48 protein-coding genes (2 of these 48 cut by a window edge) are annotated in these 56,692 nt (G+C 68.3%); 22 read left to right on the top strand and 26 right to left on the bottom strand.

The window, feature by feature from the left end; all coding sequences use genetic code 11:
- Together F0U63_RS31705 and F0U63_RS31700 are read left to right on the top strand one after the other, a co-directional pair.
- A protein-coding gene (locus tag F0U63_RS31705; RefSeq protein WP_395835613.1) for a hypothetical protein crosses the window boundary here: on the top strand, window positions 1-572 show its 3' portion. It extends 34 nt beyond the left edge of the window; the window shows 572 of its 606 coding nt (coding positions 35-606); its start codon lies beyond the left edge, outside the window; its stop codon occupies window positions 570-572.
- 118 nt (window positions 573-690) lie between these two features.
- Window positions 691-1,971: a hemolysin family protein gene (locus F0U63_RS31700; RefSeq protein WP_395848457.1), complete on the top strand. Its 1,281-nt coding sequence runs from the start codon at window positions 691-693 to the stop codon at window positions 1,969-1,971.
- 7 nt (window positions 1,972-1,978) lie between these two features.
- Here the strand turns inward: F0U63_RS31700 and F0U63_RS31695 are convergent, their stop codons facing one another.
- The 4 genes from F0U63_RS31695 to F0U63_RS31680 are packed head-to-tail and all read right to left on the bottom strand — an operon-like array spanning window position 1,979 to window position 5,202.
- Window positions 1,979-2,923: a hypothetical protein gene (locus tag F0U63_RS31695; protein WP_395835612.1), complete on the bottom strand. Its 945-nt coding sequence runs from the start codon at window positions 2,921-2,923 to the stop codon at window positions 1,979-1,981.
- 2 nt (window positions 2,924-2,925) lie between these two features.
- On the bottom strand, window positions 2,926-4,107 hold the full coding sequence (locus tag F0U63_RS31690; RefSeq protein WP_395835610.1) for an SDR family oxidoreductase: 1,182 nt from the start codon (window positions 4,105-4,107) through the stop codon (window positions 2,926-2,928).
- Window positions 4,108-4,130: 23 nt separating this feature from the next.
- A complete protein-coding gene (gene coaE, locus F0U63_RS31685) occupies window positions 4,131-4,727 on the bottom strand; it encodes a dephospho-CoA kinase (RefSeq protein ID WP_395835608.1) in 597 nt (198 codons plus the stop codon).
- A gap of 7 nt (window positions 4,728-4,734) precedes the next feature.
- A complete protein-coding gene (locus F0U63_RS31680) occupies window positions 4,735-5,202 on the bottom strand; it encodes a hypothetical protein (RefSeq protein ID WP_395835606.1) in 468 nt (155 codons plus the stop codon).
- Window positions 5,203-5,332: 130 nt separating this feature from the next.
- Between F0U63_RS31680 and F0U63_RS31675 the strand changes: the two genes are divergently transcribed.
- The 8 genes from F0U63_RS31675 to F0U63_RS31640 all read left to right on the top strand — a co-directional run bounded on the left by F0U63_RS31675 (window position 5,333) and on the right by F0U63_RS31640 (window position 13,536).
- A complete protein-coding gene (locus F0U63_RS31675; RefSeq protein ID WP_395835604.1) occupies window positions 5,333-5,836 on the top strand; it encodes a cytochrome c3 family protein in 504 nt (167 codons plus the stop codon).
- Between the two features lies 1 nt (window position 5,837).
- Entirely contained in the window at window positions 5,838-6,440 is a 603-nt protein-coding gene (gene yihA / locus F0U63_RS31670) for a ribosome biogenesis GTP-binding protein YihA/YsxC (RefSeq protein WP_002627147.1), read from the top strand.
- 41 nt (window positions 6,441-6,481) lie between these two features.
- Window positions 6,482-8,116 (top strand): DUF6178 family protein, encoded by a 1,635-nt coding sequence (locus F0U63_RS31665; RefSeq protein WP_395835602.1) that lies wholly within the window; start codon window positions 6,482-6,484, stop codon window positions 8,114-8,116.
- A gap of 167 nt (window positions 8,117-8,283) precedes the next feature.
- Window positions 8,284-9,564 (top strand): O-antigen ligase family protein, encoded by a 1,281-nt coding sequence (locus F0U63_RS31660; protein ID WP_395835600.1) that lies wholly within the window; start codon window positions 8,284-8,286, stop codon window positions 9,562-9,564.
- Window positions 9,554-10,702 (top strand): glycosyltransferase, encoded by a 1,149-nt coding sequence (locus F0U63_RS31655; RefSeq protein ID WP_395835597.1) that lies wholly within the window; start codon window positions 9,554-9,556, stop codon window positions 10,700-10,702. Before F0U63_RS31660 ends, F0U63_RS31655 begins: the two co-directional genes overlap by 11 nt.
- 64 nt (window positions 10,703-10,766) lie before the next feature.
- Window positions 10,767-11,465, top strand: a complete 699-nt coding sequence (locus F0U63_RS31650; protein WP_395835595.1) for a DUF4097 family beta strand repeat-containing protein — start codon at window positions 10,767-10,769, stop codon at window positions 11,463-11,465.
- A 194-nt stretch (window positions 11,466-11,659) separates the two neighbouring features.
- Window positions 11,660-12,400 carry an expansin EXLX1 family cellulose-binding protein gene (locus F0U63_RS31645; protein WP_395835593.1) on the top strand — a complete coding sequence of 247 codons (741 nt, stop codon included), beginning with the start codon at window positions 11,660-11,662 and terminating at the stop codon, window positions 12,398-12,400.
- A 107-nt stretch (window positions 12,401-12,507) separates the two neighbouring features.
- Entirely contained in the window at window positions 12,508-13,536 is a 1,029-nt protein-coding gene (locus F0U63_RS31640) for a histone deacetylase family protein (protein WP_395835591.1), read from the top strand.
- Window positions 13,537-13,561: 25 nt separating this feature from the next.
- Here F0U63_RS31640 and F0U63_RS31635 read toward each other — a convergent pair whose 3' ends face one another.
- Window positions 13,562-16,540 carry an ATP-binding protein gene (locus F0U63_RS31635; RefSeq protein WP_395835589.1) on the bottom strand — a complete coding sequence of 993 codons (2,979 nt, stop codon included), beginning with the start codon at window positions 16,538-16,540 and terminating at the stop codon, window positions 13,562-13,564.
- Window positions 16,541-16,860: 320 nt separating this feature from the next.
- Window positions 16,861-18,252 carry a hypothetical protein gene (locus tag F0U63_RS31630; RefSeq protein ID WP_395835587.1) on the bottom strand — a complete coding sequence of 464 codons (1,392 nt, stop codon included), beginning with the start codon at window positions 18,250-18,252 and terminating at the stop codon, window positions 16,861-16,863.
- A gap of 391 nt (window positions 18,253-18,643) precedes the next feature.
- Here F0U63_RS31630 and F0U63_RS31625 point away from each other — a divergent pair, with 391 nt between their 5' ends.
- Complete coding sequence (locus F0U63_RS31625; protein WP_395835585.1) at window positions 18,644-19,684, top strand: proline iminopeptidase-family hydrolase; 1,041 nt, start codon at window positions 18,644-18,646, stop codon at window positions 19,682-19,684.
- 3 nt (window positions 19,685-19,687) lie between these two features.
- On the opposite strand, the gene F0U63_RS31620 is transcribed toward F0U63_RS31625, so the two are convergent.
- Window positions 19,688-20,605: a LysR family transcriptional regulator gene (locus tag F0U63_RS31620; RefSeq protein ID WP_395835583.1), complete on the bottom strand. Its 918-nt coding sequence runs from the start codon at window positions 20,603-20,605 to the stop codon at window positions 19,688-19,690.
- Window positions 20,606-20,741: 136 nt separating this feature from the next.
- On the opposite strand from F0U63_RS31620, the gene F0U63_RS31615 reads away from it, so the two are divergent.
- Window positions 20,742-21,725: an alpha/beta fold hydrolase gene (locus F0U63_RS31615; RefSeq protein ID WP_395835581.1), complete on the top strand. Its 984-nt coding sequence runs from the start codon at window positions 20,742-20,744 to the stop codon at window positions 21,723-21,725.
- Between the two features lie 37 nt (window positions 21,726-21,762).
- Window positions 21,763-23,043, top strand: a complete 1,281-nt coding sequence (locus F0U63_RS31610; protein WP_395835579.1) for an epoxide hydrolase family protein — start codon at window positions 21,763-21,765, stop codon at window positions 23,041-23,043.
- A gap of 203 nt (window positions 23,044-23,246) precedes the next feature.
- Here the strand turns inward: F0U63_RS31610 and F0U63_RS31605 are convergent, their stop codons facing one another.
- From F0U63_RS31605 to F0U63_RS31580, 6 genes are all read right to left on the bottom strand, one after another.
- Window positions 23,247-25,643, bottom strand: coding sequence for an arylsulfatase (locus F0U63_RS31605; RefSeq protein WP_395835577.1), 2,397 nt, complete (start codon window positions 25,641-25,643; stop codon window positions 23,247-23,249).
- A 428-nt stretch (window positions 25,644-26,071) separates the two neighbouring features.
- The gene (locus F0U63_RS31600; RefSeq protein WP_395835575.1) at window positions 26,072-27,814 is read right to left on the bottom strand and encodes a kelch repeat-containing protein; all 1,743 of its coding nucleotides are present in this window, start codon (window positions 27,812-27,814) and stop codon (window positions 26,072-26,074) included.
- Between the two features lie 332 nt (window positions 27,815-28,146).
- On the bottom strand, window positions 28,147-29,574 hold the full coding sequence (locus F0U63_RS31595; RefSeq protein WP_395835573.1) for an Ig-like domain-containing protein: 1,428 nt from the start codon (window positions 29,572-29,574) through the stop codon (window positions 28,147-28,149).
- A gap of 161 nt (window positions 29,575-29,735) precedes the next feature.
- Window positions 29,736-30,350: a response regulator transcription factor gene (locus tag F0U63_RS31590; RefSeq protein ID WP_395835571.1), complete on the bottom strand. Its 615-nt coding sequence runs from the start codon at window positions 30,348-30,350 to the stop codon at window positions 29,736-29,738.
- Window positions 30,347-32,257, bottom strand: coding sequence for an ATP-binding protein (locus F0U63_RS31585; RefSeq protein WP_395835569.1), 1,911 nt, complete (start codon window positions 32,255-32,257; stop codon window positions 30,347-30,349). Before F0U63_RS31585 ends, F0U63_RS31590 begins: the two co-directional genes overlap by 4 nt.
- Window positions 32,258-32,336: 79 nt before the next feature.
- Window positions 32,337-35,426: a hypothetical protein gene (locus F0U63_RS31580; protein ID WP_395835568.1), complete on the bottom strand. Its 3,090-nt coding sequence runs from the start codon at window positions 35,424-35,426 to the stop codon at window positions 32,337-32,339.
- 171 nt (window positions 35,427-35,597) lie between these two features.
- On the opposite strand from F0U63_RS31580, the gene F0U63_RS31575 reads away from it, so the two are divergent.
- From F0U63_RS31575 to F0U63_RS31555, 5 genes are all read left to right on the top strand, one after another.
- Window positions 35,598-36,170 carry an RNA polymerase sigma factor gene (locus F0U63_RS31575; protein ID WP_395835566.1) on the top strand — a complete coding sequence of 191 codons (573 nt, stop codon included), beginning with the start codon at window positions 35,598-35,600 and terminating at the stop codon, window positions 36,168-36,170.
- Complete coding sequence (locus F0U63_RS31570; protein ID WP_395835564.1) at window positions 36,163-36,657, top strand: hypothetical protein; 495 nt, start codon at window positions 36,163-36,165, stop codon at window positions 36,655-36,657. Before F0U63_RS31575 ends, F0U63_RS31570 begins: the two co-directional genes overlap by 8 nt.
- 96 nt (window positions 36,658-36,753) lie before the next feature.
- Complete coding sequence (locus tag F0U63_RS31565) at window positions 36,754-37,212, top strand: hypothetical protein (RefSeq protein ID WP_395835562.1); 459 nt, start codon at window positions 36,754-36,756, stop codon at window positions 37,210-37,212.
- Between the two features lie 767 nt (window positions 37,213-37,979).
- Complete coding sequence (locus F0U63_RS31560; protein ID WP_395835560.1) at window positions 37,980-40,340, top strand: kelch repeat-containing protein; 2,361 nt, start codon at window positions 37,980-37,982, stop codon at window positions 40,338-40,340.
- Window positions 40,341-41,517: 1,177 nt separating this feature from the next.
- Window positions 41,518-41,970, top strand: a complete 453-nt coding sequence (locus F0U63_RS31555) for an RCC1 domain-containing protein (RefSeq protein ID WP_395835558.1) — start codon at window positions 41,518-41,520, stop codon at window positions 41,968-41,970.
- A 75-nt stretch (window positions 41,971-42,045) separates the two neighbouring features.
- Here the strand turns inward: F0U63_RS31555 and F0U63_RS31550 are convergent, their stop codons facing one another.
- Window positions 42,046-42,450, bottom strand: coding sequence for a hypothetical protein (locus tag F0U63_RS31550; RefSeq protein WP_395835556.1), 405 nt, complete (start codon window positions 42,448-42,450; stop codon window positions 42,046-42,048).
- A 150-nt stretch (window positions 42,451-42,600) separates the two neighbouring features.
- Between F0U63_RS31550 and F0U63_RS31545 the strand changes: the two genes are divergently transcribed.
- On the top strand, window positions 42,601-43,419 hold the full coding sequence (locus tag F0U63_RS31545) for a helix-turn-helix domain-containing protein (RefSeq protein ID WP_395835554.1): 819 nt from the start codon (window positions 42,601-42,603) through the stop codon (window positions 43,417-43,419).
- A gap of 13 nt (window positions 43,420-43,432) precedes the next feature.
- Here the strand turns inward: F0U63_RS31545 and F0U63_RS31540 are convergent, their stop codons facing one another.
- From F0U63_RS31540 to mdcA, 10 genes are read right to left on the bottom strand one after another with little or no spacing between them, the layout of a single operon-like run.
- Window positions 43,433-43,927: a PaaI family thioesterase gene (locus tag F0U63_RS31540; RefSeq protein WP_395835552.1), complete on the bottom strand. Its 495-nt coding sequence runs from the start codon at window positions 43,925-43,927 to the stop codon at window positions 43,433-43,435.
- Between the two features lie 47 nt (window positions 43,928-43,974).
- Window positions 43,975-44,736, bottom strand: coding sequence for a malonate transporter subunit MadM (madM, locus tag F0U63_RS31535; protein ID WP_395835550.1), 762 nt, complete (start codon window positions 44,734-44,736; stop codon window positions 43,975-43,977).
- Window positions 44,737-44,748: 12 nt separating this feature from the next.
- On the bottom strand, window positions 44,749-45,150 hold the full coding sequence (madL, locus tag F0U63_RS31530; RefSeq protein ID WP_395835548.1) for a malonate transporter subunit MadL: 402 nt from the start codon (window positions 45,148-45,150) through the stop codon (window positions 44,749-44,751).
- 19 nt (window positions 45,151-45,169) lie between these two features.
- Entirely contained in the window at window positions 45,170-46,099 is a 930-nt protein-coding gene (mdcH, locus tag F0U63_RS31525) for a malonate decarboxylase subunit epsilon (protein ID WP_395835546.1), read from the bottom strand.
- Entirely contained in the window at window positions 46,096-46,971 is an 876-nt protein-coding gene (mdcB, locus tag F0U63_RS31520; RefSeq protein ID WP_395835544.1) for a triphosphoribosyl-dephospho-CoA synthase MdcB, read from the bottom strand. Before mdcB ends, mdcH begins: the two co-directional genes overlap by 4 nt.
- Window positions 46,968-47,633 carry a malonate decarboxylase holo-[acyl-carrier-protein] synthase gene (mdcG, locus tag F0U63_RS31515; RefSeq protein WP_395835543.1) on the bottom strand — a complete coding sequence of 222 codons (666 nt, stop codon included), beginning with the start codon at window positions 47,631-47,633 and terminating at the stop codon, window positions 46,968-46,970. The genes mdcB and mdcG overlap by 4 nt, the downstream gene beginning before the upstream one ends.
- Window positions 47,620-48,324: a biotin-independent malonate decarboxylase subunit gamma gene (locus F0U63_RS31510; protein WP_395835541.1), complete on the bottom strand. Its 705-nt coding sequence runs from the start codon at window positions 48,322-48,324 to the stop codon at window positions 47,620-47,622. The genes mdcG and F0U63_RS31510 overlap by 14 nt, the downstream gene beginning before the upstream one ends.
- Window positions 48,325-48,326: 2 nt before the next feature.
- Window positions 48,327-49,220, bottom strand: coding sequence for a biotin-independent malonate decarboxylase subunit beta (locus tag F0U63_RS31505; RefSeq protein ID WP_395835539.1), 894 nt, complete (start codon window positions 49,218-49,220; stop codon window positions 48,327-48,329).
- Window positions 49,217-49,531, bottom strand: a complete 315-nt coding sequence (mdcC, locus tag F0U63_RS31500) for a malonate decarboxylase acyl carrier protein (protein WP_395835537.1) — start codon at window positions 49,529-49,531, stop codon at window positions 49,217-49,219. The genes F0U63_RS31505 and mdcC overlap by 4 nt, the downstream gene beginning before the upstream one ends.
- 13 nt (window positions 49,532-49,544) lie before the next feature.
- Window positions 49,545-51,182, bottom strand: a complete 1,638-nt coding sequence (gene mdcA / locus F0U63_RS31495) for a malonate decarboxylase subunit alpha (RefSeq protein ID WP_395835535.1) — start codon at window positions 51,180-51,182, stop codon at window positions 49,545-49,547.
- 211 nt (window positions 51,183-51,393) lie between these two features.
- Here mdcA and F0U63_RS31490 point away from each other — a divergent pair, with 211 nt between their 5' ends.
- The 3 genes from F0U63_RS31490 (at window position 51,394) to F0U63_RS31480 (ending at window position 55,048) form a co-directional block, all read left to right on the top strand.
- On the top strand, window positions 51,394-52,092 hold the full coding sequence (locus F0U63_RS31490) for a GntR family transcriptional regulator (RefSeq protein WP_395835533.1): 699 nt from the start codon (window positions 51,394-51,396) through the stop codon (window positions 52,090-52,092).
- 73 nt (window positions 52,093-52,165) lie between these two features.
- Window positions 52,166-52,876: an alanyl-tRNA editing protein gene (locus F0U63_RS31485; protein ID WP_395835531.1), complete on the top strand. Its 711-nt coding sequence runs from the start codon at window positions 52,166-52,168 to the stop codon at window positions 52,874-52,876.
- A 189-nt stretch (window positions 52,877-53,065) separates the two neighbouring features.
- Window positions 53,066-55,048: an ATP-binding protein gene (locus F0U63_RS31480; RefSeq protein ID WP_395835529.1), complete on the top strand. Its 1,983-nt coding sequence runs from the start codon at window positions 53,066-53,068 to the stop codon at window positions 55,046-55,048.
- Window positions 55,049-55,107: 59 nt separating this feature from the next.
- Here F0U63_RS31480 and F0U63_RS31475 read toward each other — a convergent pair whose 3' ends face one another.
- Both F0U63_RS31475 and F0U63_RS31470 read right to left on the bottom strand, forming a co-directional pair.
- Window positions 55,108-55,926 carry an intradiol ring-cleavage dioxygenase gene (locus tag F0U63_RS31475; protein WP_395835527.1) on the bottom strand — a complete coding sequence of 273 codons (819 nt, stop codon included), beginning with the start codon at window positions 55,924-55,926 and terminating at the stop codon, window positions 55,108-55,110.
- 227 nt (window positions 55,927-56,153) lie between these two features.
- Window positions 56,154-56,692 carry the 3' portion of a TetR/AcrR family transcriptional regulator gene (locus F0U63_RS31470; RefSeq protein WP_395835525.1) on the bottom strand. It continues 52 nt past the right edge of the window, so only the last 539 of its 591 coding nucleotides appear in the window; its start codon lies beyond the right edge, outside the window — the gene reads right to left on this strand; its stop codon occupies window positions 56,154-56,156.

The raw sequence follows: 56,692 nt of genomic DNA, 5'->3' as shown, positions 1-56,692 counted from the left end.
CCCCGCCCGAGGTGGTTCTGCCCGAGCTCGAGGTGAGTGTCGTGCTGCTGGAGGAGGACGAGGAGACGCCGTCCTATGGCACCGCCTCGCTGCCTTCCATCACCGCGGATGTGCTCGCCTTCCTGTCGGAGGGCGACATGGCCCAGGCGGAAGAGGCCCCGTCCGAGCCTCCGGCGCGCAAGGGCCCGGGGGTGAACACGCTGCTGGTGGGCGTGGACGAGCTGCTGTCGCTCGGGGATGTGTCCAGCGCGCTGGAGTTGGTGGGCAAGGCCGAGCAGCTCGATCCGCTGGAGCCCCGGTTGGAGGGCGCGCGCGCGCGGTGCGAGCAGGCGCAGCGCCTCGCGCTGGAGCAGCGGCTGGGGAGCGTGAAGCAGGTGCCCCGGCTGAAGCTGCGCATGGCGGAGCTGATGAAGCTCAGCCTGGATGCGCGCATGGGCTTCCTGCTGTCGCGCATCGACGGACACCTGAGCTATGAGGCGCTCTTCTCCGTATCAGGCATGTCCCGAATGGAGACGATGCGTGTGCTGGTCCAGTTGTTGGATCAGGACATCATCACCCTCGGGCCCCGCTGACGCCGTGTGGGAGGGACGTCACTTCCTCAAGTTCGTCCACACCGCGCCCTCATCTCCGGCACACTGAGGCTTCCCCCAAGGAAGGGAAGCCATCGTTACCGAATTCGCCATCATCCTGCTGCTCGTGCTCGCCAACGGCATCTTCGCGGGCGCGGAGCTCGCGCTCATCTCCATCCGCAAGACACGGCTGCAGGAACTCATCGAGCAGCGCAGCTCCGCCGCGCTCGCGGTCAAGGCGCTCCGGGACAACCCCGAGCGCTTCCTGGCCACGGTGCAGATTGGCATCACCGTCGTGGGCTCCACGGCGGCGGCCTTCGGCGGCGCGTCCATCGCCCAGCGCTTGAGTAGCCCCCTGGAAGGGCTCGGGTTGCCGGCGGCCCAGGCTCACAACGTGGCGTTCGCCCTGGTGGTGGGCCTGGTGTCCTACCTCTCCCTGGTGTTGGGCGAGCTGGTGCCCAAGTCGCTCGCCCTGCGCTACGCCGAGCGCTACGCGCTGCTCATCGGCCGGCCCCTGCGGGGGCTGTCGCGGTTGATGAAGCCCGTGGTGTGGCTGCTCACCTTCAGCTCCAACCTGGTGCTGCGCTTCTTCGGCGACAGCACCTCCTTCACGGAGTCGCGCCTGTCCCCGGATGAGCTGCAGCAGCTCGTGGAGGAGGCGGCCCGCAGCGGCAGCGTCCACCCGCGTACCGGGGAGATCGCCTCGCGGGCCTTCGATCTGGCGGGGCTCACCGTGACGGACGTCATGGTGCCGCGCACGAAGGTGGTGGCGCTGCGGCGGCATGCCACGCCCGAGGAGGTCCGGCAGGTGCTGCTGGAGCAGGGCCACAGCCGGATGCCGGTATACGAGGGGGATCTGGATCACATCTCCGGGTACGTGGTGGCCAAGGATCTGCTGTCGTTCGCGCTCGAGCAGCAGCTCATCCTCCTGGAGGACGTGCTGCGTCCGGCCTACTTCATTCCGGAATCGATGCGCGCCCTGGACGCGCTCCAGCAGATGCAGGCGCGCAGGCTCCAGCTCGCCCTCGTGGTGGATGAGCAGGGCGGGCTGCTCGGGCTCGTCACCATGAAGGATCTGGTGGAGGAGCTGGTGGGCAACATCTCCAACGAGAGCGAGGCCCCGCCCGAGCACATCCGGTACGACACGGACGGGACGGTGCTCGTGGAGGCCACCCTGCCCATCCGGGAGGTGAACCGGGCGGTGGAGCGGCTGGAGCTGCCCGAGGATGGCAACTGGAGCACCCTGGGCGGACTGTGTCTGTCCCTGGCGGGCGCCATTCCTCCGGTGGGGGCGCGCTTCACCCTGGGCGATGGCACGGTGCTCGAGGTGGCGGAGGCCTCGGCGCGCCGGGTGAAGCAGGTGCGCATCCACCCCCCGCCCCCCCGGAGCGAGGCCACCTGAGCCGCGCTCAGCGGTACTCGAACACCCGGAAGGAGTAGGTGCCCGCGGCCTCGTTGGCCGAGTAGAGATCGATGAACACCGTGGTGCTCGAGGCCGCCTGGAACTCCACGAAGGACTTCTGTTGGGTGAGGAAGGGGCTCTTCACGTTCTCTCGGATGAAGGCGGCCAGGGCGGGCACGGTGCGGGTGGTGTCGAACTCGATGCGGTAGGTGGCGTCGCGCACGACGGGGAAGGAGAACCAGTCCTCGTCCTGTCCGTACTCGAAGCGGCCGGAGATGAGGGGGGCGGAGGTGCCGGCCGGGGCGGGCACGAGCGCCGCGGCCTCCTCCGGGATGTCGCCGAAGTCATCCTGCACGGGGGTGGCGAGCTGGAGGGTGTAGGTGCCGATGGCGGGCGAGGGATCTCTCGGCGAGTGGCTCACGCGCACGGTGTAGGGCGCGCTGACGCGGGCCTTGAAGCCCACCTGCACGCCGGGGCTCCCATCCTGCGCGCGGATCCACTTGCCCTCGGGATCGAACACGTCCACGCGGGGCAGGAGCGCGCCCGGTCCCGGCGTCACGGTGAGCACGTAGGCGTTGCGCGCGGTGGCGTTGATGCGGAAGAAGTCATAGTCGCCCACCGGCTCGATGCCCTGCGTGCGCGGCTGCGTGGCCTCGAGCGGCGCGGCCCGGGCGATACAGTCATCCGGCTCGGCGCTGTCGCCGGGGTGCTCGGGGCAGTTGGCGCTGGTGACGACCTCGCAGCTCCCATTGGGCCTGGGCAGCGTGCCCTCGCGGCAGAGGCAGATGGCCCGGCCGTTGTCGTTGGCGCAGGTGGTCTTGTCCGCCTGGGTGCAGGGGTTGGGATCGCAGGGATTCTTGCCGGGGGGCGTCGGCTGCGACGTGTCCGTCAGACAGGCCGGGGCGAAGAGCAGGGTGGAGAGGAGGGCGAGGCGGGGCGTGAGGGGGTGCATGGTCAGCGGCTCCCGGAGCGATCGGCGTCCGGCGCGTCGCGCGAGCCGGGGGGCCGGTGGTCGAGGGGATCCTCCACCTCGGAGGACGCCTCGCGGCGTTGGCGGTACTGCTCGCGCACGTAGGCGACGAGCTGGTCGAGATAGGTGGAGAGGGGAGGGCAGCGGATGCCGGTGCCGTCCAGCAGCTCCAGGGTGTTGTGGGAGTTGTAGATGGCCAGGTGGTTGACGTAGCCGAGCGCGGTGCGCTGGGGGCGGGCGAGCTTCTCCAGCACGGGCAGGCGCATCACCACGTCCGCGGCCCGGGCCGAGAGGTTGAAGCGCGGCAGCTTCTTGTTGGACTGCTCGGCGATGCGCTCGTAGACGCGGCGGGCGCTCATGGGGTTGGGGTCCACGAGGTGGAAGGTGCGGCCCACGGCGCGTGCGTCATGCGCCAGCGCCCACACGGCCCTCACCACGTAGTCCACCGGCACCACGTTGAGCGGGGCCACGCCGTTGCCCGGCAGGGGCATGGGGGCCACCAGCGGGCTCGTCACCAGGAGGATGCCCAGGTAGTAGGGGCCCTCGAAGCGATCGATCTCCCCGGTGCGCGAGTCGCCCACCACGGTGCTCGGGCGGAAGATGGTGATGGGCAGGCTCGAGGCGGCGCGCTGCAGGCGCTGCTCGGCGTGGAACTTGGTCTCCTCGTAGACGTTGCGGAAGGTCTGCCCGCAGTCCAGCTCGTCCTCGGCGATGACGCCCACCCGGTCCCCGGAGACATGGCAGGTGGAGAAGTGGTTGAAGCGCTCGAGGTGTTCGCAGTCGCGCGCCAGCTCCAGCATGTTGCGCGTGCCATCCACGTTGACGCGCCAGGCGGTCTCCTTGGGCACGCCCATGTAGAAGACGGCGGCCAGGTGGAAGATGTGCGTCACCCGCGAGCACAGCCGCTGGTACTCCTGGCCGGACAGGCCCAGGTGCATGTCCACGATGTCGCCGGTGAGCAGCTCCAGCGTGGCGCCCTTGCCGCGCAGGCCGGCGGCGAGCTGCTGGGCTTCCTTGAAGTGCTTGGGCTGCACCAGGGCGTAGACGTGGGCCTGGGGCGCCTCGCGGACGATGTGCTCGACCAGCCGTTTGCCGATGAAGCCAGGGTAGCCGGTGACGAAGTACGTCGGGGCCTTGCCGCTGGCTTCCTTGCGCGTGTCGCTCATGGGCGGCGGAGCATACTCGGCCCTCAGCCGCGCGCGAGTACGGCGCGCCAGACCTCCTCGACCTGGGCCCGGGTGGCTTCCAGGGTGCCCGAATTATCCACCACCCACGTGGCGTGCTCCCGCTTGCCGTCCAAGGGGAGCTGGGCGGCCAGCCGGGCCTCGGCCGCGGTCTCGTCCAGGTCATCGCGCCGCATCAGCCGGGCCCGTTGCAGCTCGCGCGGCACCCACACCAGCACCACGCCCTCCATCGCCCCGTGCAGCCGGTTCTCGATGAGCAGGGGGGCGTCGTAGAGCACGCGCTCCACGCCCGCCTCGGCGAGCGCCTGGGTGCGCTCGACGAAGCGCTGGCCGATGAGCGGGTGCAGCAGGGCGTTGAGGGCGGCGCGCTCGGTGGCGTCCCCGAAGACCCGCGCGCCCAGCGCCGCCCGATCCAAGCGCCCATCGGGCCCCACCACGCCGGGGAAGCGCTCGGCCACGGCCGCCAGTCCGGGAGTGCCCGGCTCCACCACCTCCCGGGCGATGAGGTCCGCGTCGAGCACCTCCGCGCCCAGCTCGCGGAACATCCGGCTCACCGTGCTCTTGCCCGAGGCGATGCCGCCCGTCAGTCCGTAGAGCTTCACCGGCGGCCTACTTCGCGGCCTGCGCGGAGGTGAAGGTGAGCGACTGCACCGTCTTGCCGTCCTCGTTGAGGAACACGGCCAGCCCCTGGCGGGCGTAGAAGAGGTAGGTGCGGAAGTCGTCCGTCAGCTTCTTCTGGTAGCACGGGGAGGGCTGCTTGCCGGAGGAGGGGCAGGCGGGGCCGTAGGTGCTCTCGATGGACTCCTTGTCGATCACCGGCCCCGGAAAGACCGAGATGCGCTCGACGTGCTGCGTGCCCACGTCCACGGTGAACTGCACCTGGCGCGTGCCCTTGATGGCCTTCTCGTCGAAGTAGGCGACCACTTCCTTGCCCTCGCTGGTGACCACGCGTGAGGGCTCCCCGAACTTCTGGATGATGCTGTCGCGCTTGGTCTGTCCGGGCTCGATGCCCTGCCACGGTTTGGCCACCGCGGGCGCGGCGGCGAGGAGCACGGCGACGCAGACGAGGGTCTTCATCCTCCCTGATGTAGCGGATCTCCCCTCGCCCCCTCAAGCGCTCCGGGTGTTGGCGAGCCCCCTGTCGGGACATGGTGTTTCCCACCCGCGCCTTGCCCCCCTTGGAGGCGTCTGCTAGTGACCGGACGCGATGCCTGCTCGTGGCCCCTGGCTCCTGACCCTCCTGCTCGTCCTCGTCCTCTCCGGTGCCGCCGGCGCGGCGGATTTCCTTGGCCCGGAGAGCTGCAAGGGCTGCCATCCGGCCGCCTACGAAGCCTGGATGCAGTCCAAGCATGCGCGCGCCGGGGACTCGCTCGCGCCCACCCAGCAGAAGGACGTGCGTTGCCTGTCCTGCCATGCGCCGGACCAGGCCAGCCAGAGCGTGTCCCACGTCACGTGCGAGACGTGTCATGGCGCCGGCCAGCACTACTCGCCCTCCTATGTCATGAAGGACGCGGAGCTGGCCCGGCTGGTGGGCCTGGTGGACCCCTCGGAGAAGGCGTGCCGCAGCTGCCACGACGCCTCGTCCCCCTCGCTCAAGCCCTTCAACTTCGTCGAGTCGCTCAAGGCGATCGACCACTGGTCCGCCGAACGGGCCGGCAACAAGACGGCCCAGGCCGAGCCTTCCCAGGCCGAGCCCGCCAAGAAGAAATAGCGTGATCAAAATCCTCGACGCCCGCTTCATCACCACGGCGGTGGAGCCCAAGGGCTACCCCACGAGTCTCGCCCCCGAGGTGGCCTTCGTGGGCCGCTCCAACGTGGGCAAGTCGTCCATGATCAACGCGCTCACGGGCCGCAAGAAGCTCGTGCGCGTGTCCAACACCCCCGGCCGCACCCGCACGCTCAACTTCTTCGACGTGGACGTGGAGCGCGACGGCAAGCCGCACCTGGTGCGCTTCGCGGACCTGCCCGGCTACGGCTTCGCCAAGGTGAGCAAGACCGAGCGCGCCGAGTGGCAGACGATGATCACCACCTACCTGGAGAAGCGCCGGGACCTGAAGGTGGTGGTGAGCATCATCGACGCCGAGGTGGGCCCCACCCCGGACGACTTCCAGACGCTCGACTACCTGCAGAACTACCGGCGCATCCTCGTGGTGGCCACGAAGATGGACCGCCTGCCCAAGGCGCGCCGCAAGCCGCGCCTCACCGCGCTCGCCGAGCAGCTCAGCCTGCCGCGCGAGGCGGTGCTGCCCTTCTCGGCCACGGACAAGCTGGGCCTGGACGAGGTGTGGGGCGCCCTGCTGGACAGTGTGAAGTGAAGGGCTGAAGGGCCGGGGGGAACCGTGGTAGGCACGGCGCCATGTCGAATGGCAATAGCGGAAGCAAGGCGCTGAACACCGTGCGCCGGCAGCTCGCGGCCCTCTCCGGCCGCAAGCGGCTGGAGGCCCTCGTCGAATCGGAGCATGCCCGCGCCCTGGTGCGCTCGCTGCCCGCGGAGGACCTGTACTTCACCATCATGGAGGTGGGCCTGCCCGACGCGGTGGACCTCGTCCAGCTCACCTCGCCCGAGCAGTTCCGCACTTTCGTGGACCTGGGCTCGTGGAAGCGCGACACGCTCGATCCACTCGGCACCCTCAACTGGCTGCGCGCCGCGCGCGGGGACTCCGCCGAGGACTTCCTCAAGAAGGTGCGCTCCCTGGACGCCGAGGTCCTGGAGATGCTCGTGCGCGAGTTCACCGTCATCCACGATCTGGAGGAGGACCCGGACGTGAACCCGGCGGGCGTGACGATGGAGACGCCCGAGGGGCGCTATCTCATCGAGTTCAAGGGCGTGGAGGGCGCGGAGCTGGCGGCGCTGCGCGTGCTGCTCAACGATCTCATCGCGGACAACCCCTTCGAGGCGGTGCGCTTCCTGGAGGCCACGCGCTGGGAGGTGCCCGGGGAGCTGGAGGAGGTGGCCTACCGCTTCCGCTCGGCGCGGTTGCAGGACCTGGGCTTCCCACCGCTGGACGAGGCCGTGCAGCTCTTCAGCCGCGTGGACACCGGGCCCGCGCCCACTCCGGCCGCGAGCGCCGCGCTCGCCAGCACGCGCGAGCAGCCCGACTACCTGGAGGCCGCCTTCCGCGAGCTGGACGAGCGCGAGCGCGAGAACCTGGAGGCGGAGCTGCGCTACCTCGCCAACGCCACGCTCGTGGCCGAGGTGGAGGAGCCGGGGGACCTGGACGCCATCCGGCGCGTGGGCGAGATGGCCCGGGACTACCTGCTGCTCGCCCTGGAGCACCTCACCGGGGGAGATCCCGCGCGCGCCGCGCAGGTGGTGCGCGACACGGAAATCAAACGCATCTTCCAGGTGGGCTTCTCCCTGACGCTCGCGCTCAAGTTCCGCGCGGACCGGTTGATGAAGGAGCCCTTCACGAAGGTGGAGGGCGTGCCGCTGCTCTTCGCCGAGGAGGCCGCCGCCGTGGAGGCGCTGCGCCGCAAGCGTCCACGGCGCACCCTGAAGGTGCCCGGGGCCGAGCCGGTGCCCTTCCGCTCGCGGCGCGAGCTGGCCGCCAGCGAGGAGGTGCTCGCCCGGGCCGAGGCGCAGGTGCCGCTGCTGGGCGCGCTGCTCGGGGGCTCGGCCCAGACCGCCCGGGAGCGGCTGTCCCGCTTCGCCGACGCGCCCCAGGAGTTGGGGATGGAGCGCTTGCTCGCGGCCGCCGTGGCCATCGCCCTCCTGGAGGGCCGGGTGGATCCCCGCCCCCTGCCGCGCGAGGGCCGGCAGACGCTCGGCGCGCTGCTCTTCGAGGGCACGCCGGACGCGCCCCGGCTCAAGCCGGGCGTGGCGGAGCGGGCCCTGGCGGTGCTGGAGCCCGCGGTGCCCGAGGCCTCCCGGCCCGAGCTTCGTCGTCAGGTGAACGCCGTCCTCGCCCGGCTGCTGGAGGAGATGGGCGCCGTGTTTCTCCAGGAGGGAAAGCTCAGCGCCATTGCCTCCCTTCTTCTGCCCATGGAGTGAAACGCCGGTAATTCTTCCCGCTTCCCGCCCTGCGGTCTGAGGACCTCCACGGTAAATCCTTGGATCCACTGGGATTTGCCCTCCAGGGCCGTTGGCATATCGCCTGCTAACGCCCTGGGGTGGCCCGGTCCGCGCATGCGGCGACGGGACGTGGGAGGAGGGTCCGGATGGAGCTGGGCGATAAAGCGGAACGCCGGGACGTGGTGGCGTTCTACGCACTGACCACCTTCGCGGCGCTGATGTACATGCTGCCGCAGGTGTGGTTTCCCGTGCTGGCCCCCTTGCGGCTGGCGCTGTTGGCGTCGGGGTTGGCCGCGGGGCTGATGGCCTTGCGGAGACTGGGGCGAGCCGAGCCCCTGTATTTCGATGGAATCCGAGGCGGGGCGCTGCTGGCGTTCTCGGTGTTGGCGCTGGCCTCGATGTCGTGGTCGGTGAACCCGGAGGTGTCGCGCGCCACCGCCATCGAGCTGCTCAAGCTCACGGCGATCTACCTGACGCTGGTGAACGTCATCACGACGCCCCGGCGGCTGGCGGCCGTGTGTGGCGCCATGGTGCTGGGTTCGATCGTGACGAGCTATGGCGTCATCGACTCGCACTTCACCGGCACGCCGGAGACGCTGGTGGAGGGCTACCGGGCGCACTGGGCCGAGGTGTACGCGGACCCCAACCGCTCGGCCATGAACATCGGCATCATCGTGCCGCTGGCGGTGGCCTTCCTGGCGCGCAAGGAGAGCGGCTGGGTGATGCGCTCGCTGTCGCTGCTGGCCATCATCCTGGCGGCGGTGGCCATCGTGTTCACCTACTCGCGCGGTGGCTTCATCGGCCTGACGGTGGCCATGGCGGTGTGGGCGCTGCGCGAGAAGAAGAAGATGCGCTCGGTGATGCTCGGCATCGCGCTGGCCATTGGTCTGGCGGTGTTCGCGCCCAAGAGCTTCTGGGAGCGCAACGAGACGGTGGCGGAGCTGCACCAGGACGCCTCGGCGATGGGCCGTGTGTACGCCTGGCAGGTGACGTCGCGCATGAGCCTGGACAAGCCGTTGCTCGGAGTGGGCGCGGGCGCCTTCCGCCACGCCTGGTTCGACTACGCGCCGCCCCAGGCCACGCGGGCCTACGTGGCGCACAACATCTTCCTGGACGTCATCGGTGAGCTGGGCTGGGTGGGCCTGTTCTTCTTCCTGGTGTTCGCCGGGAGCTCCACGGGCGGCGCCTTCGAGGCCTCGAGGGATCCCCGCATGGGATGGATGGCGCGAGGACTGGCGGCGGCGATGACGGGCTACCTCATCTGCGACATGTTCTCCGGCTACATCCTCTCGGCGCACCTGTATGTGCTCTTCGGGCTGGCGGCGAGCGCGCATCGCATCGCCCAGGCGTACGCGGTGAAGGAGACGGAGCGCGACGTGAAGCAGACGGTGGTACCGGGATGGGAGGGCTCGAACCATGCGGCGTGAGGAGACGCGGATGGCGCAAGCGCCTCTGCGCCTGGTGCAGTTCACCAAGTCCTTCTACTTCGGTGGCACCGAGGTGCAGGTGGTGGAGCTGTTGCGCGGCCTGCCCGCCAGCTACCGCGTGCAGGTGTCCGTGCTGGATGCCGTGGGGCCGCTGATGGAGCCCATCCGCAAGATGGGCATCACCCCGGAGGAGTTCTCCCTGCGCGGCTCGCTCGCCCGGCCCAACACGCTCGCCCAGGTGCTGCGCATGGCGCGCTGGCTCAAGCAGGAGCGGGTGGAGCTCGTCCACGTGCACGACTTCTACGCGACGGTGCTGGCGGTGCCGGCGGCGAAGCTCGCGGGGACGAAGGTGATCGTCGGCCGGTTGGACCTGGCGCACTGGCACGGCAAGGTGAGGCGGGCTCTGTTGCGAAGACTCACCCACATGGCGGACCACGTGGTGGGCAACGCGGAGGCCATCCGCGAGATGCTCGTGAAGCAGGAGGGCCTCTCGCCAGAGAAGATCACGGTCATCCCCAATGGCCTGGACATCGTGCGCTTCGACCAGCGCCGGCGCGCGGGACTCCAGGCGCCGCTGCCGGACACGCACGGGGCGCCCGTGGTGGTGCACGTGGCGAACATGAACCACCCGGTGAAGCGGCAGGAGGATCTCCTGCGGGCCCTGGCGGAGGTGCGGCGCGCGGGGCGCACGCTGCATGCCTTCCTCGTGGGGGACGGGCCGCGGCGGCCGGAGATGGAGAAGCTCGCGGGGACGCTGGGCCTCTCGGACACCGTGCACTTCCTGAAGCACCGCGGGGACGTGCCCGCCATCTACGAGCGCGCGGACTTCGGCGTGCTGTGCTCCAGCGCCGAGGGCATGTCCAACGCGGTGATGGAGGGCATGGCCGCGGGGCTGCCCATGGTGGTGACGAACGTGGGCGGCAACCCGGAGCTGGTGGCGGATGGCGAGCGGGGTCTGGTGGTGCCGCCCCTGCGGCCAGAGGCGCTGGGCAAGGCGTTCCTCCAGTTGCTCGTGGACCGGGAGAGGGGCCGGCGCATGGGGGCCCAGGCGCGCGCCTTCGTGGAGCGGGAGCTGTCGCTGACGCGGATGGTGCGCCGGCATGACGCGCTGTACCGGCGCGTGGCGCGAGGCGAATGAAATCACCGGAGCACCGGAGCGTAGGGGGAGGGGAACCCGCTGTTGCCCTCCGAGGAACGCTCCCATGCTCTCCACCGCCCTGATCGTCGTCCTGGCCTCCGCTCCCGCTCCCGCGTCCTGGCGGTTCGACGCGGGGGCCACTCCCGAGGTGAGCCTCAGCGCCATCAACGGCTCCATCCAGGTGGAGGCCGTGGAGGGCCAGACGGTCTCGGTGGAGGCTCGGGGGGAGGATGGGGTGGACGTGAAGCCCTTCCTCGACGTGGAGCATGACGGGGACGAGGTGAGCGTGTCGGTATGCTGTGGCCCCTGCGAGGAGCGGCGTGCGTCCCGCTGCGACAATCCGGCCCCCGTGCACCTCGTGGTGAAGCTCCCGCGGGGCTCCGAGCTGGAGGTGAGCACGGTGGGCGCTCCGGTGAAGGTGACGGGGGTGGCGGGCTCACAGGAAGTGACCACGGTCAACGGTGACGTGTCCCTGCTCGGCTCGCGTGGACATCTGGAGGTGACCACGGTGGGCGGAGGCGTGGACCTGCGGCCCGACGACCTCGAGGACACCGAGGTGAGCACCGTGTCCGGTAACGTGAAGCTGAAGCTGCCGCGCGACGCGGGCGCTCAGGTGGAGTTCTCCTCGGTGGGAGGCCGCTTCAACGGCTCCGGGGTGTCCCTGGGCTCCATCGAGCGGCGCTATGGCAACGGCGGGAGCGCGGTGGAAGTCAACACCGTGAGCGGCTCGTTCGACCTCCAGTCCGACGCGGCCACGAACTGATGACAACGGGGGCGGGGTGCTCGCCGGATGAACTCCAAGGCGCCGGCGAGCGCCTTCTTTTCCTGGCGTCACCAGGGCGACACGGCGTCCCGAGCGGCTGTCCGGTTGAGAGCGTGCGTGTCCTGGGGGTGGAAGTTTCGTGAGTGGCAGGGGTGTTCCAGCGGCGCCACCCCTTCACTCCCGGAGCACAACGCATGCACAGAACCACCTTGCCCCTTGCTCGCTTGTCCGTCGTCGCCCTGATGCTGTCGCTCGCCGCCTGCGGGCCCGAGTCGAATGTCGAACCGAGCACGGAAGACGTGTCCTCGAGCACCGTGGACGCCCTGGCCTCGACTCCGATCGGCAACTTCAAGGATGGCATCATCACCTACTACGACGCGACCGGCGCGGGCGCTTGCAGCTTCGACGCGAGCCCGCAGGACCTGGACGTGGCCGCCATCGCCCAGGGCGAGTACCAGAACAGCGGGGCGTGTGGCTCGTGCGCCGAGGTGCAGGGGCCGCTTGGCACGGTGCGGGTGCGCATCGTGGATGTCTGCCCCGGGTGCACCACCGCGGGCCATCTGGATCTCAGCCGCGAGGCCTTCGCGAAGATCGCCAAGCCCATCGATGGCCGCGTGGCCGTGAAATGGCGCTTCGTCTCGTGCCCCGTGACGGGCCCCATCCAGTACCGCTTCAAGACGGGCAGCAGCCAGTATTGGACGGCCATCCAGGTGCGCAACCACGCCCTGCCCGTCAAGAAGCTGGAGTACATGAGCAACGGCAAGTGGGTGGAGGTCCCGCGCCTGAGCTACAACTACTTCGTGCAGGCCTCGGGGATGGGCACGGGCACCCTCCGTGTCCGGGTGACGGCCTCGAACGGGCAGGTGCTCGAGGACTCCCTGCCGAGCATCCAGGCCGACAAGACGTTCCCCGGCAAGGCCCAGTTCACGCCGTAGCCCGCGCGTGAGCCGGGTGAGGGGAGGGAGCGGGCGGAGGAGCCGGGACACGTGGGCTTGCCAGGGACGGGGCAAACCCGTCAGCCTTCGGCCCTGGAGGTCCTCCGATGAAAGTCGCTCATTCCCCCCTGCATGCCCGCCACGATGGGGGCAAGGAACTGCATCGCGGCGAGCTGGTGCCGTGCTTCGAGATGCCAGTGCGCGCCGACTACATCCTGGCGGCGGTGCGACGCGCCGGCTTCGAGGTGCTCGAGCCGCGCCCGTTCCCGCAGGAGTCGCTGCTGCGCGTCCACGACGCCGGCTTCGTCGAGTTCCTGCGCACCGCCCACGCCGAGTGGCGGGCCGCCGGCAAGGAGGGCTTCATGTTGCCGAGCGGCTTTCCCGCCCGCGCCCTGCGACGGGATCACATCCCCTCCGGCATCAACGGCAGGATGGGCTACTACGCCTTCGATGCCAGCACGCCCATCGTCGAGGGCACCTGGGACGCCGCGCTCGCCGCCGCGCGGTGCGCCCTGACGGCCGCCGCGTGGGTCGCAGAGGGCGACAAGAGCGCCTATGCCCTGTGCCGTCCTCCTGGACACCATGCCGCCCGCTCCGTCTATGGCGGCTACTGCTTCCTCAACAACGCGGCCCTGGCGGCGCAGCACCTGAGGGATCAGGGCTTCGGCCGGGTGGCGGTGTTGGACGTGGACTATCACCACGGCAATGGCACCCAGGACATCTTCTGGGAGCGCTCCGACGTGCTGTTCGTGTCCATCCACGCCACCCCGGAGACCGAGTACCCCTACTTCCTCGGCTACGCCGACGAGCGGGGCGAGGGCGCCGGTGAGGGGTACACCCGCAACTTCCCCCTGCCGCGCGGCTCCACCTGGACGGAGTACGGCACCGCCCTGGGCGCGGCGCTGGATGTCATGGGTGGGTTCGCGCCGGATGCGCTCGTGGTGTCGCTCGGCGTGGATACCTACGAGGGTGATCCGATCAGCGCCTTCAAGCTCGCCACGGAGCACTTCCCGCTGATGGGGAGGCGCCTGGCCGGGCTGAAGGTGCCCACCGTCTTCGTGCAGGAAGGCGGCTACGCGGTGGAGGAGATCGGCACCAATGTCGCCGGAGTCCTGGAGGGGTTCCTGGGCGGGTAGGGCACGCCCCCGCGGCCCGAGGCCCTCACGGCGACTCGTACCCGGCGCCCGTTTCCAGCACCGCGGTGGCCTCGAGCGGCAGCTCCAGGGTGAAGGTGGAGCCGCCGCCGGGCGTCGAGGTGACCGTGATGTCACCGCGGTGGGCCTCCACCACCTGCCGGGCGATCCACAGCCCCAGTCCGAAGCCACCGTAATGGCGTGAGGAGACCGCGCGCTCGAAGCGCTCGAAGATGCGGGAGCGGTCCCGTGGATCGATGCCGATGCCGTGGTCGATCACGCTCACCCGGGCGATGCCCCCCTCCGCCTCGAGGTGCACCTCCACCGGCTTGCCCCTTCCGAACTTCACGGCGTTGGACAGCAGGTTGTCGATGACCTGGCGGATGCGCGTGCGATCACACCTCGCCACGAGGGAGGCATTCCCCCGCGAGTCGAGGGTGCAGCCCGCGCGCTCGGCCTCGTCCCTCGCGTCCTCGACGGCCTCGGCCACGAGCACCCCCAGGTCCACGTCGTGGAAGCGCAGGTGGAGCTGGCCGGTGTTGATCCTCGACACATCCAGGAGCGTTTCGACCAGCGCGGCCAGGTTGCCCACGGCCTGGCTGGCCGTGTCGAGCCGCGCCCCGATGCGCTCCCGGCTCTCCTCGCTCAGGCTTCGCGCCACGAGCTCCAATTGAAGGCGGAAGCGGGTCAGGGGCGTCTTCAGCTCGTGGCTGGCCACGGAGAGGAACTCGTCCCGGGCGTGCACGGCTTCCCGGAGACCGGCCTCGAGCGCCTCGTGGCGGAAGAGCTCCCGGCGCATCCTCGCGAGCTCGAGGTTGGAGCGCACCCGGGCGAGCAGCTCCCGGGCGCAGAACGGCTTCACCAGGTAGTCATCCGCCCCCGCGTCGAGTCCGCTCACGGCGGCTTCGGGACCGGCCTGGGCGGACAGCAGGAGGACGGGGATGGCGCGCAGGTCCGGATCCTCGCGGAGCCGTCGGAGCAACCCCAGCCCATCCAGGCCGGGCATCATCACGTCGCTGACGATGAGGTCCGGGTGCTGCTCGCGCGCGGCCTCGAGCGCGGTGAGCCCGTCCACCGCCTGCTGGACCTCGAAGTGGGGAGCGAGGATGCGGCGCAGGTAGTCGCGCATGTCCGCGTTGTCGTCGACGACGAGCACCCGGCCGGAAGGAGGTTCCCGCGGGGACGGGGAGAGGGGCGGGGCCTGGGGGAGGGGAAGCGTCGCCTCCTCCTCCATGACCTCGGGCAACCACCGGAGCGCCTCCTGGGCGTAGAGCCTGGCCTCCGTCGCGGTGGATGTCCGCGGCGGCTCCTCCTGGAGCCGCTCCTTCGGGAGATGCGCCGAGCCCCGGGGGAGGCACACCGTGAACCGGGTGCCCCGGCCCACCTGACTGTCCACCGAGATCGTCCCCGCGTGGAGCTTCACCAGCTCCCGCACGAGCGCCAGCCCGATACCACTCCCCTCGATGGAGCGGGCCCGGGCGTCTCGCACGCGGTGGAACCGCTCGAAGACGTGGGGCAGCTCGTGCGCTGGAATGCCCGTCCCCGTGTCCTCCACCTCGAGCAGGACGTGCCGCTCCTCTTCGCGCAGCCGCACGGTGATGCCGCCCTCGAAGGTGAACTTGAAGGCATTCGACACCAGGTTGAGGACGATCATCTCCCACTGGCCCCGGTCGACATAGACGGGCTCGGACAGGGGAGGGCAATCCACGACGAGCCTCAGCCCGGCGCGCTCCGTGGCGGACCGGAAGCCGCTGACCAGCTCCGCCGTGAGGGCATCGAGCGCGGTGGGCTGGTAGTGCGCGTCGGCGCGTCCCGCCTCGATGCGCGAGAAGTCGAGCAGGTTGTTGACCAACCGCAGCAGGCGCTCGCTGTTGCGAATGACGACGTTGAGGGACTCGCCTCGAAGCGCCTGCTCCTCGGAGGAGCGCGCGTCCTCGAGCGGCCCGAGCATCAGCGTCAGGGGCGTGCGGAACTCATGGGACACATTGCTGAAGAAGACCGTCTTGGCCCGATCCAGCTCCAGCAGGGCCTCGGCGCGCTGGCGCTCCTCCTCGTAGGCGCGGGCACTCGCCACCGCGACGGCGATCTGCCCCGCGGCGAGCTCGAGGAAGGACCGGTAGTGCTCGTCGAGCGCGCAGAGCGGATTCAGGCCGGCGACCAGGAAGCCACAGGGGCGCGCCTGTCCCGCGCGAAGGAGGGGCAACACGAGCGCGGACCGCGCGGGCCCCGGCGACAGCTCGACGAGTTCCGTGGTGCCCGTCCGTGCGACCTTGGCCAGGGGCCAGGGCGCGTTCTCGTCACCCAAGGAGATCCGGGCGGGGCCCTGGGGTTGTCCCACCAGGAGGCCCGAGGTGCCCACGAGCCGGGCCTGCGTCTGATCCTCTGTCGTCAGGTAGAGCGCCGAGAACGGCACGTCCGCGGTGTTGCGGCTGAGCGAGCGAGCGATCGCGGCGCACGCCTCCTCCACCGTCTTCGCGCCCAGCGCGGCCTCTCCCAGCTCCCGCGAGGTTCGCAGCCGGCGCTCGGCGAGCACATACTGGGTGGTCTCGGTCCCCGAGCAGAAGATGCCACTGATCCGCCCCTCCTCATCGAGCAGGGGCGCGAACGAGAAGGTGAAATAGGTCTCTTCCAGGAACCCCTTGCGGTGGAGCTGGAGCGGAAGCTCTTCCGACCAGGAGGCGACTTTCGTGGAGACCACTTCCCGGAGCTGCGCGCCCAGGACATCCCAGACCTCTGGCCAGACGTCGCGAAAGGATTTGCCGATCGCCCAGGGGTGCTTCATCTGGAGGATGGGGATGTAGCCCTGGTTGTAGAGCAGGACGCACTCTGGCCCCCACAAGACGAGGGTGGGAAGGCGCTGACTGAGACAGATGCTCACGGAGGTGCGCAGCAGCTGCGGCCATTGACCCACCGGACCGAGCGGCGTTCGCGCCCAGTCCACGTTCCGGAGGAACGCGCTCATCTCGCCACTCGAAGCGAAGAGATCGCCGGAAGGCTCGTGGCTCATTCCGGGCTTGCTCCCTCGGACCGGTGCGTCGCGCGGCTGGCGCCACGACGGGCGGCCGACCGCTCCGGCATTTCACTCCCTCGAGCCATGTATCAGCGATAAGACTCCGAGGCCGTCCCGAGCAAGACGAAATGCCTCGGAAGAGTTGAATCCGTGATCCTCCCCGCCTGGCCGCCGTCAGAGGGCCTGCGACTTCACGCTGACGCCTCCTCCCCTGCCTGACACTTCTCGCTTCGCGCCTCATGCCGAGGGGAGGGGTTTTGTCATCGGGCGCACGAGCCGGCCCTCGTGAACTCACGAGGGCCGTCCCATGCCCGGGCCTACGGGTAATCCGCGAGGACGATCGAGAAGGGATGGCGATCCGCGGTCCGCAGATCAGGGTCGTAATCGCCCGTGGGCACGACGGTCACGATGAGGGTGCGCTTCTGATCCGCCGCGAACTTCAGCTCCTTGGGGCCCGTGGAGAGATCCAACACCTCGCCATCGGAGCCCGGCGTCAGTCCGGGCACGGCCTGGACGATGAAGCGGCGCGACGCATCGCTGGGGGCCTCGAGCGACACATAGAGCGTGCCCGGGGTGCCCGCGCCGGCCGACAGCTCGAGGTAGCTCGTGCCGAGCATCATCGGCGCGTTCTCGCCGATGTCGATCTTCCCCGGTTTGGCCTCCTGCTGGGCCGCCAGTGTGAGCCTGGCCGCCTTGAGGTTCTCCAGTCCGTCCTTGAAGTGACGGAAGTGGTTGTCGTCCACGTGGTCGCCCGTATACCAGCGCCAGCGCGAGAACTCGGGGACGCTCTGCACGTAGCTCGAGCCGTGGCTGGCCAGCAGCTCGTCGAGCGCATCGGCGAAGTCTGGATCGTTGAGCGTCTGATCCTCTCCCGCGCCCGGCGGGTTGCGCGACTTCAGCCACATGCTCGAGAGGAAGCGCGCGTCTCCCCCGAAGAAACGATCCTTCAGGTAGAGCAGGTACATGGATGAGCCATACATGTACCAGGTCTCGTACTCGTCGTAGTAGTCGAGCGCCCAGTCGGGGTGGGCCTGGAAGTCATCGAAATAGGTCTTGATGTAGCGGTTGGCGTACACCTGATCCGTGAAGACCGCGGACATCTCGAAGGTGATGGGGGACTCGTACCAGTCGTCCGCGGCCTGCGAGGCATGCGCCATCTCATGGACGACGGTCTCCTCGAGCTCGACCCCGCCATAGGGGCCCCACGGGTCGACGATCATGTAGCCGCGCCGGTCATCCCACGCCGTGGTGGGCTCGCCGGAGAGGACGTTGACGAGGCAGCTGCGGTGCCCCTTCCACACGAACACGTCGAAGGCCTCATCGGGCCCGCACTCTCCGGCATCGGTGATGGCCGGGCGCATGCCGAGCTGGTTGACGTGGTAGTCCCAGCCCTTCTCGACGAATCCGAGCACCTGCTGGGCCGTCTCCCGCTCGCTCTCCTTGTAGTAGTGCACGAGCACCGGAAGGGTCGTGGAGCGGATGGAGTAGGGGAACATCTCGTTGAAGTCGGACCGCCCGCAGATGGGGGTGTTCTCGGCCAGCGGGTGCGTGTAGTCGGGGTCGGGGGGGGTGGGTTTGTCGTCCTCGGTGGGACCGCAGCTGGCGGCGGCGAGCCCCAGTCCGAGCGAGGCCAACCAGGACAAGCGCTTGAGCGCACCAGGACGCTGGGACGAGCGCTTCGGAGCGGGGGCGGGGAACGACGAAGGCATGGATTGGATTCCTTGGAACACGGTGTGGAGACGCCCCTCGCAATGTACGTGCCTGGAGCGGGCTGCTCCCATTCTCTCGAAGTCGAGGCCTCGTGGAGAGCGCGTTCCACCGGGTCTGACGCACGGGTGACGAATCCACGGAGACGGTTGATGGGCGGAGGATGGGTCCCGGCGTCTGCCGGACTATGTCGACGAGACCTTCGCGGCGCTTCCCGAGGTCTTGGCCGCGTCACCGGGCCCGAGCGCTCCCGCCGCGAAGCGTGCCCGGCGATAGCGGCGGCCCGGGGCCGGCCGGGGGCCGTGCTGGGTCCACTCCCCCCACCGCCGGGTGTACGCTGCCCCGCGCGGCGGGCCCGACGTCCGCCGCCCTCTCCCCCGGGATCCTCCTGACATGAAGATGAATGCTTCTGGGCTGCTCGCGGTCGGTGCGCTCCTCCTGCTCCAGGCGTGCGCGGCGCAAGCTCCCGCCAGCTCCCGCTACTTCGACTCGAGCGGGCGCCCGGATGTGCTGAGCGGCGGCGCGCGGCGCATCGAGATCTCCACCTCGCAGGGCAAATTCCACGTCTGGACGAAGCGCGTGGGGAACAACCCCACCATCAAGCTGCTGCTGCTGCACGGCGGCCCTGGCAACACGAGCGAGTACTTCGAGGCCGCGGACAGCTACTTCCCGGGCGCGAGCATCGAGTACTACTACTACGACCAGCTCGGCTCGTTCCGCAGCGACCAGCCCGACGACGCGAAGCTGGCGGCGCTGCTCGGCACGGAGCACTTCGTCGAGGAAGTCGAGCAGGTGCGCCAGGCGCTCGGCCTCGGCCGCGACAACTTCTACCTGCTGGGCCATTCGTGGGGAGGCATCCTCGCCATCGAGTACGCGCTCAAGTACCAGCAGCACCTCAAGGGCCTCATCATCTCCAACATGATGGCGAGCATCCCCGCGTACAACGAGTACGCGAAGAACGTGCTGATGCCCCAGATGGACCCGAAGGTGCTCGCCGAGGTGCAGGCGCTCGAGGCGGCGAAGGACTACGCGAATCCGCGCTACATGGAGCTGTTGGTGCCGAACTTCTACGAGCACCACATCCTGCGCATGCCGTCGGCCCAGTGGCCCGAGCCGGCGTCGCGCGCCTTCTCGCACAGCAATCAGAAGGTCTACGTGCCCATGCAGGGCCCGAGCGAGATGGGCGCGAGCGGCATCCTCGAGAAGTGGGACCGGACGAAGGACCTGCCGGCCATCACCGTGCCCACGCTCACCATCGGGGGGCGGTACGACACCATGGATCCCAAGCACATGGAGTGGATGGCGAGCCAGGTGCGGCGGGGCCGTTACCTGGACTGCCCCCAGGGCAGCCACATGTCCATGTATGACGATCAGCGGACGTACTTCACGGGGCTCATCCGCTTCATCCAGGACGTGGACACGGGCCGCTTCTGAGTGTCAGCGCGGCCAGCGCCACGCGGGCTTCGCGAGGCGGTCGGCGAGGAACTCGACGAGCGCCTCGATCTTGGCCGGGCGCACGCGGGCCGCGGGGGTGACGAAGTAGAGGCCGCCCGCCGCCAGCGTCCAGTCCCTCAGGATGGCCTCCAGCCTTCCGTCGCGGAGGTATTCGCTCGCGATGAACTCGGGCAGCTCGGCGATGGCGAGGCCCGCGAGCACGGTGGGCACCAGGGCATCCGCGTTGGTGACACGAAGCTGCCCGCCGGGCGTGAGGGTCTCCTCGTCGCCGGCGGCGTTGGCGAGCCGCCAGACGTCGCTGCGCGCGCGATAGGCGTAACCCAGACAGTCGCGGCTGTTCAGGTCGCGAGGGTGCTCTGGCCGGCCGTGCCGCTTCAGGTAGCTCGGTGCCGCGACGATGAAGCGTGAGACCGCGCAGAGCCGTCGCGCGACCAGCGCCGGGTCCAGTTGCACCGAGATCCGGAGCGCCGCGTCGAAGCCCTGTCCCACCACGTCCACGGTCGCATCCGAGAGGTGCAGATCGACCGACACTTCCGGATAGGCACGGAAGAACTCCGGCAGGAGCGGTGCCACCCAGCGCACCCCGAAGGACATCGGCACGGCCAGACGGATGAGTCCACGCGGCCGGGCGGACAGCTCCCGCGCCGAGTCCTCCACCTGCTCGGCGTCGCGATAGATGCGGCTCGCGCTTTCCGCGATCGTCCGCCCGAACTCCGTCAGCGCCAGCTTCCGCGAGGTGCGGTTGAAGAGCCGCGCGCCGAGCCGCTCCTCCAGCCGGCTGACGCCCCGCGAGACCGTCGCGACGGACAGGCCCATGGCGCGCGCGGCCGCCGCGAACGACCGCTCCTCGGCCACCTTGGCGAACATCGCCAACCCCTCGAAATCCGGCAGTTTCGACATCGACAATCCTGCAACGATGGTTTGCGGACCTTTCTATTTCGCGGGGGTGCGCATGTCGATACCTCTTGCCCATCGCCGGCCGCGCGAGCCCCTCGCCGACTGACGCCACTGTTCACACCCGGCACGGGAACCCACCATGAAGATCCTCCTCGCACTCGCCACCCTGGCGCTCGTTTCCTCGACTTCGCTTCCCAACCCGGCCCAGGCCGCCCCGAAGCAGACCGCCGCCGTGTCCGACGCGGCGCTGGTCCGCACGCTGCCCGGCTTCACCAACGGTGAGGCGACGGTCAACGGCGTGCGGCTGCATTACGTCGTCGGAGGGAAGGGCTCGCCGGTCGTGCTGCTCCCGGGCTGGCCGCAGACCTGGTGGGCCTTCCACAAGATCATGCCCGCGCTCGCCCGCGATCATCAGGTGATCTCCGTCGACCTGCGCGGAATGGGCAGCTCCGACAAGCCGGCCGGCGGCTACGACAAGAAGACGATGGCCCGGGACATTCTCGAGCTGGTGCGCCAGCTCGGCCATGACAAGGTCGACCTCGTCGGCCACGACATTGGTGCCCAGGTCGCGTTCAGCTTCGCGGCCAACCATCCGGAGGCGACGCGCAAGCTCGTCCTGATCGACGTGCCACACCCGGATGCCCAGCTCGCCACCTGGCCCCTGCTGCCGGCCGTGGGCACCTTTGGCGACAAGATCGACGAGGCCCACCCCTTCGCCTGGTGGTTCGCCTTCCATCAGGTGAAGGGCCTGCCCGAGCAGATCCTCGAGGGCCGCCAGCACCTGGAGCAGGAATGGTTCTTCCGCTATCTGCTCAAGGACGAGAGCGCCATCGATGCGAAGGATCGCGCGGTCTACGCCGCCGCCTATGCCAGCCGCGAGGCGATCCGCGCGGGCAACGCCTGGTATCAGGCCTTTCCGCAAGACATCGTCGATGACGGGACCTACGGCAAGCTGACGATGCCGGTGCTCGGCCTGGGCGGTCCGGGCTTCGGGTGGCTGAAGGCCACGCTGTCCGGCAAGGCCACGGACCTGCGCGTGATCAAGGTCGAGGGCAGCGGACACTTCATCGCCGAGGAGAAGCCCGAGGCCACCCTCGGCTACCTCGCGGACTTCCTGAAGTAGCCACCACTGGCGTCCACCCCCAGGTACGGAGCAGATCATGAACGACATCCAGAGCCCTCCGAGCATTCCCTCCCGCCGTGATCTCCTGAGACTGATGGCGGGAGCATCTGCCCTCGCCGCCGTGGGGGGCGGGACGATCGCCCAGGCGGCGGGTGCCCCCGTGGCCCCCGCCACGCCCCAGGTGACGCCGTTTCGCGTCTCGATTCCCCAGGCGGCGCTGAATGATCTCAAGCGACGGCTGGCGGCGACGCGGTGGCCCGAGCGCGAGACGGTGAACGACTGGTCCCAAGGGGTCCCGCTCGCCAAGGCACAAGCACTGATCTCCTACTGGCGCGACCGTTATGATTGGCGGAAGTTCGAGGCGCGGCTGAATGCCTTTCCTCAATTCCGCACCGAGATCGACGGGCTCGGCATCCACTTCCTGCACGTCAAATCCCCTCATCCCAACGCGCTGCCGATCGTCCTCACCCATGGCTGGCCGGGCTCGATCGTCGAGTTCCTGAAGGTCATCGGCCCCCTGACCGAGCCCACCCGGCATGGCGGAAGGGCGGAGGATGCCTTCCACGTCGTGATCCCCTCGCTCCCGGGGTTTGGCTTCTCCGACAAGCCCGCGGAGACGGGCTGGGATATCGCGCGCATCGCCAGGGCGTGGGGGGTGCTGATGCAGCGGCTGGGTTACACGAAGTGGGTGGCCCAAGGCGGCGATTGGGGCTCCGGAGTCACCCATGCGCTCGGCCATCTCCGCCCGGACGGCCTGGTCGCGGCGCACGTCAACTGGCCGCTCGTGTTCCCGGAGAAGCTGCCGGAGCACCCGACGCCCGACGAGCAGGCCGCGATCGACGCCGCGGGGCGCTTCGCGAACGAGCAGTACGGCTACTTCAAGGAGCAGGCCACTCGCCCCCAGACGATTGGCTATGCCCTGGCGGACTCCCCGGCGGGCCAGGCGCTGTGGATCTACGAGAAGTTCCAGGCGTGGACCGACAACCGGGGCAATCCCGAGGACGCCCTGTCGATGGACGAGATGCTCGACAACATCACGCTGTACTGGCTGACCGACACGGCGGCCTCCTCGGCGCGCATCTACTGGCAGAACTCACAAGGCAAGCCCTCGGGCTTCTCGGCGGGGCGCATCGAGCTGCCCATGGCGGCGACGACCTTCCCGCGTGAGCTCTACCGCGCGCCCAGGAAGTGGGCCGAGGCGCTGTGGCCCCACCTGCTCTACTGGGGCGAGGTGGACAAGGGCGGGCATTTCGCCGCCTTCGAACAGCCGGCGGTGTTCGCGAACGAGCTGCGCGAGGCGTTCCGGACTGTCCGGTAGGCTGACGCGCGCTGAGGAACGCCCTTCGCCCCCGCCCGCACACTCCCCCTGATGGAAGTGTGCGGGTTCTTATCGTCACCGAGGCCTGGAAGCTCTGGCCCGGGAGCACATCGGAGGGCACGAACTGGGAGATGAAGGCGGCATTCCGCCTCCCATTCACGACCAGAGCTCAGGCTGCGCTCTCAGCCTGAGTCGGTGAGCGGTTACTCGATCGCCATCAGCGCGTGCAGGCGATGTTCGGGGCTCTTGATGCCAGGTGCTCCCGTTATCTTGATCTCCGCCCAGTCCACCGTGCCGGTGAAGCGGTTGTTCCCCTTGAGATCCTCGCACAAGGGGCCGCCAGTCTTGTTGCCGACCATCAGGAAGGCGTCCACGTTGAAGATGACCGGATTGGTCTTCGGGATGACGCCCTCGCCGAGTTGGACTTCGCTCGCCCCTTCTTTTCCGTCTTTTCGGAAGAGTTTCACCGTGCCGCCCTGGCCCGTCTCCTCGCCGCCCTCGTACGTGAACTCCATGCGGACCTGGTACGTGCCCGACGGCAGCAAAGGCGCGTTCTCATCCTGACGGACGTAGAAGATCTCGAGCCCCAGGTAGTTGTAGACGTAAGTGAGAACTCCATTCTTGGCATAGAGGCCAAAGCCGCCAAAATCGTTGCCACGGGCGAGGATCACGCCTTGCACTGGCCCAGCTGGCTCGGCTGGCACCGTGAGCTGTGCGGTGATATCGAAAGAGCGGTTGAAGTTGTCGATCACGACCGGGTCGGCAACGAAACTACCGTCGACGTACCTTTGGCTGAGGGCGCCCTTCGCGGGGGGCAGGCGCTCTAGCTTTCGGTCGTCGAGGGGGAAGACGTTGTAACGGGCCGCCTCGATCTGAAAGAGGTTCTTCAGCTCCGCTAGCTTGTCGGGGTAGACCGCGGCGAGGTCTTTTGCCTGGGTCCAGTCCTGCTTGGAATTGTCCTCCAGCTTCTCGGCATACGTGAAGTAGAGTTCCCACTTGTCGTCTGCGTAGTCCGGTAGGTTGTAGAAGTCCCAGGGCTTCGAGTGGAGGGTGACGGCAGTCCAGCCTTCATGGTAGATGCCACGATTGCCAAACATCTCGAAGTACTGGGTCCTGTGGCGCTCAACCGCGTGGATGTCATTGAACGTGTAGAAGAAGCTCACACCCTCGATGGGTTTCTGCAGCACTCCGTCGACGCTCAACGGCTCCGGCAGCCCGATCGCTTCGAGGACCGTCGGAAGCACATCGGTCACGTAGGTGAACTGTTGTCGCAAGCCGCGCCCCGTAATGACCTTTGGCCAATGGACGACCATGCCGTTGCGCGTGCCTCCGAAGTGGCTGGCGACTTGCTTGGTCCACTGATACGGCGTGCACATGGCCTGGGCCCAGCCGACGGCATAGTGATTATACGCTTTCTTGGTGCCGAAATCTTCTATGTGATTGTTGATGATATCTATCTGTTCCTGCTCCGTCATCTCGATGCCGTTGAAGCCGATCATCTCGTTGAAAGTGCCGAGGAACGTGCCTTCGGCGGACGCTCCGTTGTCGCCGAGGATGTAGATGATGAGCGTGTTCTCGAAGATCTCGAGGGTCTTGAGCGTCTCGATCACCCTGCCGATCTGGTGGTCGGTATGTTCGAGGAAGCCGGCGTAGATTTCCATCTCGCGCTTCAGGGAATCTTGGACCTCGGGCGGCATTGTGTCCCAGGCTGGAACACCTTCGTTGGGAGGTGTCAGTTCCGCGCGCGGCGGGATGACGTGCAGGTTTATTTGGCGCTCGAACGTGGCCTCGCGCAGTTTGTCCCAGCCTTCGTCGAACTTCCCCCTGTACTTGTTACTCCACTCTTCTGGGACCTGGTGGGGGGCGTGGGTCGCGCCTGGAGCGAAATACATGAAGAAGGGCTTGTCCGGCGCAAGGGACTTCTGGGTCTCAATCCACTTGATGGCCTGATTGGCGAGATCCGTGGTCAGGTGGTAGTCCCCACGTTCTGGCATTTCGATGTAGGTCGTTCCATCGTAGAGCGTAGGGTAGTACTGGTTGGTTTCGCCGCCCACGAAGCCATAGAACTTCTCGAACCCCATGTAGGTGGGCCAATGGTCGAAGGGCCCCGTGGTGCCAGTTTCCCGGGTGGGCACCTCGTGGCACTTACCGAACTGAGCCGTCGAGTAGCCGTTGTACTTGAGTATCTTGGCGATCGAGGCGGCGCTGTTGGGGATCATCGAGGTGGCGCCGGGCGCCGAGGTCGCCATCTCGGTGATGCAACCCATGCCGACGGAGTGGGGGTTGCGGCCAGTCAGCAAGGCGGCGCGCGTCGGACTGCACAGGGCTGACGTATGGAAACGGTTGAACTTGATGCCCCCCTTGGCGAGTGCCGTGGCTGTCGGAGTCGCGATGGGCCCCCCGAAGGTTTCAGAGGCGCCGAATCCCACATCGTCGATCAGGATGACGATGACGTTGGGGGCGCCCTCGGGCGGGCGGATCGGCAAGAGGGGAGGGAATTCAGGCTGCGGGTCCGCGGCATTGTACTTCGTCGGGCCGACATAGGGACGGTCGGGGATCGGCAGGATTTCGCGTTTGGGAAGGTCTCGATCCAACGGCATTGATGACTCCTGATTGTGGGGCACCCGTGGGGCACCCAAGTGAGCTGAATTCCTGTGCGAACGTCAAGAGTATATTTGGGCTCTGTGCTTGGTTCGTAGCGTTTCAGTAAAGACTGATATTCACGTGCCGGAGTGAGCCTTTTCCTGTTTTGTGGCTCTCCCGGGGGTTGTATGGTTTGTGTAATCGACGCGCTCACGCGATTTGTTATATCAAGCCCTGGTCTCGAGCAGAGGGCGGAGCGCTCATCACCGACTGAAACCGAGCGGCGGCTCTACCGAGAGAGCGCCAGGCCCGGTGAAGGTGTCCGGTGAAGGGGTCAAAGGACTTGTTCCTTCGACCCTACCCATTTTTTCGATACGGCCACTGAAGTGCAGGCGAGGAATCACTCGCCTGCGGGTTCGATGCGACCTTCAGAGAGGCGTTGCGCTCAGGGCAAGTACGCCTCCGCCGTGGCAAGTGGGCGGGTGCCATCCTCGCCACCCACGACGAGCACCCTGCCCGAGGGAAGCAGCGTCGCGGTGTGAGTTCCGCGGGCCGCGGCCATGGAGGCGGTCGCGGACCAGGAAGAGGTGGCTGGGTTGTACAACTCCGCGGTGTTGTAATGGCTGCTGCCGTCGCCCCCCACGACGAGCACCTGGCCCGAAGCGAGCAGTGTGGCGGTGTGGCGGGAGCGGCCTGCGACCATGGCGCCAGCCGCGGACCATTTGTTGGTGCCTGGATCATACAGCTCGGAGGAAGAGGGCCCGGTGAGCGATTGCCCCCCTGCGATGAGCACCTTGCCAGAGGGGAGCAGCGTGGCCGTGTGAAGGCCATGGCTCGTCACCATGGTGGCGGCTGGAGCCCACGAATTGGTTTCCGGGTCGTACAACTCGGCGCTGCTCAAGCTCCCGGTGCCATTGGACCCCCCTGAGACGAGGACCTTGCCAGAGGGGAGCAAGGTGGCGGTGTGGTGGAAGCGGGCGGTGCCCATGGGGCTGGCCCGATCCCAGCGGTTGACGAGCGGATCGTACACCTCCGCGGTGGCCAGGGCGTTGGTGCCATCGGTGCCGCCGGTGACGAGCACCTTGCCCGAGGCGAGCAACGTCATGGTGTGATGGTAGCGGCCCACGTAGAAGTAGCCGGCGTTGAACCAGGAGTCGGTCGCTTCATCGTACACCTCCGCGGCGCGCAGGGGGGTCGTCCCATCGGTCCCCCCGGTGACGAGCACGTAACCAAAGGGGAGCAAGAGGGAGGCGTGAGCGAAGCGGCCATTGGCCATGGCACGGACTGAAGACCAGGAGTTGGTCGCTGGATCGTACGACTCCACACTGCTCAGGGTGGTCGTCCCATTGCGCCCTCCCGTGATGAGTACCCGGCCCGAGTCGGTCAGCGCGGCGGCGTGGTTGGAGCGGCTCGTGGAGAGGGACCCCGCGGACGTCCACCCGGTGACGCTGAGTTGAGCCGTGCCGCTCACGTCTCCCAGGGTGGCGGTGAGGGTGACGGGCCCTCCCCCGGCCACGCCGGTGCCCAGGCCCGTGCTGCTCACGGTGGCGATGGCGGAGTTGCTCGTCGTCCACGTCGCGCGGTTCGTCACGTCGGCCGTGGTGCCGTCGCTGTAGCTGCCCTGGGCGGTGAACTGCTGTGTCGAGCCCGCGACCACCGAAGCCGTCGCGGGGGTGAGCTTGATGGAGGTGAGCACGGGCGGCGGAGGGGTGATGGTGAACTGAGCCGTGCCGCTCACGCCCCCCAGGGTGGCGGTGAGGGTGACGGGCCCCCCCGCGGCCACGCCGGTACCCAGGCCCGTGCTGCTCACGGTGGCGATGGCGGAGTTGCTCGTCGTCCACGTCGCGCGGTTCGTCACGTCGGCCGTGGTGCCATCGCTGTAGCTGCCCTGGGCGGTGAACTGCTGCGTGAGGCCCACGGGCACGGAGGCAGGGGTGGGTGACACCCGCAGCGAGAGGAGGCGAGCGTCGGTGACCTCGAGGGTGGCCTCGCCCGAGGCGTCGTCCGCGTTGACGGTGATGATGGCGCTACCGGGCTGGAGCGCCGTCACCTCGACAGTGCCGTCCGGTTGCGGTTCGACGGAGGCCACTTGAGGAGCGGATGATGTCCATTGCCGTGAAGTGGAGGCGTCGAGGTCGACGACGCGGCCATCGTCATAGACGCGCTGGGCCTTCGCGGTGGTCTTCATCCCCGCGGGGAGGCTGGTCTCCGCGAGGACGACACGGAGCGAGAAATCGTCTGATGGAGATGGAGCGCAGCGGCAGCCATTGACTGCCAGCGCCAAGCAGAAAGCGAGAAGGGAGATAGGTAGGTTTTTCATGCGAAGTGGCTCTGGGTTCATGGTGAGGAAAGGCCCAGATGGCCAGCAGTCAGTCTACCCATACTCGGAATGTCAGGTCATGGATATTGGACCTAGTGCTTACACCGCGCGGGCTCGGCCCAGGCCCAGCCGGTCCACCAGCCGCCCCAGCCCAGTCCGCCACCTCTCAACGGGCCTTCAAACCTTCCGATGCTTCCTGGCTACGGCGCGGGCATCCATGCCAGACCCAGGTTCCTGCCGCTGCCCGAGCTCACGTCCTGGATATCGCCGCCGTCGGCCAGCTTGGCGCTCCGGAGCACTTCACCCAGCCAATCCGCCCAATACAGCCGCCCGGCCGTGACATCGATGGCAATCCCGTGCACTGTGGTCTGGTTGGTCACCAGGGGGGTGGCGTTGGAGCCGTCCAGGTTGGCGACATAGATACTGTTGCCGCGGGTCGAGTAGTACACCTTCCCGCCGCTCGAGTCGACCGCCAGGCCCACGCCCTGGCCGCCCAGGCCCGAGCCGATGGTCTCCAGGCTGGTCCCATCGAGATTGAATCGTACGAGCCTGGTGTTGTTGTAGGTAATGACATACACCTTGCCGCTCGGGACATCGAACGCGATGGCGGACGGGCTATCGATGCCGCCGACGACCTGCGTTGGATTGCCGCCGTCCAGCTCGGCGCGCATGACCCGTTTCCCGTTGAAGTCGGACCAGTACAGCTTGCGGTTCGTCGAATCGACTGCCAGCCCGGAGGGATAGCCTCCGTTCGCCACGATATCGACCGGGTTCGCCCCATCACTGTCCGCTCGAACGATTGCGCTGTCGCGGGAGTAGAAGATGGTACGGGTGACCGGGTCGGTGGCGACGGACGCTGCCCCGCTGATGCCGGTCCGGAGCTCAATGGCATTCGTGCCGTTCACGTCAACCCTCCACAGCGACTTGGCGGCAGTCACCCAGTAGAGGCTCGCGAGACGGGTGACGTCGACCGCGAAGGTGGTGGAGGTGGTGGCGGAGCCGTCACTCACCGAGAGGGTGATGGTGGTGGAGCCGCTGGCGCCGGCGGCGGAGACGACGTTGAGGGTGCGGCTGGATCCGGAGCCGCCGAGGACGAGATGGCCGGGGTCGTTGGGCACCAGGTCGGTATTGGAGGAAGTGGCGGTGACCGTGAGGCTGTCGGCGGCGGTCTCCACGTCGCCCACGGTGAAGGCCAGGTCGCCGGTCGAGCTGCCAGCGGTGATGCCCTGGTTGGCCACCGAGGAGAGGGTGGGCGTGTCGTTCACGGGCGTGATGGTGAGGGTCACCGTGGCCTGGGCGCTTTGGCCCTCGCGGTTGGTGGCGCGGAAGGTGAAGGCATCTTCGCCGTTGTAGTCGGCGCCGGGGGTGTAGGTGACGAGGCCATTGGCGCTGATCTCACTCAGCGTGCCGTGGTCCGGCGCGTCGACGATGCTGAAAGTGAGTGCTCCGTTGCCGCTGGCCGGCAGGTGCACCTCGAGGGATGTGTCTTCCGCCGTCTCGAGGGTGCCGTCTTGGGCCACCGGCGGTGGGTTACAAGCGGCGAGGATGCTGGCAGTCAGTCCAAGCACCAGTCCGGCGCGCAATGCGGTGGCTGGCGCCGCGAGCCACCTCGAAAGCAAATAGGACATGAACTCTCCTCCCCAAAGATGGCGGCGCCGCCCGGGTTCGAGCAGTCGCCGGCACCCCGTGACGCACACCAGGCTCCGCTGGAGACGGCCAGCGTGCGCTTCGCTCTCTACTTTGAATGTCGGGAAGTGGATATTGGACCTAGTACTTACACCGCGCGGGCTCAGCCCAGGCCCAGCCGGTCCACCAACCGCACCAGCTCCGCCACCGAGTCCACGTCTAGCTTCTGGATGACGCGGGCGCGGTGCACCTTGATGGTCTTCTCGGTGGTGCCCAGTCGCTGGGCGACCTCCTTGTTGGTCAGCCCCTGGGCCACCAGCGCGCAGACCTCGCGCTCGCGGGGAGTGAGGACGGCATGACGGGCCTGCAGCGCGGCGGTCTCGGCGCGGTCCGCGCGGACCGCCGCGTCCTTGCGCAAGGCCTCGGAGATGGCTCCCAGCAGTTGTTGCTCATCAAAGGGCTTCAGGAGGAAGTCCACGGCGCCGGCCTTCATGGCCCTGACGCTGGCCGGCACATCCCCGTGGCCGGAGATGAAGATGACAGGCAGGTGGCAGTTCCTGGACTCCATGGCCTGCTGCAGCTCCAGCCCGTTCAGCCCCGGCATCCGCAGGTCCAGCACGGCGCAGCCCGGCGTGTCCCCGGACAGCTGCGCGAGGAACTCGGAGGGCGAGGCGAAGGGCTTCGTGGCATGGCCGGCGGCTCGCAGCAGCCGCCCCAGCCCCCGCAGCACGGACTCATCGTCGTCCACGAGGAAGATGGTGGCGGGGGCTTGTGTCATGGCGAGGACTCCGTGTGCGCCGCGGGAAGCACGAACCGTAGCAGAGCCCCCTGCCCTGGATGGCTCTCGGCTTGCAACTGGCCGCCGTGCGCCTCGACGATGGAGCGGCTGATGGACAGCCCCATCCCCAGCCCGTTCTCCTTGGTGGAGTAGAAGGGCTCGAAGACGAGGGCCAGCCGCGATGGCTCGATCCCCCCTCCCGAGTCCTGCACGCTCAGCTCCACCCGCCCCGGGCCTGGCGAGGCGGTGCGGACCTGGAGCTGGCGCTGGCCCGCGGGGACATCGGCCATGGCATCCAGGGCGTTGATGAGCAGGTTGAGCACCACCTGTTGGAGCTGGATTCCGTCCCCCTGGACGGCGGGCAGCGACGGGGCCAGCGCCAGTTGCAGGGTCACGCCGCGCAGGTGCATCTCGTTGGTCAGCAGGCGCGCCACCTCGCGCACCAGGTCATTGAGCGAGTGGAGCTCCTGCCGGGGCTCTCCTCGCTTGAGCAGCGCGCGCATGCGGTGAATGACTTCGCCCGCGCGCTTGTCGTCGGAGATGATGTCCCCGAGGGCCTCGCGCACCTCGTCCAGCTGGGCGGGGGTGGCGTTCAGCAGGCGGCGTGCGGCCTGGGCGTTGCTGAGGATGGCGGCCAGGGGCTGGTTGAGCTCATGAGCCAGTGAGGCGGCCAGCTCGCCCAGGGCGGCCACCCGGCTCACGTGGGCGAGCTGATCCAGGGTTCGACGCGCCTCCATCTCCGCGAGCTTCTCCAGGCGTTGGCGCTCGAGGAGCTCGGCCTGGGCACGGATGCGGCGGCGGCGCTCCACCACGAGCCCCCCGGCCACCAGCGCCTGCAGGCCGCTGAGCGTCAGGGCCCCCAGGACCCACCAGCGGTAGCGCTCCCAGAGCGTGGGCTCGTCGAAGGCGAGCCGCACCCCGGGAGGCACCCGATCGCGGGGGATGCCCCAGCGCCGCAGCGCGCGGGTATCGACCGTCCGCGTGTCCACGGGGGCCCGCTTCAGGGGTGCGAGGAATTCCTCCTGCTCCCCGCGCAATACGCGGGAGGTGAGCAGGCCCAGCTGTTGGCCCACGGCCTCGTAGCTGACGAGTGCTCCGCCGACGAACCCCAGACCCAGGACGGTGTCGTGGAGGGCGAAGCAGGGCCGGTTGCTGGCGGAGAGCAACAGGCGTGCGACCTCGCGCCCCACGAAGGGTCTCCCGCTGGGATCGGTGATGAAGGTGAAGGTGAGGACCGTGGTGTCGGCCGGCAGGGTCCTCGCGCGCTCGAGCAGCTCGGCCAGCGGCAGGCCGGTCAGGTCGATGAACTCCAGCCCCCGCTGCGCCATCAGGGGCCGCAGGTCTCGCAGCATCCGCTCCTGCTCAGCGCGCTCCCAGGGGCTGGCACCGTTGATGAGCGCCAGCCTCCGCGTGTCGGGCAGCAGCTGCAAGGCCAGCTCCGCGGTGGCCCTCATGTCGTAATGCAGCAAGAGGCCCGCCACCCGCTCCGGGCGAGGGTGCTTTTCCCAGAGCCGCTCGTCCTCGGAGAGGACGATGACCGGGATGTCCGGCCACAGCTCCTGGCGCAGCTCCAGGGTCAGCTGGATGGCGTCGGTGCGGAAGGTGATGAGTGCATCCGGCCGACGCTCCCGGTACTTGGTCAGATACCAGGTCCGCAGGGCCCGTGTGTGTTCAGGCCGGCTCGCCCAGCCGAGATCCAGGCTCTCGACATCCAAGGTGATCGGGCCGTCCCCGGTTTCCCACAAGGAAGAGCGGAGGCTGGCGACGAGCATCGCCATGGCGGGCAGCGCCGTGTCCTCGGGGAGGAGCAGGAGCACGGACTTTCCAGCCGGACGAGCCTCCTGGGCCACTGCCTGGGGGGTCAGCGGCAAGAGGAGGGCGATGAAGAAGACCGTGCGCCAGGACATGGTGGGGCTCTCCGAGTCCCACGAAGGTTATCAGGAGGTCGACTCGGCCGAAGTCCCCGGAGGCCGCGCCGGGCCTCCGCTACAGCCAGCGCTTCTGCAATTGCGCGAGGCTCAGCTCCAGCCCCCTCCAGTGCCACAGCTGGACGTAGGACCACTGGTATTCTCCCTCGGGCGGGAGGCCCTGCTCGACGGCGGCGGAGTACCACGTCGCGGCATCCTCATAGCGCCGCTCGGCCTGGGCCTTGAGGGCGAGGAAGTAGGGCAGCTCTTGTTGCTCGTCCGGCCGTTTCGCCAGGGCCAGCACCTCCTCCTCGGAGGTGAGCCCCAGCAGATAGCGGCCCACCTGCTGGTAGAAGCCCGGGCGCTCGGCTCGGAAGTACTCCTCCAGGGCCCGGCGGTGTTCCGGGTTGTCATCATGAGTGCGGAGGCTGGAGGCCGCCTTCAACAGCCAGACATAGGCGGCATGGTCAGCTCCTTCCGGGGGGCTCTGGACGTACTCCCAGAGGAGGGCGTCCTCGTGGAGCTCAAAGGCAATCGTCGCCAGATAGATGCCTCGCAGGGAGGGGTCCACGCGGGGGCGTAGCCACTCCAGTGCCTCGGCCTTGGACTTCTGTCTCGCCAGGATTTGATAGGTTTGTAGCTGTCTGAACAGGCCGATCCGATCGTTGGGGTATGGAATCCTCGCGAAGATCTCGATCGACAGCCGCCCCTCCTCCCGTTTCCTGAGGGGAGACGCCATGTAATGAAGTGCCGAGACCGAGATGTCCGCCTCCCGCAGCTCGTCGAAGGCGCGCAGCCCCTCCTTCACGGGCCTGCCACCGAAGACCTCGGCGAACCGCTCGCCCACGCGCCTCCAGTCCGTCACGAGCAGACGGCGCACCTGAGAGTCCTTGAGGGTCGCGGCGGCCTCCGCGTGGCGTCCGCTGCGCCAGTGAAGTTCCGCGAGCAGGATCTGGCTGGAAGGGAGGGGGTAGCGGCGCGCCAGCCCTTCCGCCATGGCCAGGGCCCTCTTCTCGTCTCCCAGCGCCTGGAGCAGGCGCGCTCCCTGCTCGAGCACCTCGGACTGGTAGGTGGTCAGCACGGGGGTGAGGACCTCCCAGCCGCGCGCGGGGTGGCCTTCCAGGGCGTGCAGATGGGCCAGCTTCGCCAGGACGGCCCCGCGCGTGAGGTCGTCCAGTTGCGCGTTCCACTCCAGCCAGCGCTCGGCGAGGGCTCGCGCCCGTGGGTAGTCCCGTGCCCGCTCCAGCATCTCCACTCCCTGGAGGGTGAAGGCCCATTGGTCACCGGACGCGACGACCAGCGTCTGCAGCTCACGGGCCACCTCCTCGGCGGTCAATTGCTTCTCCTCGAGCAGATGCTCGAGCAGGACGAGCCGTTTGGTTCCCTCCAGGGCGGGGTCGTGCAGCAACTGCTTCACCTTGGCGAAGTCGCGCTCCCGCCATGCGAGCCAGCTCGCCACCCCAGGGGACTCGTCGGCCTCCAGGCTCGCGCGGTAGAGCCGCTCGGACAGGACGATGTTGGAGAGGGACTCGAGGAGTGCGCGGGCCAGGTGGCGCCGGTGGTCCGGGCGGGTGTCGAGCCGGGCCGCGAGGCGCCGGGTCATCGTCGTGAGCACGGGATCGTTACGCTCGGTCGTCTCCACCAGCTCATCGTGGAGTGTCTTGATCAAGGGCGCCCCCAGGCTCTTCAGGCCATTGAGGCTCTCGAGCAGCACATGCTCCTTCCTCGGGCCTCTCCGTGAGGCGACCAGCCGCGCGTACCACTGCTGGAACTCTCCCGAGGCCCGGGCCTGCTGGGCACCGAAGCTCTCGGCGCAGTCCCTTGTGGCCTCGGGGGTGGCGAGCCCATCCACACAGTGCAGGGCGTCGTGGAAGAGGGCCGAGTAGAACAGGCCCCGGAAGAAGGCCCGCTCCACCTCGGCGTCCAGGAAGACGGCGTCCGGGTGGCCCACCTGCTCGAGCAGCTCGTCGAAGAGGGGAAGCAGGCCGCGCTCCTTCACGGGAAGAAGCTCACGGCCGTGCCGCATCCATTGCTCGAGCGCCTCGTCCGAGTCCTCGGCAGGGGGCCACTCCCGTGGCAGCTCCGCGTACGGACTGGCCACGCCCGGGTTCTCACGGGCGCCCACCCGGGCCACCTCGGCCAGGAGGAAGGGGGCGGCCACCCTCGCGATGAAGTGCTCTTCCGGGTGGGGGCCCTTCATCAGCAGCCTCGGCACCACCACGTGGAGCCCCATCCCGAGCCGCTGCGCGGACAGCCGGCTGGAGCGCTCCACGCGCGTCACCCGATCCATCCGTGCCAGCCGGCGCACCCAGAGGTGACTGGCCAGTCCCGCTCCCGCGTCGCGCTCCGCCAGTGCCTCGAGGACATCATCCTCCTGGAGCAGGAAGGCACGGGCCGCGCTTGCCGCGGGCAGCGCCGGGGCGAGCTGACGCGCCGTGCGCTCGTAGCCCAGGGCATACGCGAGCAGCGCGCGCTCCTCGGAGAGGGCCGCCGGGGCCGTCACGCGGCCCAGTGCCAGCAGTGCCAGGGCCCGTGCTGGGACGGCATCGGCGGTTTCGGTCAGGTCCGTGAGCTGCAGCGCCAGGGCCACCGAGGCCCGCGCGGCGCCCACGAGCGTGGCGGGCTCCCGCTCTCCCTGGGACCAGACCGTGTCGAGCTCGTGCAGGGCCTCCAGGGTCGCACGGCCCATGGGCAGGGGCGAGGCGCTGGAGGGCAGGGGACGTGTCTTCAGCTTCAGCCGTTGGGTGCCCAGTTGGTGGACGCGTGACTCCAGGAGCGACAAGGCCTCGGCGAAGTCGGGGAACTCCGGCAGCCCTCCCACCTGCTGCCCCTCCACCTCGAGCACCCATGCGCCTTCGTGGAAGCGGGACGTCACGGACGCCGACGTGCTGCCTCCCAGCAGGCGCTCGAGTTCGGAGAGGGCGCGCAGGAAGCGCGCGTCCGGCTTGCCGCGGAAGGACGCCTCGTACGCGGCCCGGAAGGACTGAAGGCCCTGGAGCGGGAGATGCGGGTCCCGTGGGAGATCCCTGGGCCAGCCGGGCTCGAGTTCGGGGGGGGTGGTGGGAGGCTCGGGCTCGAGGGCTTGCTGAAAATAGACCAGGCCACAGGCCAGCAGGATGACCAGCGGCAACAGCAGCAGCATCAGCCGCCGCGGAGACAGGGCGCGCACCGGTTCCTCCTCTCAGAAGCCAGGGCACGAGCGCAACCCCCACCGCGGCCGCGCTTTTTTTCCACGTCGCGGCGATATGTCCGCCGCCCCCGAGGATTCCTCCCTGCGTTGCCCTGGAGGTCGCCGTCCGTGCAGAATGCCCTGACACCCAGATTGTTCCGATCGCTCCCCATGCAGGCGAAGAAGATGGACCGCGGCGACGCGGACGTGGTGGAGCGGGCCCTGGCGGGAGAGCGCGAGGCCTGGGGCGAGCTCATCCAGCGCCACAGCCGCGAGGTGCTCGTCTTCCTGCTGGCGCGGGGCGTCCGGTTGGACCGGGCCCAGGAGCTGGTGCAGGAGACGTGGGCCACGCTGCTCGCCCAGCAGGCGCGTGGCGGCCTGCGGCAGTTGCGGCTGCCGGGCCTGGCCCTCACCCAGGCCCACTACCTGCTGCTGCACGAGGTTCGCCGCCGGCCCGAGCGCTTCGCGAGCCTGGAGGATCTGGAGGCCGAGGTGCCGGAGGAGGCCGTTCCTTCCCCCGAGGCCCGGCTGCTGTCCAGGCAGGAGCTGGAGCGGGCCCGGGCCCTGCTCGAGCAGTGCTCGCCCTCCGGCCAGCGTGTCTTCCAGCTCGTCTTCGGCCGCCCGGAATTGAGCCATGCGGAAGTCGCCGAACATGTGGGACTCTCCGTACAGCGCGTGCGGCAGATCCTCTGGGAAATCCGTGGACGCTTGCGCCAGTTGCTGCGGGAGGACCGCCATGAGTGAGCAGCCCCACATCACGGCCGAGCTGGCCGCGCGGTACCTGCATGGCCTGCTCGAACCGGAGCCGCGGTCCTTGTTCGAGGAGCACGCCTCCCAGTGTGACGCGTGCGCGCGGGTGCTCCAGCAGGAGGCGCTCGCGGAGTTGAAGCTGCGCGAGCTGGCGCGAAGCGGGCCTCGTGCTCGCAAGGGGCTGCTGGCGCGCCCCAGGCTGCTGCTGGGCGTGGCGGGGCTGACGGCGGCCGCCCTGTCGTTGTTGTTGCTGCTGCTGCGCTCGCAGGTGTTCTCCCCCGCGCCCACGGGGGCGGGCACGGAGGTGGCGGACCAGGTCATCGAGTGTCTGTCCGGGGACAACCGGTCCGCCTGTCCTCCCGCCGACGAGCGCCCGGGCGCGGGCAAGCGGAACGCGATGCCCTCGCGTGACAAGGCGGCGGCGCAGCTGCGAGAGGCGCCCTCGGACGAGCCGCGGGCCCCCGCGCACGGATACGACTGACGCGATGATGAAGTTTGAAGCCGTTCGCTGGGTCTTCCTGTCCGAGGTGTGGAAGGTCGTCCGTGATTCGCGGGCAGGATAGGAGGGGAGACGTCCTTGTCACGGTTCATCACCCATATTGTCGGACTCAATCTGCTATTCACCCTCGTGATGGTGCTCCTGTTCTTGCCCCTGGAGTGGCTGTCCCTTCCCGCGCGGCGGAAACTGGCGCACGATGTCGGCTCGACCCGGAAGCGGTGGTTCGTGGCCATGTTCCGGGCGACGTGCACGGTGGCTTTCATCCTGTTCGTGGCTCGAGGAGTCACCGTCGCGGCGGCTGTCCGTTCGTCCTCGAGTGCACGCCCTGACGACTGGTGGCCAAGCTGGTATCTGCTCGGTGTCGTGGGGGCCATTCCAACCTTCTTCTTCTTCGATCACCTCATCGACGAACACCATGCGCGGGTGGCCAGATGGCCCTGTTGTGTTGGAGCCATTGGAGGCTACGGCCTCGCCTGTCTCTGCCCTGAAGTCGTGCCCGCGCTCCTTCTCCGCTTGTCTGAAATCCTGGCGGTGTGAGCACGTCATTGACGCTCTTGTCGAATACGGAGGTGAGGCCAGATGCGAGAGCCGGATGAGCCGTTTCCAGGTGGGGAGAGATGGAGGCGTACGGCGTTGCTCCTCGTGGGGACGCTCGTGGGAATCAGCATGGGCGTCGCGGGGGATCTCCTGGCGGGAGATTACCCTGTTTCATTCAAAGATGTTGCCGCTGCGTTGGTGCTGTCTCCATTAATGGTGACGTGCGGAGGGGTCCATGTGGCTGGGGGGAGCCTATCGACCCTCTTCATGGTGGGTGGATTCTTGTTCTGGCCTGTCTATGCGCTCCTCGCACGAAGCTGGCTGAAGAGTGGGAAGCACTGGGTGTGGATGGTGACAGTGCTCTGGTGTGCTCAAGGCTTCTTCAAAGTGGTTCTTCGAACGCTCGTGATGTCGTCCGTGTGAGAATGAAGGCCATGGGGCAGCCCCGGGAGCGCTCATGCGGAGCTTCGATTGTTGAAGAAGTCCAAATAACTCACACGGCCAGCCGACTGCCCGATTCTACTCCTGTCTTATAAGGTATCTTATGTCGAGTCGGAGTGCTCCACAGGTGTCTCCTTGAATCCTCTCTCTCCCTGAACTCCGAAGGGCTGGAAGAGGCCGGGTCACGCGTCCTCCCAGGCCGGACGAGCTGGAGTTCTCGGCCCTTCTGCCGGTCGCCCCGCTGGGTGGCTTGTGTTCACGCTTGGTGTTAGGGTTCATGGCCGCCTGGAGGATAATTCCTCCTTTCTCAGGAGTCATCCGCTCACATGAAGCAGCTACGCCTCTTCTCTCTCCTCCCACTGTTGATCCTGGTGGCCAGTTGCTCCTCCTCACAACCCCCAGCGCCCTCCACTGGCTCGCTGCAGTTCGCCGTCTCCACGCGTCAGGCGCTCGCCTCGGCGGACATCTCTCGTGTCATCGTCAGCTCGGCAGACGAGCCCGCCATTACCCTCGAACTCGTGCCTTTGGATGGGGTGTGGGGCGGCGTCATCGGGGACATTCCAGTTGGGGAGCATCGTACCTTCCTGGCCGAGGCCTTCGACTCCACGGGCGCCCTGCGCCTCCAAGGCCAAGCCTCCGGCGTATCCATTTCCGCGAACCAAACCACCGCCGTTGTTCTCACTCTCAAGGATGTTGCTCCGCCTCCGCCCTACGGCGACGAGGTGCCTCGCATTGATTTTCTAGTGGTCTCGACTACCGCCGTGCAAGCGGGCGCCTCGCTCCTCCTGACCGCCAAGGTTCATGACCCCAACCCTGGGGACACCATCGCATTGGCCTGGACGGCCTCCGCCGGCGCCTTCTCCGCCCCCACTGTCACCACCACATCTTGGACGGCTCCATCCTCCGCCGGCGCACAGACGTTGACCCTCAGCGTGGCGGACTCCAAGGGCCTTACCGTCTCTGTCTCTCTCTCCGTCAATGTCGTCTCCGGCTCCACTACTGGCAACACCCCTGCCAATATCAACTTCAACCTCTGGCCCCACATATCCGCAGTGACCTCCTCTAGCGATCATGTGGACGTAGGCCAAGCCACCGTTCTATCTTCTATCGCCACGGACGCTGACGGTGACTCCCTTCTTTTCTCGTGGTCCTCGTCTTGCTTGGGCACATGGACGACTCCTTCATCCGACACAACCTCCTTCACCCCGTCCTCCCTTCCAGTCGGAACTTGCGACAACTGTCGGCTCTCCGTTACTGTCCAGGATGGTCGCGGCGGACAGACGACGGCCTCCCTATCCCTCTGTGTTGGCGCGCCCTCCACTACACCCTTGCCACCCCAGGTTGGCAACTACAGCCAATCGGCCACTACCGTTGCCTCGTGCGAGACGGTCGCGTTTGACGTCACCGCCATCGACCCTCAGTCCAGTCCTGTGAGTTTTACTTGGGCATCGACCACGGGCAACCTTTACTTTCAAGACGACAACGGCTTCACCAGCCGTATCGAATGGCTGGCTCCCTCCTGCGTCGTCTCAAGCAGCCCGGGTATCACTGCCACTGTAACCAATTCATTTGGCTTGGTGGCCACCCATGCTTTCGCGGTGGCAGGGCTGCCTTCTTGTGACAATTCTGGGTGGACTCCGACTGGTTCCATGACTCCGCGCTACGGGCATGTAGCCACATTGCTGCGCAATGGGAAGGTGCTCGTCTCGGGGGGAGGGGACTACAGCAATCGTTTGTCGGTGGAGTTGTATGACCCGGGTACGGGTTCCTGGACGACGGCTGGCTCCAATCGTGTGGAGCACAGCGATTCGGAGGTAGCTCTGCTGCCTGATGGCAAGGTGCTTACCGTAGGGGGGACTGCCCGCTACTCAAGTTACCTGGAGACTGCGGAGGTGTACGACCCGGCCACGGACATCTGGAACCCAACCGGCTCCATGAGCACCCCGCGTAGATTCCACAGGGTGACGCCGCTGCCCGGTGGCAAACTGCTCGTCTCGGGCGGATCCAGCCATGGTGTCTTCTTGGCAACAGCAGAAGTGTACGACCCGTCAACGGGCACCTGGAGTCCCACGGGTTCCATGTCAGCCCCGCGCGGTTTCCACGAGGTGACACCGCTACCCGATGGCAAGATCCTCGTCATGGGTGGACGAACCACTGGTGGCAATCCCGTGGCGACAGCCGAAGTGTACGACCCGAACAGGGGCACTTGGACCCGCACTGGCTCCATGAGTACAACAAGAGAGGATCATAGGGCGACGCTGCTACCCACTGGCAAGGTCCTCGTCGCTGGGGGGATAAGCTTGTTTTCCTCTGACGCCAGTATGACGGCGGAGTTGTACGATCCGGCCACGGGAACATGGAGTCTAACTGGCTCTCTATCCTTGTCTCGTAGGTATCATACGGCGACGCTGTTGCCCAATGGCAAGGTGCTTGTCATTGGTGGTGAAAGTTGTATCTCTGCAATGGCGGCAGAGACGTACGATCCGGCTACGGGAACATGGAGCCTGGTAGGCTCCATGTTCTCCCCGCGCTCCCATCACACGGCAACGCTCCTGCTCAACGGTAAGGTTCTTGTCACGGGCGGCTCAAATAACAACGGTAGTTTCAGTTTCTTGGCAACAGCGGAGCTTTTCGACCCGGCAACTCCCCCCCGGAATTCGCGCCCTCCCGGCGATGCGCTCAGGTAGCGAGCCCGAATGAGGTGGAGATGACTTTCGGGCGGATGACGATGGTGGGCGGAAGGCGCAGGACGTACAACCGGGGCAAACAGTAGGGGCGCAGTTTGGCTTGGCATGTTCGTCGTGACCCGAGACAGGAGGTGCCCGAAACCGGCAGAGGGCTCGACGTCCAGGACTACGCAGCGCGCAGTTCGCGCGCTGCGCTGTATCGGAAGCGCGATTTGCCGCAACGCCGCTGCGGTTCGGGTCAAGTGGCAATGCGCATGGTTCGCGGGCCCAAGGCCCCAGTGCACGAAGATATGCCATGTCGCGAATGGCGCAGCGAGTTGCTACGGTTTGACGACCCGAGATGCGTCGTCGCGCAGTTGTATGATTACTGTTGGGGCAAAGAGATCGCCAAGGTCAAGTCGCCTGAGCGGCGGGGCAGGCTTGAGGGGGCGGTAGACGAGATACGACAGTTCCTCGCACACGCATGTCGAAACACACGCAGTGACAAGCGCAGCGTAGAGAAGATTTGGAACGCTGTCCAACGTGTCTGGGGCATCGACTGGCCTGGTAGGCCGGTAAGGCCGACCACGACGCTCGTGTGAAGTCGGGATGAGGGCGCCGCTCTACGAGCGCCGCTGACCAGGGGAGCACAATCTGACTCCAAACGCTATGGAGTACGAGGGATCTCCTCTGCTCAGACGTGCCTCCATTGTAAGGCCGCTGTGTCCGTGATGACTTTCGAGCCTTGCCAAGTGCCCGGGTCGCTGCTCCAGCGAAGGAGGGGGAGGGGCATCGCCACAGGCGGCGGGAACGCACTGTATCCCGGCACTCCTGAACTGCTGAGCTGTCGACAGCGAGTCTTGCGCGCCTCCAAAGGTTCCGGCCAGGAGGACACTCGACGCAGCCTCCCACGAACCCCCAGGATTTGATTGGCTCGCGGAGCTTTGGTTATCGAAGGAGCCCGCGTAACCCTCGGCCATCCAACTGCACGATTTCTCTCCTGTCCTATCAAGGCGTCTTCTGGCAACCCGCCATTGTATCCTGTGAATTCGTAGGGCTGCTCGAGACAGGTCATGACGATGCCCTGCGTTCACTTGGGGTGTCACATGGGGTACTGTCAGGAGGACATCCCCATGACGACTCCTCGAAGGTGCATGGCATCGGATGCCCGTGTCTCCCTCTTGCCAGGAGTCGAGCAATGCAAATCAATGCGGAACGATGGTTGACCAGACTGCTGGGAGTCTGGCTCGCGGTGCTGGTGGTGGCTTGTGGTCAGTCCATTGATGCTCCAGGCGCATCGGAGCAGGGCACCCCGAGCAATCACTCGGCACCCGTGCAGATGCCGGGGCCGCGCGGAGTGGTGTTCGTCGCCGCGAATGAGACTCATTCGCTGGTGGAGCTCCCAGATGGAACCCTCTGGGCAACAGGTGCCAATGACTCGGGCCAGCTCGGGCAGGGGACTCCGGGTGACCGCCTGGTGCCAATGCAGGTGGAGGTGGGAAGTCGATTGCTCTCCTTGTCCGCGGGTCGCTCCCATTCGCTGGCGGTGCGCGCTGACGGGACCGTGTGGGCCTGGGGCCGCAACCACTACGGCCAGCTGGGGGCATGTCCTGCGGTTCTACACCGTCGGTCCCCCCGCCCACCCGTATGAGGAGCTTCTCATTGGCCACGGCGTGGACGCGGGGCATGTCATGAGTGTTCACCGCCGCCCCGCGGGTGGCGCCTCTCAGGCCGTCACCACGCGGCCGCCTCGCAGCCCCAGGTACTGCAGGCCGGCGAAGCCCGCGACGGCCACCGCCTGGAACACGGTGAACGCGTAGCCCAGCGCCGTGGGGGCCACCCAGTCCGTGGTCAGCAGCAGGAGGCTGTCCACCGCCCACAGCAGGTTGTAGCCGACGATGGTCCAGACGAGAGGACGCGAGACGCGCGGGCGCACCGCGAGGAACACCAGCAGGGCCGCGAAGGGGAGCAGGCTGAAGCCCGCGAGGCGCAGCAGGCGCTCGTGCAGGCCCAGCAGGCCGGCCAGCGGCGTGGCGGCCAGGAACATCAGGGCGCCGGTGGCTCCGCTGACGACGCCGTCCAGCAGCAGGGAACGGCCGAGCAGGGACTTCGACGAAGTGAGGGGGGTCATGGGTGGGTCCTCCAATGGGGTGGTCAGCGGCGGCGGCAACCGGTGCCGCCGTCGTGATGTGCCCAAATTGCGCGTCCCGGTGTCCTGTCTCAATTACGTGGGAGGTAATTGGAGACCCTACGCCTCACTTCTATCTTTCCGGACATGATGATGCAGAGCCGACCTGTAGGAGAGCTGCTGCGCACCTGGCGCCAGCGACGGAGTCTCAGTCAGTTGGAGCTGGCCCTGCGCGCCGAGGTGTCCGCTCGGCACGTCAGCTTCATGGAGACGGGCCGCTCCAAGCCGAGCCGGGAGATGTTGCTCCACCTGGCGGAGGAGCTCGCCATTCCCCTGCGGGAGCGCAACGCGCTGCTCGTCGCCGGAGGCTTCGCCCCCGTCTATTCGGAGGGCACCCTGGACGAGCCGGCGCTCCGGGCCGCGCGGGAGGCGGTGGACCTGGTGCTCACCGGCCACGAGCCATACCCGGCCCTGGCCGTGGACCGGCACTGGACCCTGGTGGCCTCCAACCGCGCGCTGGGTCTGCTGCTGGAGGGCGTGTCCGCGGAGCTGGTGCGGCCGCCCGTCAACGTGCTACGGCTGAGCCTGCATCCGGAGGGGCTCGCGCCGCGCATCGTCAACCGGGAGCAGTGGCGTGGCCACGTGCTCTCCCGGCTCCACCACCAGGTGGACGTCACCGCCGATGAGGCGCTCGCCGCGCTCCTCGAGGAGCTGCGCGCGCTGCCCCCACCCGGCGGAGGCTCCTGGCCGAAGGGGCCCTCCCGCGAGCCGGACATCGCGGGAGTCGTCGTCCCCCTCCGGCTCACCAGCCGCTTCGGGATGCTGTCGTTCTTCAGCACGACGACGGTGTTCGGCACGCCCGTGGACATCACCCTGGCGGAACTGGCCATCGAGTCCTTCTTCCCCGCGGATCGCGAGACGGCGGAGGTGCTGCGCCGCGTGTCCATGGACGCGAGCCCCGGGGACGCGTGAGGGGTGGGACGGCTCAGGCTCCCCGGCCGTGCGCCGCCTCTTTCAGTTTCCCGGTATCCACGCGGACGAAGATCGAATCACCCTGCGCGGTCAGCGTATCGCCGGCGTGGACCTCGCAGATGACCCGGCTCTTGCGGCCGACTTCGCCTTCGACGCGCGCGCGCAGGAGCAGGGGTACTCCCATGGGCGTGGGTTTGATGAACTTGACGCCGAGGTGGCCCGTGACGCATTCGATCCGCGGCAGGCTGCCGGGGTCCCGGCCCTCGACGCGGTAGTGGTAGGCCATGGCGGTCCAGTTCGAGTGGCAGTCGACCAGCATCGCGATCAGACCGCCGTACACCAGCTCGGGCCAACCCGTGTATTTGGCCTCGGGGATGTGCCTGGCCATGACGTGGATGCCGTCCTCATGCCAGTAGCTCTTGATGTGCAGACCGTGTGGATTGTTGCTGCCACAGCCGTAGCAGATGCCTTCGGGTGCGGCGATGTCTTGCAGGGGAGCGGTGTCCATGGCGGGGTCCTCGTCGGGAAGGGGAGCTGTATCACGCCCGGTCCCGCTCAGCCCACCAGGGCGCGGACGATGAAGTAGAGGATGGAGGGGGCCACGAGGCAGCCCAGGCCCGTGTGGAAGGTGGCCGTGAGCGCTCCGTAGGGCACGAGCTTGGGATCCGTGGCGGCGAGCCCTCCGGTCACCCCGCTCACCGTGCCCATGAAGCCGCCGAAGATCATGGCGGAGCGCGGGTTGTCGAGCCCGATGGATTTCGCCGCGAACGGCGTGCCCACCATGACGAGCACGGCCTTGAACACCCCGGTGGCGATGCTCAGGGCGATGACGTCCGAGCGGGCCCCCAGCGCCGCGCCCGTCACCGGGCCCACGATGTAGGTGATGGCGCCCGCCCCGAGCGTGGTCATGCTCACCGCGTCCCGATACCCGAAGCTCCAGGCCACCACCGCGCCCACGAGGAAGGGCAGCACGGTGCCCAGGCCCAGCGCCAGGACGCCGACGAGGCCCGCCCGGCGCGCCTCCACCACGTTCACCTCGAAGGCCGTGGCCACGATGGCGAAGTCGCGCAGCATCGCGCCGCCCATCAGCCCCACGCCCGCGAAGACGGGCACGTCCGCCAGGCCCTGGTTGCCGCCCGTCAGCAGTCCGCCCACGTACGCGAGCACCAGCCCCAGGAGGATGGCGATCGCCGAGCCGTGCACCCGGCCCCGGGTGAGGTGGCGGGAGATCAGGTTGGACACCCACATGAGAGCGCCCACCAGGGCGAAGGCGGTGATCAGCCCGTGCTTGCTCAGGATGGATTGAAGCTCGTGCATGGCGATCTCCGCTCAGGAATGGGATGTCGGCGCGAGGGGCTCCTCGCTCGAGGAGGGAGGCGGGCGGCCGAGCCGGCTGAGCAGCGCCGTGCCCGCGGCGCACAGGGCCGTCGCGCCGAGGCCCGCGAGGATGACCACGGGGCCTCCCCGCACCGCCGCCACCACGTTCTGTTGCGCCGCCATCGCCACCACGATGGGGATGTACAGGTGGGCCCAGAACTCGACGCCGGACTTGAGCCCCGGGCTCAGGCCTCCCCAGCGCACCAGCCAGAGCCGCGCGAGGATGAGCAGCACCATGGCGATGCCCACTCCGCCCACGTTCGCCTTCACTCCCAGCAGCATCCCGAGCAGATCTCCCAGGAGCACTCCCACGAGCGTACACAGCGCCAGCAGCGCCACTCCATAGATGGTCATGTGGCTTCCTCCCTTGGCTTCACTCCAGTTGGCGCAGCACCCAGGAGCACACGCCCTCCAGGGTCTTGAACTCGGACACGGAGCGCACGGACAGGGAGGGCAGGGTGTCACGCACCATGCGGCTCAGGTCGGCGCCCGGGCCGAGCTCCAGCAGCACCGTGCAGCCCTCCTCGGCCAGTCCCTCCAGGCACGCGGCCCAGTCCACCGGCTCGGCCACCTGCCGCGTCAGCGTGGTGAGCGCCCGCTCGCGCGTGGACACGGGCGCGCCGTCGATGCCCGCCAGCACGGGCGTGACGGGCGCCCGGAGGCCACTGTGCGCCAGGTGCTCGCCGAAGACGTGTGCCGCGGACGCCAGCAGGGGCGTATGGGACGCCACGTGCACCGGAAGCACCGTCACCGAGCCCCCCTGGGCGGAGAGCTCCGGCTCGAGCCGCCGCAAGTCCTCTTCCCGTCCTCCGATGACGAAGCGGCCCGGGCCGTTGACGATGGCGATGTGCACCGCGTGCGCCTCGAGCAGTGGCTCCAGCCGCTTGCGGCACAGGCCCCGCACCGCCCGCATGCCGCTGTCGGCCGGACTCGCGCCATCCATCGCCCGGGCACGTGCCTGGGCGAGCGTAAACAGCTCTCCGGCGTCGAGGGCTCCCGCGCACCCGTGGGCGGCGAGCTCCCCCACGCTGTAGCCCGCGAAGACGCGCGGCGTGGGCAGCCGGGAGCGCAGGGCCGTCCACGTCGCCAGTTGCACGGCGCACAGCAGCGGCTGGGCCAGGGCGTTGACATAGAGAGCCTCGGCGGGCGCCTCGGTGGGCCCCTTCATGAGCGTCCAGGGACTGACTCCGAGCACCTCGCTCACGGCGTCGAGCACCGCGCGGGCCTCGGGGTGCGTGCGCAGGGGCTCGAGCATCGCCGGGTGCTGCGCGCCCTGGCCCGGGCAGAGGATTCCCAGGCTCATGGCCGCTCCGCCCCGCGCCGCTGGTGGTGCACGAACCAGGTGGCGGCCAGGAGATCCGCCGAGCCACCGGGTGACAGCCGCCGCGCCACGCAGGCCCGGTGCAGCGCGAGCGCCCGCTCCCGCCAGTCCGGCGCGAGGATGCCTCCCGCTTCCAGGAAGCACCGGGCGCCGTCCCGCACGAAGTCCAGTCCCGCGGCGCCTCCTCGGTGCAGCAGGTTGGTGTCCGGGAGCACCGACATCAACGTGAACAGGGCCTGCACCATCGCCCGCTCGAGGCAGCCCGTGCGCGCGAGCACGCCGTCGAGCGCGGGCAGGGCGGTGGTGAACACGAGGGGAAAGCCCTCGGAGGCTTCCTCCCGGGCGCCCCGGACGTGGTAGCGGCGGATGGCGCGCGCCCCATGGCTGTCGCCGTGACGGGCCGCGTGGCCGGCCTCGACGAGGGCCCGGCCCCAGCGCTCGCGCACGGCCTGGCCCAGGGCGGCGCCCGCCAGGGACTGGCCCTCGTGCTTGAGTGCCCCCGCGGCGGCGGCCAGCAGCCCCAGACTGAAGAGGGCGCCCCGGTGGGTGTTGATGCCTCCGGTGGCCGCCAGCATCCGCCGCTCCGCGTCGAGGCCGAGCGCTCGCAGCACCGGGAAGTCCGCGCCCCCGGCTCCCGCGGCGGCGATGTCGCGGAAGTAGCCGCGCAGCGAGAACAGGCTGCGCATGAAGGTGCCCATGTCCATGTCGTCATGGCTGCCCGAGTCGAGCGGACTGACGAGGCCGGGCTTGGGGTGCAGGGCCAGCTCGGCGTACAGCGCCCGGATCGCGTCCCGGCCAATCCCGGCCGTATCGGGCGCGAACACCACCGGCTGGCGGAGCACGGGCCGCGTCATGCCGGAGCTCCCGCGAACAGCGCCATGAGTTCCTTCCAGGCGCGCAGGCCCGCGCCCCGGGGGCCCTTCACGAGCAACCGGTGGGGCCGCGAGGCCAGCTCCCGCCAGGCGACCGCGCCGCCATCGGGCAGCAGCACCTCTCCATCCAGCCGCACCCCGCTCGGAATCCGGGACGTGGCCTCCAGCGCGGACAGGAGCCGTTCCACGTCCATCCATCGGGTGGGGGAGAACAGCAGGTCCACATCCGACTCCGGCCGGACGTACCTCACGCCGGACAGGTACTCCCAGGCCAGCGAGCCGAACACGCCCACGGGTACGCCGAGCGTCTCCCCGAGGAGGTGCAGGTGCCGCAGGACGGGCCGCCAGGACTCGGGCGCGGCGCGCCACACGTCCCGAAGGGCGAGCGGGGGCCGGGAGGAGAGGACGGCGGCGCGGCCGACGTGGAGCGCGATGCGGCGCTTGTCGGGCAGGGCGAGCCCCAGCCGCAGCTCCTCCTCCGTGTCCGCCGCGTCCGCCCGGGCCACGACGAAGGGCCGGCCGTGGGCCCACCAGGCCATGAGTTGCTCCCGGGCCTCCGGGGCGAGCGGCGAGCGCAGCTGGCGTTCCCAACCCGCGTCCAGCCGCACCCAGTGGTGCCGCGCGAGGGGCTCAGCGCACGTCATGACGGACCCTGTTGGCCACGCGGTGCGCGAGCTGGCGGCCGCCCCGGGCCTCTCCCAGGGCCGCGCGCGGATCCTCCTCGAGGGGTGCGGCGAGCGCCTCGGCCAGGTGGCGCGCCAGGTCTCCGTCCCACACGGCGGTGATGGCACCCATGCGCCGGTAGTTCTCCACGCCCGGAGCGAACACGGGCGACTGGACGCTCAGGGCCTCGAGCCGCGCCAGGGGGATCTTCGTCACGCGGGCCATGGCCGGCAGGTTCATCACCCGGATCTCCGCGTCGGGCAGGGCGTAGCAGGCGTCGGCGAGCAGGCTGCTGGCGAGGAAGCCGCCACTGACGGCCTCGGCCCAGACGAGCCCGAGGATGCGGTGGCCCCGGCGCCGCGCCACCTCCAGGCACCTGGCCAGATGGGCCATGTACCCGTTGATGCCGAGCAGCTCGTCCCGGCGGCTCAGCGCCTGCCCGGAGGTGTCGACGAGCAGCAGCAAGGGGCGGCCCGGGTGCTCGCGGACGACCCGGAGCACCTCGGTGGCCATGCGGTGCGCCAGCGCTGCGCTGATGGGCGCCTTGTCCTGGGTGCCGAGCACCGCGAGCGTGGTCTCGCCATTGCGTCCCGTGCCGGAGAAGAACGGCTCCTCGAAGAGGATGTCATGGCCCTGGGGAAACAGCCGATCGAACAACGTGCGCGCGTCCATGCTCAGGCCCTCTTGCCACGCACGGTGGCCAGGAAGGTGGGGGTGTCGAGCACTGGCAGCCGTTCGGGTTGCTCGACGCCCAGGGCCGCCCAGATGTCGAGCGCGTCGTCACACTCGCCGAAGCGCCGCAGCCGCTCGCCGAGGAACGCATGCTCCGCCTCGATGGCCTCCAGGCTCAGGTCGGGCGCGCGGCCGAGCAGCGCCAGGGCCTCGGCCCGGAACGCGCCAAGGTCGTCCTCGACGAGCGACGTGGCCTCGCCGAGCAGGTAGCGGTGCTTGCCGCCCAGGGTGCGCCACACCAGCGCCCGATCCCTCGAGTCGAACTCCTCCACGCCCTTCGTCGTCTCGATGACCTCGGGGCCGGAGAGGGCCAGCCGCCCCTCCTCGCTCATGATGACCGCGTCGCATAGCCGCGAGACGATGCCCATGCCGCCGAAGCAGCCATACTTGCCGCCATCGAGCACGAGCACCGGGATGCCCGCGCCGCGCACCCGGAGCACCGCGCGCATGACCTCGGACACGGCGATGAGGCCCGCGTTGGCCTCGTGCAGGCGCACGCCTCCGGACTCCACCAGGAGCAGCACGCCCGCGGGGCGCTCGTCGAGCGCGCGCTCGAGCAGCCCCTTGAGCTTGGCGCCGTGCACCTCGCCCACCGCGCCGCCGATGAAGCCGCCCTCCTGCGCGGCCACCAGCACCCGCTGGCCTCCCAGGAGGCCCCGGCCCACGATGATGCCGTCATCGAAGGCGGCCGGCGTGTCGAGCTCCTTCAGGTGCGGACTCATCATCCGCGCGGAAGGGGGCAACAGCTCCTGGAAGCTCCCGGCGTCGAGCAGTCCCGCCACGCGCTCGCGCGCGCTCGCCTCGTAGTAGCTCTGGCTCACGGTGCTCTGGCTCATGGCGTGCCTTTCTCGAACGCCTCGATGGCCTGGTCCAGCCGCAGGCTGACCACCGCGGGGGTGGCGCCCGCGTCGTTGATGGAGATGCGCACGTCGCCAAGTGGCCAGCGCGCGAAGAAGTCATCCATCACCGCCTGCCAGATGCGGCCGAAGCCCACGGCGGCGGTGAGGACCTCGATGTGCAGGGCGCCGCCCAGAGCCGCGGGCTCGACGAGCACCTCCAGGTTGCCCGAGCCGAGCACTCCAGAGATCTCCGGTGCCTTGCCCGTGGCGGGCCGCCCGCCTTGATAGGTGAATCGCAGGGTTTCCATGGGGCAGGGCTCCTCACCAGTTGCGGAAGCGCTTGGGGGGCGAGTAGAGGCCCCCCGAGGAGCGGACCAGATCCTTGATGGACTTCGCGGCGAGCAGCTCCCGGCTCGCCTGGCGCTTGTCGATGCCCAGGTCCTCCGGCCGCCGGATGATGCCCCGGTCGCGCAGGTTCTCCACGGCGCGCTTGTCCCGCCCGAGCCCCACCGGGGTGTAGCCCGCCACGCCCCGGATGGCCTGCTCGCGCTCCTCCGGGGTGCGGCACAACAGCAGGTTGGCGATGCCCTCCTCGGTGAGGATGTGGCTCACGTCGTCCGCGTAGATCATCACCGGAGGCAGGGCCATGCCGGCGCTCTCGGCCAGGGCCCAGGCGTCGAGCTTCTCCACGAAGGCCGGCTGCATGTGCTCGCGGAAGGTCTCCACCATCTGCACCACGAGCTTGCGGCCCCGGGGCATGGCGGAGGTGCCCGCCTCGCGTCCCGCCTTGAGCCAGGTGGGGCTCGCGTGGCGGCGGCCCCGCGCGTCCGCGCCCATGTTCGGCGCTCCGCCGAAGCCCGCGATGCGGCCCTGGGTGGCCGTGGAGCTGTTGCCCTCCAGATCGATCTGCAACGTGGAGCCGATGAACAAGTCACACGCGTAGTGGCCCGCCGCCTGGCTGTACGCGCGGTTGGAGCGCAGCGAGCCATCCGGGCCGGTGAAGAAGATGTCCGAGCGCGCGCGGATGTAGTCCTCCATGCCCAGCTCCGAGCCGAAGGCGTGCACCGACTCGACGAACCCCGCCTCGATGGCGGGGATGAGCGCCGGGTGGGGGTTGAGCGCCCAGTGCCGGCAGATCTTCCCCTTCAGGCCGAGCGACGCGGCGTAGGTGGGCAGCAGCAGCTCGATGGCGGCGGTGTCGAAGCCGATGCCGTGGTTGAGCCGGTTGACCTCGTACTCGGCGTAGATGCCCTTGATGGCCATCATGGCCATGAGCACCTGGATCTCCGAGATGAGCGCCGGATCGCGCGTGAACAGGGGTTCGATGTAGTGGGGCGAGGGGCTGCGGATGACGAAGTCCACCCAGCCGCCGGGGATGTCCACGCGGGGCACGGTGTCGACGAGCTCGTTCACCTGGGCGATGACGATGCCGCGCTTGAAGGCGGTGGCCTCGACGATGACGGGCGTGTCCTCGGTGTTGGGCCCCGTGTAGAGGTTGCCCGCGGCGTCCGCGGACTGGGCCGCCACCAGGCTCACCCGGGGCGTGAGGTCCACGAAGTAGCGGCCGAACAGCTCCAGGTACGTGTGGATGGCGCCAATGGCGATGCGCCCCGAGCCCACCAGACTCGCCAGCCGCGCGCTCTGCGGCCCCGAGAAGGAGAAGTCCAGTCGGCTCGCCACGCCCTTGTCGAAGACGTCCAGGTGCTCGGGCAGGGCGAGCACCGACTGCACCAGGTGCAGCCCGTGCACCCGCTGGGGATCCACCGAGGCGAGCTGCCGGGCGAGGAAGTCCGCCTGCTTCTGGTTGTTGCCCTCGAGGCAGACGCGGTCTCCGGGCTCGAGCACCCGCTCCAGCAGCTCGCGCGCGTCCTTGGCCTCCACGACCTTGCCTCGGGCCAGCCCCGCGGCCCGCGCCATCCGCGCGTTCCGGTTGCGAGCCTGTTGATTCCAGTCGCGCATGCCTCGTCCTCGTGCCTGGAGGGGGCGGCCCGTCGGGCTGCCCGGTCTCGGGAGCCACGGCCCCGCCATGTCTCCCGTGTTCTTCCTGCTGAGGAGAATTGTATACGCGAGCCGGTAAATTCCGGCAACTGTATGCCAGAGTCCATGATGCAGGGCGTTATGTATACGGAGTGGCCTTCCGGTACCGGGGTGGGAGACGATGGAGGAACCCATGCGCGTGAACGAGCAGACGAGGGACGAGGCGAGCGAGGACGAGGCGCTGGAGGAGCAGCGCTCGCTGTTGTCCGAGCGGATCCGCCTGGCGTTGGAGGAGGAGATCGCCACGGGGGCGCTCAAGCCGGGGGTGGCGCTGGACGAGCAGCAGCTCGCCACGCGCTTCGGGGCGTCGCGCACGCCGGTGCGCGAGGCGCTGCGGCAGTTGTCGGTGACGGGGCTGGTGGAGCTGCGCCCGCGCCGGGGCGTGGTGGTGACGCCGCTGTCGCCCGAGCGCATCATGGACATGTTCGAGATGACAGCGGAGCTCGAGGCCATGTGCGTGCGGCTGGCGACCTGGCGCATGACGCCGCTGGAGCGCAGCCAGCTGCAACAGCTGCACGAGGGCTCGGCGGAGATGGTGCGCGCGGGGAACCTGGACGCCTACGACGACTTCAACCGGCGCTTCCACGAGACCCTCTACCGGGCGACGCACAACCAGTTCATGGTGGAGCAGGCGCTCGCGCTGCGCACGCGCATGGCGGCGTTCCGGCGGACACAGTTGCGGCAGGGAGACCGGATGACGCGCTCGCGCTCCGAGCACGAGGAGCTCATGCGGGCGATCGCCCGAGGGGACGGAGAGGAGGCCGCGCGGTGCATGCGCGCGCACCTGCTCAACGCGAGCAGCGCGCTGACGCACTACATTCACTCCTTGTGAGGGGGGCTGTCAGGGAGCCGGGCAGGTCATCGTCCCACCGAGACGCCCCAACTCCCAAAGGAGAAATCCGCCCATGACCCCCAGGCTCTACCTCGAGGACTCGTACCAACGTGAGTTCAACGCCGAGGTGCTCGAGTACGAGGATGGATGGTGTGTCCTGTCACGAACGGTCTTCTACCCGGGAGGCGGTGGTCAACCCTGTGATCGTGGCCAGTTGCTCCTGGAGGGCGGCTCCGTCGAGGTCTCCGAAATCCGGGAGGATGCCGAGGGTCGGCTCTGGCACCGCATCGGGCGAGCGCTCGCGGCGGGCACGGCGGTGCGCGGAGTCATTGACTGGTCCTACAGACACGCACTGATGCGGCACCATGGCCTGATGCACGTCGTCAATACGGTGGCGCGCCAGCACTTCGGTGGTGTCATCACGGGCGTGCAACTCGGTTCCGAGGAGTCACGAATCGACTTCAAGCTGACCGGCTTCTCTCGTGAGCAGACCTCTGACCTGGAGGGCCGCGTCAACGAGGTGCTCCAGCACGGCCACTGTGTGACCTCCTCGGTCATCAGCGAGGACGAGTTCCGGGCACGGCCCGAGCTCATCCGGACCTTGAATGTCCTCCCGCCGGTCGTGGATGGGCGCGTGCGGATCGTGGAGATCGAGGGGTTCGATGCGCAGGCCTGCGGCGGAACCCATGTGCACTCGACACGTGAGATCGGCCGGGCGCGCATCAGGAAGTTCGACAACAAGGGAAAGGACAACAAGCGCTTCTACTGGACGCTCACGGAGTGAAGCGCCGGCCCGGAGCAGCCCCGGCTTCAACCCATTCAGGGCGCGACGGATCGAGCGCATGCGCATGCTCGTCGAGGCGAGCGACGGGTTCTTCGGGCTGGCCAGCGAGGGAGCGGCCGGGACTTCCAGGCGAGCTGTGCGTATTGATTGTCGAGGAGAGCGCGACAGCCCGTGGGGAAGAAGGGAGACATGGCCGACACGCAGTGGAGCGAGGCGGGGCTGGAGGCGACCGACCCGGCGAGTGTCTCGCCGGACTCTCCGCTGCTCTGGCTCGGTGGAGGCCTTCCCCCCCGCTTGCGCTGGGTGAGCCCGTCCCTCCTGCGTGCTCTCGGCCATACGCTGGAGGAGTGCAGGGCACGGGACTTCGTCCAGCGGCTGGTGCACTCGGAGGACCTCGATCGGGTGCTGGAGGCCTGGCGGAGGGTGCTTCGGACCGGTGGGTCGTGCTCGGTCGAGTTCCGAGCGGGGGCGACACGGGGACGGCTCGTCCACCTGTCCGTCGAGTTGAGCGCCGTCGAATCCTCGGCGGATGGAGGGGGAGAGCTCATCGGGACCGTCCGGGTCCTCGTTCCCGCCGCGCGGCCCGTGCTCCAGCAATCGACCACCGCCCGCGCGGTATTGGAGGGACCGTCCGAGGAGGTCGCCCAGGAACTCACCCGCTTCGATCGCGAGCACGTGGAGCTCACCGACACCGTCGATGGCATCGTCTGGTCCACCGATGCGAGCTTCCGCTTCACGTTCGTCAGCAAGCAGGCCGAACGCCTGTTGGGCTATCCCACCCACAAATGGATGCAGGAGCCTGATTTCTGGGTGAAACACCTGCACCCCGAGGATCAGGAATGGGCTCCGGCCTTCTGCATGAAGGCGGCGATGGAGTGCAGGCCGCACGAGCTCGAGTACCGGATGATCGCCGAGGATGGGCGCGTCGTGTGGCTGCGCGACATCGTCACGGTGATCGCCGAGGACGGCGCTCCCCGCGAGCTGCGTGGCATCATGGTGGACGTCACCGAGCATCGCCGGGCGCGCGAGCACCTGGAGCACATGGTCTCGTTGCTGCGCGCCACGCTCGACTCGACCACGGATGGGGTGTTCGTCGTCGACCGGCGCCGGCGGGTCACCGCCTACAACGGGAGGTTCCTGGAGCTGTGGCGGATCTCCGACGAGTTCCGCAAGGACTGGGACAGCGAGAAGATGCTCACGTACGCGCTCACCCAGGTGCGGCACCCGGAGCAGTTCCGCGAGCGGATCCTGGCGCTGTACGCGGCCTCCGAGCAGGAGAGCTTCGACATCGTCGAGATGCTCGATGGGCGCATCCTCGAGCGCTACTCTCGCCCGCAGCGGTTGGGAGACACCATCGTCGGCCGAGTCTGGAGCTACCGGGACGTGACGGCGGAGCGCCGTGCACAGGCGGAGCGCGAGCGGCTGCTGCACGAGGCCGAGGAAGCCATTCGCGTGCGCGATGACTTCCTGTCCATTGCCTCCCACGAGCTGAAGACTCCGCTCACTCCCCTCAAGCTCCATCTGCAAGTGCTGCGACAGCGGGCGGTGTCCGGGCAGCCCTTCCCGCTCCAACACGTGGAGAAGGCGCTCGCCCAGGTCGTGCGGCTCTCCGGGCTCATCAATGATCTGCTGGACACCTCGCGCATCCAGGCGGGACGGCTGGAGCTGAAGCACGAGCCCATGCCGCTCCAGCACCTCACCCGCGAGGTGTTCGCGGACTTCCGCCCGGTCAGCCCGCACCACACGCTCGAGTACGAGGAGCCGGACGAGACGCTCACCATCCAGGGGGATCGGGGACGGCTCGCCCAGGTGCTGGTGAACCTGCTGGAGAACGCCATCAAGTACAGCCCCACGGGGGGAACCATCCGCCTCACGGTGGAGCGCTACGGTGCCCAGGCCCTCGTGTCGGTAACGGACAGGGGGATCGGCATCCCGTCGGACCAGATGGCGCACCTCTTCGAGCGCTTCTTCCGGGCGCGCAACGCCCCCATCTCGGGCTTTGGAGGGCTGGGGCTGGGGCTCTACATCTGCCGTGACATCGTCGAGCGCCATGGAGGCCGCATCTGGGTGGAGAGCGAGGCGGGAGCCGGCTCGACCTTTCGTTTCACCCTTCCGGTGATGGAGGGCGCGGCCGACGCGCATGCGCCACCGGCCGCGCCCCCCGGGCCTTGAGCTCCTGAGCGATGGCCACCGCTCAGGCACGGATGCCCAGGGCCTCGTCCCGCCGCGCGCTACGCCGCGATGGCCACTGGCAGCGTGGCGATGTATCCCGCCGTGGTGCTGCCCGTGACGCTCGCCATCTGCAGGGACGTTCCGTCCCTGAACACGTTGTCCTGGGCGTAGCTCGTCCTGGAGAGATTGCTCGCGCTCGAGGTGTACCCGCTGGTGGCGTACACCGCCTTGCACACCTCCACCGGCAAGGCGAGCTGCGAGGTCTTGATCTTGTTGGAGGCGGAGGTGGCCTTCGCGAGGCTGGGATAGATCTCGAAATGGATGTGAGGCATGCGTCCGGCGTAACAGCCGGGGAAGATGGTGGTGAAGGACACCACGCCATTGGCATCCGTCGCCTGCACACCGCGCAGATAGTTCTGCGAGGGAAGGTCATACATCGAGTACTTGCCGTCACGGTCGCAATGCCAGAGGTAGATGGCATATCCGGACAGAGGGCTGCAGCTGCGCGTGCTGCTGACCAGGGTGAGCTTGAGCGTGAGCACGATGCCCGCTGCGGTGCCGGTCGCGCTGCCGAGGCTGGAGCGGATGTCACCGCGCACGATGCCCGACAGCGTGAGCGCGTTGGGCCCGTTGGAGCCATCACCCGGGTACGGCCCCTGCGTCTCCTCGGGGATCGTCGAGCAGCTCGCCAATCCGTCGGTTCCGGCGCCCTCGGCCCCGGCGCCGTCGAGGCCCAGGCCCTCGGTTCCGGCGCCGCAACCCGCGAGGAACGTGGCGCCCGCCATCCATCGCAAGATTTGTCTGCGATCCTGTTGCCGCGTCAGGATTCTCAGATCGTGCTCAAGGCCCTTGTCGTGACTGTGGTTATCGATACTCATGCCGCCTCCTTGGGGATGCGAACCAAGGTAGCGTGCCTTTCTTAAGAACCTCTTAAGCAGACAAGCAGTTTTATCCGTGATTATTGTAGATATCCGCCAGGTCTGGAGGGGTGCACTGGCGCGCCGCGCCGCCCTTCTATTGCGACGTGCTGGGCGACAGGCGTTGAGTCGCGGGGACACACTCAGGAGCGGGGAGGGGGAGCGGGGAGCCGCGATGCGGCTCGAAGTCATGACGTCCCTTTTGGAGGGGGCCTCCTCCGGAGTGACGCGATGCCATCGCGTACGCTCTGGCGCGCGGCCGTGAGCACCTCGTGCTTCGCGTTGTCCGTCGCGAGACCACGCGCGATCATCACCGCCCCGACACACTGGTTGAGCAGCGCGAAGGCGACCGATGCGTCGCCCACCTTCTCGGAGAGAACAGCCATCAACTCCGAGAGAGCGCGCTCGAACACCTGCTTCGTCCCGACCGGAGCGCGGCCAATCTCCGAGGCCAGCGTTGGCAGCACGCATCCCGCCTCCGGATGCCGCACGTGCGCGAGGCTGAGGTAGGCGTCGAGGGCGCGGAGCAGCTCTTCTTCGTTGTGCGGTTCGAGCGCGGCGAAGCGCTCGCGCGTCGTCTCGAGCTCCGTCTCGACGATGGCGGACAGCAGCTCGCCCTTGCCTTCGAAGTGCCGGTAGAACGCGCCGCTGGTGAGCCCTGCCGCGCTCGCGAGCGCATCGACGCCGCTGCCCGCGAATCCTTGCTGCTTGGAGAGAGATGCACTGG

Source organism: Cystobacter fuscus, from assembly GCF_044360685.1.
GTDB classification, from domain to species: Bacteria; Myxococcota; Myxococcia; order Myxococcales; family Myxococcaceae; genus Cystobacter; species Cystobacter fuscus_C.
Note: the sequence above shows the minus strand (reverse complement) of the source record. Positions and strands in the feature narration are given on the sequence as shown.

Coding starts and splice junctions, on each gene's coding strand:
- F0U63_RS31595 (WP_395835573.1), bottom strand. CDS start 29,574: ATGTCCTATTTGCTTTCGAGGTGGCTCGCGGCGCCAGCCACCGCATTG.
- F0U63_RS31590 (WP_395835571.1), bottom strand. CDS start 30,350: ATGACACAAGCCCCCGCCACCATCTTCCTCGTGGACGACGATGAGTCC.
- mdcB (WP_395835544.1), bottom strand. CDS start 46,971: ATGACGCGGCCCGTGCTCCGCCAGCCGGTGGTGTTCGCGCCCGATACG.
- F0U63_RS31540 (WP_395835552.1), bottom strand. CDS start 43,927: ATGGACACCGCTCCCCTGCAAGACATCGCCGCACCCGAAGGCATCTGC.
- F0U63_RS31510 (WP_395835541.1), bottom strand. CDS start 48,324: ATGGACGCGCGCACGTTGTTCGATCGGCTGTTTCCCCAGGGCCATGAC.
- F0U63_RS31695 (WP_395835612.1), bottom strand. CDS start 2,923: ATGCACCCCCTCACGCCCCGCCTCGCCCTCCTCTCCACCCTGCTCTTC.
- F0U63_RS31485 (WP_395835531.1), top strand. CDS start 52,166: ATGACCCCCAGGCTCTACCTCGAGGACTCGTACCAACGTGAGTTCAAC.
- F0U63_RS31490 (WP_395835533.1), top strand. CDS start 51,394: ATGCGCGTGAACGAGCAGACGAGGGACGAGGCGAGCGAGGACGAGGCG.
- F0U63_RS31650 (WP_395835595.1), top strand. CDS start 10,767: ATGCTCTCCACCGCCCTGATCGTCGTCCTGGCCTCCGCTCCCGCTCCC.
- F0U63_RS31575 (WP_395835566.1), top strand. CDS start 35,598: ATGCAGGCGAAGAAGATGGACCGCGGCGACGCGGACGTGGTGGAGCGG.
- F0U63_RS31690 (WP_395835610.1), bottom strand. CDS start 4,107: ATGAGCGACACGCGCAAGGAAGCCAGCGGCAAGGCCCCGACGTACTTC.
- F0U63_RS31645 (WP_395835593.1), top strand. CDS start 11,660: ATGCACAGAACCACCTTGCCCCTTGCTCGCTTGTCCGTCGTCGCCCTG.
- F0U63_RS31625 (WP_395835585.1), top strand. CDS start 18,644: ATGAAGATGAATGCTTCTGGGCTGCTCGCGGTCGGTGCGCTCCTCCTG.
- F0U63_RS31570 (WP_395835564.1), top strand. CDS start 36,163: ATGAGTGAGCAGCCCCACATCACGGCCGAGCTGGCCGCGCGGTACCTG.
- F0U63_RS31615 (WP_395835581.1), top strand. CDS start 20,742: ATGAAGATCCTCCTCGCACTCGCCACCCTGGCGCTCGTTTCCTCGACT.
- F0U63_RS31640 (WP_395835591.1), top strand. CDS start 12,508: ATGAAAGTCGCTCATTCCCCCCTGCATGCCCGCCACGATGGGGGCAAG.
- F0U63_RS31635 (WP_395835589.1), bottom strand. CDS start 16,540: ATGAGCCACGAGCCTTCCGGCGATCTCTTCGCTTCGAGTGGCGAGATG.
- F0U63_RS31620 (WP_395835583.1), bottom strand. CDS start 20,605: ATGTCGAAACTGCCGGATTTCGAGGGGTTGGCGATGTTCGCCAAGGTG.
- mdcG (WP_395835543.1), bottom strand. CDS start 47,633: ATGACGTGCGCTGAGCCCCTCGCGCGGCACCACTGGGTGCGGCTGGAC.
- F0U63_RS31655 (WP_395835597.1), top strand. CDS start 9,554: ATGCGGCGTGAGGAGACGCGGATGGCGCAAGCGCCTCTGCGCCTGGTG.
- madM (WP_395835550.1), bottom strand. CDS start 44,736: ATGCACGAGCTTCAATCCATCCTGAGCAAGCACGGGCTGATCACCGCC.
- F0U63_RS31610 (WP_395835579.1), top strand. CDS start 21,763: ATGAACGACATCCAGAGCCCTCCGAGCATTCCCTCCCGCCGTGATCTC.
- F0U63_RS31480 (WP_395835529.1), top strand. CDS start 53,066: ATGGCCGACACGCAGTGGAGCGAGGCGGGGCTGGAGGCGACCGACCCG.
- F0U63_RS31555 (WP_395835558.1), top strand. CDS start 41,518: ATGCAAATCAATGCGGAACGATGGTTGACCAGACTGCTGGGAGTCTGG.
- F0U63_RS31585 (WP_395835569.1), bottom strand. CDS start 32,257: ATGTCCTGGCGCACGGTCTTCTTCATCGCCCTCCTCTTGCCGCTGACC.
- mdcH (WP_395835546.1), bottom strand. CDS start 46,099: ATGAGCCTGGGAATCCTCTGCCCGGGCCAGGGCGCGCAGCACCCGGCG.
- F0U63_RS31605 (WP_395835577.1), bottom strand. CDS start 25,643: ATGCCGTTGGATCGAGACCTTCCCAAACGCGAAATCCTGCCGATCCCC.
- F0U63_RS31560 (WP_395835560.1), top strand. CDS start 37,980: ATGAAGCAGCTACGCCTCTTCTCTCTCCTCCCACTGTTGATCCTGGTG.
- F0U63_RS31660 (WP_395835600.1), top strand. CDS start 8,284: ATGGAGCTGGGCGATAAAGCGGAACGCCGGGACGTGGTGGCGTTCTAC.
- F0U63_RS31665 (WP_395835602.1), top strand. CDS start 6,482: ATGTCGAATGGCAATAGCGGAAGCAAGGCGCTGAACACCGTGCGCCGG.
- F0U63_RS31600 (WP_395835575.1), bottom strand. CDS start 27,814: ATGAAGACCACCGCGAAGGCCCAGCGCGTCTATGACGATGGCCGCGTC.
- mdcC (WP_395835537.1), bottom strand. CDS start 49,531: ATGGAAACCCTGCGATTCACCTATCAAGGCGGGCGGCCCGCCACGGGC.
- F0U63_RS31675 (WP_395835604.1), top strand. CDS start 5,333: ATGCCTGCTCGTGGCCCCTGGCTCCTGACCCTCCTGCTCGTCCTCGTC.
- F0U63_RS31545 (WP_395835554.1), top strand. CDS start 42,601: ATGCAGAGCCGACCTGTAGGAGAGCTGCTGCGCACCTGGCGCCAGCGA.
- F0U63_RS31505 (WP_395835539.1), bottom strand. CDS start 49,220: ATGAGCCAGAGCACCGTGAGCCAGAGCTACTACGAGGCGAGCGCGCGC.
- madL (WP_395835548.1), bottom strand. CDS start 45,150: ATGACCATCTATGGAGTGGCGCTGCTGGCGCTGTGTACGCTCGTGGGA.
- F0U63_RS31680 (WP_395835606.1), bottom strand. CDS start 5,202: ATGAAGACCCTCGTCTGCGTCGCCGTGCTCCTCGCCGCCGCGCCCGCG.
- F0U63_RS31550 (WP_395835556.1), bottom strand. CDS start 42,450: ATGACCCCCCTCACTTCGTCGAAGTCCCTGCTCGGCCGTTCCCTGCTG.
- F0U63_RS31475 (WP_395835527.1), bottom strand. CDS start 55,926: ATGAGTATCGATAACCACAGTCACGACAAGGGCCTTGAGCACGATCTG.
- mdcA (WP_395835535.1), bottom strand. CDS start 51,182: ATGCGCGACTGGAATCAACAGGCTCGCAACCGGAACGCGCGGATGGCG.
- F0U63_RS31630 (WP_395835587.1), bottom strand. CDS start 18,252: ATGCCTTCGTCGTTCCCCGCCCCCGCTCCGAAGCGCTCGTCCCAGCGT.